The sequence below is a fragment of the Streptomyces griseoaurantiacus genome (genome assembly GCF_036189845.1).
GTDB classification, from domain to species: Bacteria; Actinomycetota; Actinomycetes; order Streptomycetales; family Streptomycetaceae; genus Streptomyces; species Streptomyces griseoaurantiacus.
On the sequence record NZ_CP108326.1, the window covers coordinates 6,442,743 to 6,499,340 of the forward strand.

49 protein-coding genes and 1 riboswitch (2 of these 50 running past the window's edge) are annotated in these 56,598 nt (G+C 71.0%); of the genes, 20 read left to right on the forward strand and 29 right to left on the reverse strand.

The genetic code is table 11. The annotated features are described in order from the left end of the window. The 4 genes from OHB09_RS28450 to OHB09_RS28465 all read left to right on the forward strand — a co-directional run. Positions 1-5,356, forward strand: the 3' end of a protein-coding gene (locus OHB09_RS28450) for a non-ribosomal peptide synthetase (protein WP_328922752.1). The gene continues 11,594 nt to the left of window position 1, outside the view; the window shows 5,356 of its 16,950 coding nt (coding positions 11,595-16,950); its start codon lies beyond the left edge, outside the window; the stop codon is at positions 5,354-5,356. Continuing rightward, positions 5,353-5,565: an MbtH family protein gene (locus OHB09_RS28455; protein WP_006141080.1), complete on the forward strand. Its 213-nt coding sequence runs from the start codon at positions 5,353-5,355 to the stop codon at positions 5,563-5,565. The genes OHB09_RS28450 and OHB09_RS28455 overlap by 4 nt, the downstream gene beginning before the upstream one ends. 137 nt (positions 5,566-5,702) lie before the next feature. Further along, positions 5,703-5,848, forward strand: a riboswitch (cobalamin riboswitch). Between the two features lie 35 nt (positions 5,849-5,883). Continuing rightward, a complete protein-coding gene (locus OHB09_RS28460) occupies positions 5,884-6,105 on the forward strand; it encodes a CbtB domain-containing protein (RefSeq protein WP_006141081.1) in 222 nt (73 codons plus the stop codon). 21 nt (positions 6,106-6,126) lie between these two features. Beyond that, a complete protein-coding gene (locus OHB09_RS28465) occupies positions 6,127-6,888 on the forward strand; it encodes a CbtA family protein (protein WP_191851746.1) in 762 nt (253 codons plus the stop codon). A 72-nt stretch (positions 6,889-6,960) separates the two neighbouring features. Here the strand turns inward: OHB09_RS28465 and OHB09_RS28470 are convergent, their stop codons facing one another. Together OHB09_RS28470 and OHB09_RS28475 are read right to left on the reverse strand one after the other, a co-directional pair. Continuing rightward, positions 6,961-7,548, reverse strand: a complete 588-nt coding sequence (locus OHB09_RS28470; protein ID WP_167794189.1) for a histidine phosphatase family protein — start codon at positions 7,546-7,548, stop codon at positions 6,961-6,963. An 80-nt stretch (positions 7,549-7,628) separates the two neighbouring features. Further along, a complete protein-coding gene (locus OHB09_RS28475) occupies positions 7,629-8,021 on the reverse strand; it encodes a winged helix-turn-helix transcriptional regulator (protein ID WP_006141085.1) in 393 nt (130 codons plus the stop codon). Positions 8,022-8,128: 107 nt separating this feature from the next. Between OHB09_RS28475 and OHB09_RS28480 the strand changes: the two genes are divergently transcribed. After that, complete coding sequence (locus tag OHB09_RS28480) at positions 8,129-8,965, forward strand: enoyl-CoA hydratase/isomerase family protein (RefSeq protein ID WP_191890682.1); 837 nt, start codon at positions 8,129-8,131, stop codon at positions 8,963-8,965. A 63-nt stretch (positions 8,966-9,028) separates the two neighbouring features. Further along, positions 9,029-10,015, forward strand: coding sequence for an NADPH:quinone reductase (locus OHB09_RS28485; protein WP_191890681.1), 987 nt, complete (start codon positions 9,029-9,031; stop codon positions 10,013-10,015). A 106-nt stretch (positions 10,016-10,121) separates the two neighbouring features. On the opposite strand, the gene OHB09_RS28490 is transcribed toward OHB09_RS28485, so the two are convergent. Continuing rightward, the gene (locus tag OHB09_RS28490; protein WP_040895722.1) at positions 10,122-10,934 is read right to left on the reverse strand and encodes an SAM-dependent methyltransferase; all 813 of its coding nucleotides are present in this window, start codon (positions 10,932-10,934) and stop codon (positions 10,122-10,124) included. A 202-nt stretch (positions 10,935-11,136) separates the two neighbouring features. Between OHB09_RS28490 and OHB09_RS28495 the strand changes: the two genes are divergently transcribed. Continuing rightward, positions 11,137-11,847 (forward strand): SDR family oxidoreductase, encoded by a 711-nt coding sequence (locus OHB09_RS28495; protein WP_328922753.1) that lies wholly within the window; start codon positions 11,137-11,139, stop codon positions 11,845-11,847. Between the two features lie 28 nt (positions 11,848-11,875). On the opposite strand, the gene OHB09_RS28500 is transcribed toward OHB09_RS28495, so the two are convergent. The 8 genes from OHB09_RS28500 to OHB09_RS28535 form a co-directional block, all read right to left on the reverse strand. Further along, positions 11,876-12,565, reverse strand: coding sequence for a TetR/AcrR family transcriptional regulator (locus tag OHB09_RS28500; protein ID WP_319118608.1), 690 nt, complete (start codon positions 12,563-12,565; stop codon positions 11,876-11,878). Positions 12,566-12,698: 133 nt separating this feature from the next. Beyond that, positions 12,699-14,315: a bifunctional 3-(3-hydroxy-phenyl)propionate/3-hydroxycinnamic acid hydroxylase MhpA gene (mhpA, locus tag OHB09_RS28505; protein ID WP_328922754.1), complete on the reverse strand. Its 1,617-nt coding sequence runs from the start codon at positions 14,313-14,315 to the stop codon at positions 12,699-12,701. Further along, the gene (locus tag OHB09_RS28510; protein ID WP_213087787.1) at positions 14,312-15,067 is read right to left on the reverse strand and encodes an HpcH/HpaI aldolase family protein; all 756 of its coding nucleotides are present in this window, start codon (positions 15,065-15,067) and stop codon (positions 14,312-14,314) included. The genes mhpA and OHB09_RS28510 overlap by 4 nt, the downstream gene beginning before the upstream one ends. Positions 15,068-15,078: 11 nt before the next feature. Beyond that, entirely contained in the window at positions 15,079-15,543 is a 465-nt protein-coding gene (locus OHB09_RS28515; protein WP_006141098.1) for a nuclear transport factor 2 family protein, read from the reverse strand. Between the two features lie 2 nt (positions 15,544-15,545). Continuing rightward, positions 15,546-16,361, reverse strand: coding sequence for a 2-keto-4-pentenoate hydratase (locus OHB09_RS28520; protein ID WP_328922755.1), 816 nt, complete (start codon positions 16,359-16,361; stop codon positions 15,546-15,548). After that, the gene (locus OHB09_RS28525) at positions 16,354-17,259 is read right to left on the reverse strand and encodes an alpha/beta fold hydrolase (protein ID WP_328922756.1); all 906 of its coding nucleotides are present in this window, start codon (positions 17,257-17,259) and stop codon (positions 16,354-16,356) included. Before OHB09_RS28525 ends, OHB09_RS28520 begins: the two co-directional genes overlap by 8 nt. After that, positions 17,256-18,191 carry a 3-carboxyethylcatechol 2,3-dioxygenase gene (locus tag OHB09_RS28530; RefSeq protein WP_006141101.1) on the reverse strand — a complete coding sequence of 312 codons (936 nt, stop codon included), beginning with the start codon at positions 18,189-18,191 and terminating at the stop codon, positions 17,256-17,258. Before OHB09_RS28530 ends, OHB09_RS28525 begins: the two co-directional genes overlap by 4 nt. Before the next feature lie 36 nt (positions 18,192-18,227). Further along, positions 18,228-19,613: an MFS transporter gene (locus OHB09_RS28535; protein ID WP_191851736.1), complete on the reverse strand. Its 1,386-nt coding sequence runs from the start codon at positions 19,611-19,613 to the stop codon at positions 18,228-18,230. 210 nt (positions 19,614-19,823) lie between these two features. Between OHB09_RS28535 and OHB09_RS28540 the strand changes: the two genes are divergently transcribed. From OHB09_RS28540 to OHB09_RS28555, 4 genes are all read left to right on the forward strand, one after another. Continuing rightward, complete coding sequence (locus OHB09_RS28540) at positions 19,824-20,462, forward strand: TetR/AcrR family transcriptional regulator (RefSeq protein WP_006141104.1); 639 nt, start codon at positions 19,824-19,826, stop codon at positions 20,460-20,462. Between the two features lie 390 nt (positions 20,463-20,852). Further along, entirely contained in the window at positions 20,853-21,980 is a 1,128-nt protein-coding gene (locus tag OHB09_RS28545) for an ABC transporter permease (RefSeq protein WP_328922757.1), read from the forward strand. Continuing rightward, positions 21,977-22,693, forward strand: coding sequence for an ABC transporter ATP-binding protein (locus tag OHB09_RS28550; RefSeq protein WP_093597776.1), 717 nt, complete (start codon positions 21,977-21,979; stop codon positions 22,691-22,693). Before OHB09_RS28545 ends, OHB09_RS28550 begins: the two co-directional genes overlap by 4 nt. Before the next feature lie 55 nt (positions 22,694-22,748). Then, positions 22,749-23,333 carry a TetR/AcrR family transcriptional regulator gene (locus OHB09_RS28555; RefSeq protein WP_319350397.1) on the forward strand — a complete coding sequence of 195 codons (585 nt, stop codon included), beginning with the start codon at positions 22,749-22,751 and terminating at the stop codon, positions 23,331-23,333. Positions 23,334-23,423: 90 nt separating this feature from the next. Here the strand turns inward: OHB09_RS28555 and OHB09_RS28560 are convergent, their stop codons facing one another. After that, positions 23,424-24,926, reverse strand: a complete 1,503-nt coding sequence (locus tag OHB09_RS28560; RefSeq protein ID WP_093597782.1) for a non-reducing end alpha-L-arabinofuranosidase family hydrolase — start codon at positions 24,924-24,926, stop codon at positions 23,424-23,426. A 640-nt stretch (positions 24,927-25,566) separates the two neighbouring features. Between OHB09_RS28560 and OHB09_RS28565 the strand changes: the two genes are divergently transcribed. The 3 genes from OHB09_RS28565 to OHB09_RS28575 all read left to right on the forward strand — a co-directional run bounded on the left by OHB09_RS28565 (position 25,567) and on the right by OHB09_RS28575 (position 29,976). Continuing rightward, the gene (locus OHB09_RS28565) at positions 25,567-27,033 is read left to right on the forward strand and encodes an endo-1,4-beta-xylanase (RefSeq protein WP_040895724.1); all 1,467 of its coding nucleotides are present in this window, start codon (positions 25,567-25,569) and stop codon (positions 27,031-27,033) included. 211 nt (positions 27,034-27,244) lie between these two features. Beyond that, positions 27,245-28,774: a glycoside hydrolase family 43 protein gene (locus OHB09_RS28570; protein ID WP_040895793.1), complete on the forward strand. Its 1,530-nt coding sequence runs from the start codon at positions 27,245-27,247 to the stop codon at positions 28,772-28,774. 143 nt (positions 28,775-28,917) lie between these two features. Beyond that, positions 28,918-29,976 (forward strand): LacI family DNA-binding transcriptional regulator, encoded by a 1,059-nt coding sequence (locus OHB09_RS28575; RefSeq protein ID WP_040895726.1) that lies wholly within the window; start codon positions 28,918-28,920, stop codon positions 29,974-29,976. Positions 29,977-29,986: 10 nt separating this feature from the next. Here the strand turns inward: OHB09_RS28575 and OHB09_RS28580 are convergent, their stop codons facing one another. From OHB09_RS28580 to OHB09_RS28600, 5 genes are all read right to left on the reverse strand, one after another. Further along, positions 29,987-31,888 carry a CocE/NonD family hydrolase gene (locus tag OHB09_RS28580; RefSeq protein ID WP_328922758.1) on the reverse strand — a complete coding sequence of 634 codons (1,902 nt, stop codon included), beginning with the start codon at positions 31,886-31,888 and terminating at the stop codon, positions 29,987-29,989. An 11-nt stretch (positions 31,889-31,899) separates the two neighbouring features. Beyond that, positions 31,900-33,399, reverse strand: coding sequence for an arabinosylfuranosidase ArfA (gene arfA / locus OHB09_RS28585; RefSeq protein ID WP_328922759.1), 1,500 nt, complete (start codon positions 33,397-33,399; stop codon positions 31,900-31,902). A 144-nt stretch (positions 33,400-33,543) separates the two neighbouring features. After that, complete coding sequence (locus OHB09_RS28590; RefSeq protein ID WP_093597791.1) at positions 33,544-34,437, reverse strand: carbohydrate ABC transporter permease; 894 nt, start codon at positions 34,435-34,437, stop codon at positions 33,544-33,546. Next, a complete protein-coding gene (locus OHB09_RS28595; RefSeq protein ID WP_191890672.1) occupies positions 34,437-35,459 on the reverse strand; it encodes a carbohydrate ABC transporter permease in 1,023 nt (340 codons plus the stop codon). Before OHB09_RS28595 ends, OHB09_RS28590 begins: the two co-directional genes overlap by 1 nt. A gap of 10 nt (positions 35,460-35,469) precedes the next feature. Beyond that, positions 35,470-36,759, reverse strand: coding sequence for an ABC transporter substrate-binding protein (locus tag OHB09_RS28600; protein WP_328922760.1), 1,290 nt, complete (start codon positions 36,757-36,759; stop codon positions 35,470-35,472). 395 nt (positions 36,760-37,154) lie between these two features. Between OHB09_RS28600 and OHB09_RS28605 the strand changes: the two genes are divergently transcribed. Beyond that, complete coding sequence (locus OHB09_RS28605) at positions 37,155-38,696, forward strand: GH39 family glycosyl hydrolase (protein ID WP_234527041.1); 1,542 nt, start codon at positions 37,155-37,157, stop codon at positions 38,694-38,696. Positions 38,697-38,909: 213 nt separating this feature from the next. Here OHB09_RS28605 and OHB09_RS28610 read toward each other — a convergent pair whose 3' ends face one another. Genes OHB09_RS28610 through OHB09_RS28655 form a run of 10 tightly spaced genes read right to left on the reverse strand, consistent with a single transcriptional unit; the run spans position 38,910 to position 48,558 of the window. Further along, positions 38,910-39,533, reverse strand: a complete 624-nt coding sequence (locus tag OHB09_RS28610; RefSeq protein ID WP_328922761.1) for a nuclear transport factor 2 family protein — start codon at positions 39,531-39,533, stop codon at positions 38,910-38,912. 16 nt (positions 39,534-39,549) lie between these two features. Next, positions 39,550-40,977: an aldehyde dehydrogenase family protein gene (locus OHB09_RS28615; protein ID WP_319118618.1), complete on the reverse strand. Its 1,428-nt coding sequence runs from the start codon at positions 40,975-40,977 to the stop codon at positions 39,550-39,552. A gap of 29 nt (positions 40,978-41,006) precedes the next feature. Further along, entirely contained in the window at positions 41,007-41,690 is a 684-nt protein-coding gene (locus OHB09_RS28620; RefSeq protein ID WP_191851723.1) for a 3-oxoacid CoA-transferase subunit B, read from the reverse strand. Then, on the reverse strand, positions 41,687-42,349 hold the full coding sequence (locus tag OHB09_RS28625) for a 3-oxoacid CoA-transferase subunit A (protein ID WP_328922762.1): 663 nt from the start codon (positions 42,347-42,349) through the stop codon (positions 41,687-41,689). The genes OHB09_RS28620 and OHB09_RS28625 overlap by 4 nt, the downstream gene beginning before the upstream one ends. Beyond that, positions 42,346-43,539, reverse strand: coding sequence for a thiolase family protein (locus OHB09_RS28630; RefSeq protein WP_191851721.1), 1,194 nt, complete (start codon positions 43,537-43,539; stop codon positions 42,346-42,348). Before OHB09_RS28630 ends, OHB09_RS28625 begins: the two co-directional genes overlap by 4 nt. Before the next feature lie 27 nt (positions 43,540-43,566). Next, entirely contained in the window at positions 43,567-44,649 is a 1,083-nt protein-coding gene (locus tag OHB09_RS28635; RefSeq protein ID WP_234527033.1) for an ABC transporter substrate-binding protein, read from the reverse strand. Positions 44,650-44,655: 6 nt separating this feature from the next. Next, positions 44,656-45,645 (reverse strand): LLM class flavin-dependent oxidoreductase, encoded by a 990-nt coding sequence (locus OHB09_RS28640; protein ID WP_191890669.1) that lies wholly within the window; start codon positions 45,643-45,645, stop codon positions 44,656-44,658. A gap of 1 nt (position 45,646) precedes the next feature. Beyond that, on the reverse strand, positions 45,647-46,750 hold the full coding sequence (locus tag OHB09_RS28645) for an ABC transporter substrate-binding protein (protein ID WP_234527029.1): 1,104 nt from the start codon (positions 46,748-46,750) through the stop codon (positions 45,647-45,649). A 15-nt stretch (positions 46,751-46,765) separates the two neighbouring features. Further along, complete coding sequence (locus OHB09_RS28650) at positions 46,766-47,632, reverse strand: cupin domain-containing protein (protein WP_328922763.1); 867 nt, start codon at positions 47,630-47,632, stop codon at positions 46,766-46,768. A 35-nt stretch (positions 47,633-47,667) separates the two neighbouring features. Further along, positions 47,668-48,558, reverse strand: coding sequence for a DUF6282 family protein (locus OHB09_RS28655; RefSeq protein WP_191851718.1), 891 nt, complete (start codon positions 48,556-48,558; stop codon positions 47,668-47,670). Between the two features lie 200 nt (positions 48,559-48,758). Here OHB09_RS28655 and OHB09_RS28660 point away from each other — a divergent pair, with 200 nt between their 5' ends. The 5 genes from OHB09_RS28660 to OHB09_RS28680 all read left to right on the forward strand — a co-directional run bounded on the left by OHB09_RS28660 (position 48,759) and on the right by OHB09_RS28680 (position 52,817). Next, positions 48,759-49,538, forward strand: coding sequence for an IclR family transcriptional regulator (locus OHB09_RS28660; protein WP_191851717.1), 780 nt, complete (start codon positions 48,759-48,761; stop codon positions 49,536-49,538). 65 nt (positions 49,539-49,603) lie between these two features. Further along, entirely contained in the window at positions 49,604-50,392 is a 789-nt protein-coding gene (locus OHB09_RS28665; RefSeq protein WP_191851716.1) for an ABC transporter ATP-binding protein, read from the forward strand. Between the two features lie 8 nt (positions 50,393-50,400). Beyond that, the gene (locus tag OHB09_RS28670) at positions 50,401-51,288 is read left to right on the forward strand and encodes an ABC transporter permease (protein ID WP_191851715.1); all 888 of its coding nucleotides are present in this window, start codon (positions 50,401-50,403) and stop codon (positions 51,286-51,288) included. A 3-nt stretch (positions 51,289-51,291) separates the two neighbouring features. Beyond that, positions 51,292-52,062 carry an HpcH/HpaI aldolase family protein gene (locus OHB09_RS28675; protein WP_191851714.1) on the forward strand — a complete coding sequence of 257 codons (771 nt, stop codon included), beginning with the start codon at positions 51,292-51,294 and terminating at the stop codon, positions 52,060-52,062. Next, on the forward strand, positions 52,059-52,817 hold the full coding sequence (locus OHB09_RS28680; protein WP_328922764.1) for an SDR family NAD(P)-dependent oxidoreductase: 759 nt from the start codon (positions 52,059-52,061) through the stop codon (positions 52,815-52,817). The genes OHB09_RS28675 and OHB09_RS28680 overlap by 4 nt, the downstream gene beginning before the upstream one ends. A gap of 289 nt (positions 52,818-53,106) precedes the next feature. Here the strand turns inward: OHB09_RS28680 and OHB09_RS28685 are convergent, their stop codons facing one another. After that, complete coding sequence (locus tag OHB09_RS28685; protein ID WP_455363905.1) at positions 53,107-55,458, reverse strand: discoidin domain-containing protein; 2,352 nt, start codon at positions 55,456-55,458, stop codon at positions 53,107-53,109. Between the two features lie 180 nt (positions 55,459-55,638). After that, positions 55,639-56,598: the 3' portion of a DUF2891 domain-containing protein gene (locus tag OHB09_RS28690; RefSeq protein ID WP_319118621.1), read on the reverse strand. Its footprint extends 60 nt past the window's final position; 960 of the gene's 1,020 nt are visible here — the last part of the coding sequence; its start codon lies beyond the right edge, outside the window; the stop codon is at positions 55,639-55,641.

Here is a 56,598-nt window from a genome sequence, read left to right on the forward strand (position 1 = left end):
CGGACGGCCCAAGGGCGTGACCGTCACCCACCGGGGACTGCCGAGCCTCGCGGCCGAACAGGCGGAGCACCTCGCGCTCTCACCGGGCAGCCGGGTCCTGCAGTTCGCGTCGATGAGCTTCGACGCGTCGGTGTGGGAGACGGTGATGGCGCTGTGCAGCGGGGCCTGCCTGGTGTCGGCCCCGTCCCCCGAGCTGATGCCGGGACCGGCGCTCGTCCGCCTGGTCGCCGAGCGTGGCGTCACCCACGCCACGCTGCCCCCCGCGGCACTGGCACTCATGGAGCCGGACAGCCTGCCCTCGCTCACGACCCTCGTCACCGCCGGTGAGGCGCTGCCCCGGAACCTCGCCGCGGGCTGGTCGGCCGGACGCCGGCTCGTCAACGCGTACGGTCCGACGGAGTCCACCGTCTGCGCCACCACCACCGGGCCGCTGTCCCCCGAGGACCCCACCACTCCGCCCATCGGCACCCCCATCGTCAACACCGGTGTCTATGTCCTGGACGCCGCGCTGCGGCCGGTTCCGGTGGGTGTGGCGGGGGAGTTGTATCTCGCGGGGGCGGGGCTCGCCCGGGGGTATCTGGGCCGTCCGGGGATGACGGCGGAGCGGTTCGTGGCGAACCCGTACGGTGTGCCGGGTGAGCGGATGTACCGCACGGGTGACCTGGCCCGTTGGAACGCGGACGGTCAGGTCGAATACCTCGGCCGTACCGACGACCAGGTGAAGATCCGTGGTTTCCGGATCGAGCTGGGCGAGGTCGAGTCGGCGCTTGCCGCGCACTCCGGCGTCGCGCAGTCGGCGGTGGTGGTGCGCGAGGACCGCCCCGGCGACCGGCGTCTCGTCGGCTACCTGGTCGCGGTGGGTGGTCCGGAGAGCGTGGAGGTCGCCGCGGTACGCCGCCACGTGCAGGGTGTGCTTCCCGAGTACATGGTGCCCTCGGCGTTCGTGGTCCTCGACGCGCTGCCGTTGACGGTGAACGGCAAGCTCGACCGCAAGGCCCTGCCCGCCCCGGACCACCGGGCCGGCGATGCCGGCCGAGGACCGGCGACGGTCCAGGAAGAGCTGCTGCGTACGGTGTTCGCCGATGTCCTGGGCCTGCCCACCGTCGGCATGGACGACAACTTCTTCGAGCTCGGCGGCCACTCCCTCCTCGCCGTGCAGCTCATCAACAGGGCCCGGACGGCACTGGGCGTGGAACTCCCGATGCGGGCCCTGTTCGAGGCCCCGACCGTGGCCGCCCTCGCGCAGCGGCTCACCGATACGGGCACGGCACGTCCCGCGCTGACGGCGAGGACACGCCCCGACACCCTGCCGCTCTCCTTCGCGCAGCAGCGCCTGTGGTTCCTGGGGGAGTTGGAGGGGCCGTCGGCGACCTACAACATTCCGGTGGCTGTGCGGTTGACCGGTGTGCTGGAGGTGGAGGCGTTGCGTTCGGCGCTGGCCGACGTGGTGGGCCGCCACGAAGTCTTGCGGACGGTCTTCACCGCCGACGAGGGTGTTCCCCGGCAGCGGATCATTCCCCCCTCCGACTCCTTCGAGCTGCCGGTGACCGTTGTGGAGCGCTCGGATGTGGAGCGGGCTGTCGCGGAGTTGGCGGTGCGTGCCTTTGATCTGGCGGCGGAGATACCCCTGCGGGCGTGGTTGTTGAGGGTGGCGCCGGATGAGCACGTCCTGCTGATGGTGGTGCATCACATCGCGGGTGATGGTTGGTCGATGGGGCCGTTGGCGCGGGATGTGTCGGTGGCGTATCGGGCGCGTGTGGCGGGTGGTGTGCCGGGGTGGAATCCGCTGGCGGTGCAGTACGCGGACTACACGTTGTGGCAGCGGGAGTTGCTGGGTGAGGAGGGTGATCCGGGCAGTGTCCTGAGTGAGCAGTTGGCGTTCTGGCGGAAGGCTTTGGACGGGGTGCCGCAGGAGTTGGCGTTGCCGTTCGACCGTCCGCGTCCGGCGGTGGCCTCGCATCGTGGTGGGCGGGTGGAGATGTGCATTCCCGCCGAAGTCCACGCCCGGATCGCGGAGTTGGCGCGTGCCGAGGGTGTGACGGTGTTCATGGTGCTGCAGGCCTCGCTTGCGGTGCTGTTGTCCCGGATGGGTGCGGGCTCCGACATTCCGGTGGGTACGCCGGTGGCGGGGCGTACGGACGAGGCTGTGGACGAGTTGGTCGGGTTCTTCGTGAACACGCTGGTGATGCGCACGGATCTTTCCGGTGACCCGACGTTCGTGGAGCTGTTGGAGCGGGTGCGGGAGAACGGGCTGGGGGCTTTCGCGCATCAGGACGTGCCCTTCGAGCGGCTGGTGGAGGATCTGGCTCCGGCCCGGTCGATGGCCCGCCACCCCCTCTTCCAGGTCATGCTCGCCCTGCAGAACACCGCCCCCGCCGACCTCGACCTCCCCGGCATGCGCGCGGAACCCTTCCCCACCGGTGAACCGCCCGCCAAGTTCGACCTGTTCCTCAGCCTGAGCGAGACCTTCAGCGCCGCCTCCGGAGGCGGCGGGGGCGGTCGTCCCGCCGGTCTGCTCGGCGGTGTCGACTACGCCGTCGACCTGTTCGAGCACGACACGGTGCAGGCACTGGCCGACCGGTTCGTCCGCGTCCTGGACACCCTCACCAGGGAACCGGGCCGGCGGGTCGGCCAGGTGGAGGTGCTGTCGGCGGAGGAGCGGCACCGGGTGGTGACCGGGTGGAACGACACCGCCCGCGAGGTGCCCGCGGCCACGCTGCCCGAGCTGTTCCAGGCCCAGGCCGCCCGCACCCCCGACACGGTCGCGGTGGCGTCCGGCGGCGCCGAGATCACCTACGCGCAGCTCGACGGGCGTGCGAACCGGCTCGCCCGGCTGCTCGTCCGTCGCGGGATCGGTCCGGAGGACATCGTCGGGCTGGCCGTGCCGCGCTCGGTGGACCTGATCGTCGCCCTGCTCGCGGTGCTCAAGTCGGGCGCCGGTTACCTGCCGATCGACCCCGAGTACCCGGCCGAGCGGATCGCCTTCATGCTGGCCGACGCCGACCCCGCGCTGACACTCACCACGAGTGCGGTCGCCGCTCGCCCGGCCGCCGGGCCCACCCTGCTGCTGGACGACCCCGAGGTCCTCACCGCGCTCGACGCCCTGCCGGCCGGCGCCCCGGACGACGGCGAACGCACCACCCCGCTGCTGCCGCAGCATCCGGCCTACCTGATCTACACCTCCGGGTCGACCGGGCGACCGAAGGGGGTGGTGATGCCCGGGGGCGCGCTGGTCAACCTGCTCTCCTGGCACGCGTCCGCCGTCCCCGCGGAACCCGGCGCGCGGGTCGCCCAGTTCACGGCGATCAGCTTCGACGTCTCGGCCCAGGAGGTCCTCTCGGCGCTCCTGGACGGCAAGACCCTCGTCATCCCGGACGAGGAGACCCGGCGGGACCCGGAGGCCTTCGTGACCTGGCTCGGGGAGCAGCGGATCACCGAGCTGTACGCGCCGACCATGCTCCTCGACGCCCTGGGCGAGGCCGTGGCGGAGCGGGGCACCCCACTGCCGCGGCTCCGGCACGTCGCCCAGGCCGGCGAGGCCCTCGTCCTCGGTGAGCGGGTCCGCGAGCTGTGCGGGGAGCCCGGCACGGTGCTGCACAACCACTACGGCCCGTCCGAGACCCATGTGGTGACCGCCCACACCCTGCCCGGTGACCGGGAGACCTGGCCCCGGGGCGCCGCGCCCCTCGGCCGCCCGGTGTGGAACACCCGCGTCCACGTCCTCGACGCGGCCCTGCGGCCCGTCCCGGTGGGTGTCGCGGGGGAACTCTACGTCTCCGGCGCCCCACTGGCCCGCGGCTACCACGCACGTCCGGCGCTGACCGCGCAGCGGTTCGTGGCCAGTCCGTTCTCCCCGGGGGAACGGATGTACCGCACCGGCGACCTCGCCCGCTGGACCACGGACGGGGAGCTGGAGTACCTGGGCCGCACCGACGACCAGGTGAAGGTGCGCGGCTTCCGGATCGAGCTGGGCGAGGTCGAGGCCGCGCTGGCCGCGCATCCGTCCGTGGCCCGGGCGGCGGCGGTGGTGCGGGAGGACCGCCCCGGCGACCGGCGACTCGTCGGCTACCTCGTCCCCGCCGACCGCACGGACGGCATCGACACCGCCGGCCTGCGCGCCCACCTCGGTGCCCGGCTGCCGGAACACATGGTGCCCTCCGCGCTGGTGGTTCTGGAGAGCCTGCCGCTGACGGCGAACGGGAAGCTGGACCGGCGGGAGCTGCCCGCGCCGGATCACACGGCGTCCGCCGCGGGCCGGCGGCCCTCCACGGTCCAGGAGGAGATCCTGTGCCGCGTCTTCGCCGAGGAGCTGAACGTGCCGCACATCGGCGTCACGGACAACTTCTTCGAACGCGGGGGTCATTCGCTCCTGGCGGTCAGGCTGGTGCGCCGCATCCGCGCGGTCATGGGCGTCGACGTCTCCGTCCAGACCCTGATGGAATCACCCAGCGTCGAGGGACTCGCCCACCGGCTGAGCCTTCCCGCGACGGACGAGTCGCTCCGCACCCTGCTCCCCATCAGGACGCACGGCAGCCGGCCGCCCCTCTTCTGCGTGCACCCGCGCTCCGGGCTGAGTTGGTGCTTCGCCCCGCTGGCCGCCTTCGTTCCCCCCGAGGTCCCCCTGTACGGCCTGCAGGCCCGCGACGCCGACGCCTCGGGTGAACTGCCGGGCTCCATCCGGGAGATGGCCGAGGAGTACGTCGCGGAACTGCGGACCGTGCGGCCCTCGGGCCCGTACCATCTGCTGGGCTGGTCGATGGGCGGCCGGGTGGCCCACGAGATGGCCGTGCAACTGCGGGAGGACGGCCAGGAGGTGGCCCTCGTCATCATGGGAGGCTACGCGCCCGCGCCCGAGGACACCCCCGGCACGGACGAGGCCGTCAAGGAGTCCGCGGAACTGCTGCGCCGCGCGATGTACGAGCGCGCCGGACTCGACCCCGACGCCCCGGCCGAGGAGTCGGACACCCTCGACGAGGCACCCGACCTCCGCGACCTCGCCGGACTCCCGGACCACTTCCGTGCCGAGATCTCCAAGGACGAGGCCGCCGTCCGGGCGAGGATCATCGCCAACAACACCCGCGTCTACGTCGGCCACCGCCCCCGCGTGTTCGACGGCGACGTCCTCTTCCTCTCGTCCGAGGAACTCGAGGACGGCTGGGGCCGGGCCATGTGGCAGCCCTACACCACCGGCCGCATCAGCGAGGCCCGACTGCCGTGCACGCACGACGAGATGGCCGATCCCCCCATGCTCCCGCTGCTGTGGAACGCCGTCGCCGCATGGCTGCCCACGACAGACGGTGACCGTAAGGAAGAACCCCCCACCACCCCCGGGGCGAAGGACAGGAGCGAAGGATGACGAACCCCTTCGAGGACGAGGACGCCGACTACCTCGTGCTGAGGAACGAGGAGGGCCAGTACTCGCTGTGGCCCACCTTCGTCGACGTGCCGGACGGCTGGGAGCCCGTCTTCGGCGAGGCGCCACGTCAGGCGTGCCTCGACCACATCGAGGAGAACTGGACGGACATGCGGCCCAAGAGCCTGGTGGACGCCATGACCACCGACTGAGCGCGCCCCGGGAGCCGGTGGCGGGGACCGACGCCCCGCCGCCGGCTCCCGCCGCGGAACGTGCCGTCCAGGACCGCCGGTGCACGACTCCGCCCGGCAGAGAGGAAGATCACGCCGGACGGGGCGGTCTTGGCCGTGTCCGCGTCACGCGGTACGGTCTGTCCGAATCGACGACGGCGAGACGGAAGCCGGTGGGAATCCGGCACGGTCGCGCCACTGTATGCGGGCCTCCCCCGAGGAGCGCCCGTGAGTCAGACCCGTGGCCGTCGTCCTGTGCACCACCGAGATGGGACGCGAACTCCCAGAGGAGGTCCTGCCATGGGGCAGACCGTCGCCCAGCCGACAGCCACCACCCCCGCCGTTCCCGCCACGCTGCCGCTCAGGGCGATAGCTCCCTGGGCGGTCTTCTTCGGCATCCTGATGCTCGTCCTGCTCTACTTCGTCGGCGCCGAGCAGGGCGCCACCTCCGTGTTCAACGGCACGGACGTCCACGAGTGGGTGCACGACGCCCGCCACCTGCTCGGCTTCCCCTGCCACTGAGCCGGGGGACAGCACCCGCCCATGAACTCCGCGACCGTACGGAACCTCCTCGTGCGGGGCATGCTCGCCGGTCTCGCCGCCGGCGTACTCGCCCTGCTCGTGGCCTACTTCCTCGGCGAACCGGACGTCGACAAGGCGATCGCCTTCGAGCACGTCCCCGCCCACACACACGCCCACGAACACGACACGGAGGTCTTCTCCCGCTCCCTGCAGTCCACCGCCGGCCTCGCCACCGGCGTCCTCGTCTACGGGGTCGCCTTCGGCGGCATCGCCGCGCTCGCGTACTGCTACGCGCTCGGCCGGGTCGGCCGCCTCACCCCGCGGGCGACGGCGCTGCTGCTTTCCGGCTGCGCCCTGCTCGCCGTCTACGTCGTGCCGTTCCTGAAGTACCCGGCCAACCCGCCCTCCGTCGGCGAAGCCGACACCATCGGCAGGCGGACCGGCCTGTACTTCCTGATGATGCTGCTCAGCGTGCTCCTCGCGATCGGCGCGACCCTCCTCGGCAAGCGCCTGGCACCCCGCCTGGGCACCTGGTGGGCCACGGTCACCGCCGTGGCCGCGTTCGCCGCCGTGATCGGCATGGCCTACGCGTTCCTGCCCGCCGTCAACGAGGTGCCGAGCCACTTCCCGGCCACCCTGCTGTGGCGGTTCCGGCTCTCCGCCCTGGCCATCCAGTCCACCCTGTGGGCAGGCTTCGGCCTGCTCTTCGGTGAACTGGCGGAACGCCTGCTCGACCCACGGCCGGCGGCAGCGCGCGCTCGCGCGGTTCCCGCCGCACGCTGAAACCCGCCCGCACGCCGGGAACCCCGGCGTGCGGGCGGGACACCCTCCGCAGGCCCGGCGGACGCGCGGCCCTCACCCCCGGTCGGCGTCCGACGGCGTCAACGGGCGGCCCAGCCGCACGTTCCAGCGGCCCGCCCGGCCGCTGAGCTCGGTCAGGGTGAGCGGCGGCACGTCGAGGCGCCAGAACGCGGCGGCGGGCGCCGACAGCGCGCCCGCGACCGCCGCCCGCACCACCTCCGGCTCCACCACCGCGAGCGTACGGCCCGCACCGTCCCGCTCCTCCTCCAGCCACCGCGCCACCCTCGCGCACAGGCCCTCCACGCTCTCGCCACCGTGCGGCGCGCTGCCCGGGTCCGCCAGCCAGCGGGCCATCGCCTCCGGCTCGGCGGCCGCCACCTCCTCCAGCGCACGGCCCCGCCAGCGGCCCACGTCCAGCCCGGCCAGCTCCGCCGCCGCCACGCCCTCCAGGCCCAGCGCGGCCGCCGTCCCCCGGCAGCGCGCGCTCGGGGACAGAAGCACCCGGGCGGGCGCGGGCAGCACACCGGCGGCCTCCCGGGCACGCGCCGCCCCGGCCTCGTCGAGCGCGTCCCCGTCGTAGAACAGGGCCCGCCGCAGCGAGGGACTCGTGGCGGGCGAGAGGAGAGTGACACGGCTGGTCACGCGGCTGCTCCTGCTGTCGGTCGTCGGGGAGGTACCGGCTACGGTACGCGCGCGCCCGCTCCCCGCCCCCTCGGGGAAGGTCAGCGTCCCGACGACCGCGCGTCGAACTCCCGCTGCGCCGCCGTCACTTCACCGCTGTGCTCGATCGTCCAGTCGAGCAGGTGCGTGAAGGGGCCGCGGAACGACTCACCGAGGGGCGTGAGCGAGTACTCCACGCCCAGCGGAGAGGTCTCCAGCACCCGCCGCCCGATCATGCCGTTGCGCTCCAGCCTGCGCAGCGTCTGGGTCAGCACCCGTTGGGTGACGCCTTCCAGCTGCCGCTTGATCTCGTTGAACCGTGTCGGCCGCTCGAGGACCGCCATGACCATCATCGACCACTTGTCGGAGATCTGGTCGAGGATGGGCCGGCTCGGGCAGTCGACGCTGAACCGCGGGGCCTCACGGGGCGGCAGGGGGGAGGGGCTGGTATCCATCATGATCCTTGGTTGTCGAAAAGTGCGTTATTGACCCGTGACGGGGCGGAGCCCAGGGTTGGTATTCATCGCAAACCTACTGGCTCACCGCAAACCTTGGAACACGTATGCACCTGCCCCCGTACACGACGCTGCATGTCACCGTCGATGCCGGAATCGCCCGGATCGTCCTGGACAATCCGCCCGTCAACGTGCTCGGCGGAACACTGATCCGCGAACTTCACGACCTCCTCGCCAGGGTGCGGGACGAGCGCTCCGTCCGCGTCCTCGTGTTCTCCAGCGCCAATCCCGAGTTCTTCCTCGCCCACGTCGACATCCACATCCTCGACGAGATGGAGGAGCTGAAGGAGATCGCGGACCGCGATCCGCACCTCAACCTCTTCCAGGGGGTCGGGGAACTGCTGCGCCACCAGCCGCAGGTCTCGATCATCGAGCTGGCGGGCACGGCCCGGGCCGGCGGCGCCGAGTTCGTCGCGGCCGCCGACATGGCCTTCGCCGCGCGGGAGACCGCGCGCCTCGGCCAGACCGAGACGCTGATGGGCATCGTCCCGGGCGGCGGCGGCACCCAGTACCTGCGCCGGCGGGTCGGCCGCAACCGGGCACTGGAGCTGCTGCTCACCGCCGACGCGGTGGACGCGGACACCGCGGCCGCGTACGGGTGGATCAACCGTGCCGTGCCCGCCGCCGAGCTGCACGCGTTCGTCGACGACGTCGCGCGGAAGATCGCCGCGCTGCCCCCTGAGGTCGTCGCCGCCGTCAAGCGGGTGGTCCCGCCCGACGACCTCACCGAGGACCTGCGGGCGGAGGACGCCGCGTGGGCGGAGCTGGTGAGCGGGGACCTGCCGGCCCGCCTCATGACGGGAGCCCTGGAGCGCGGGGCGCAGACACCCGAGGGGGAGCGTTCCCTGGAGACGCTCATGCGGGCCGTGGCCGCCGATGTGTAGGGCGGCAGCGGGCCCACACCGGGGGCAGCGGAGCACGACACGAGCAGGAGAGGAGACGGAGCGATGAGGGCAGCCCTGTACGAGACGACCGGTCCCGCGGCGAGCGTGCTGCGGGTGGTCGAGGTCGAACGCCCCGAGCCCGGCCCCGGCCAGGTCCGCGTCCGGGTCGCGCTCTCCGCGATCAACCCGGGCGACATGTACTGGCGGACGAACTCCGCCCCGGAGGACTTCCGGCCCGTCGGACGGTACACCGGCCGGGTCCCGCACCAGGACGGCACGGGCACGGTCGACGCGGTCGGCGAGGGCGTCGACGCGAGCCGGATCGGCGAACACGTGTGGATCTGGATGGCCGCCACGGGGGACGTGTGGGGCACCGCCGCGGAGTGGATCGTGCTGCCGTCCGAGCGGGCCGTCGCCCTGCCCGACGGGATCTCCGACGAGCTCGGCGCCTGCCTCGGCATCCCGGCGATGACCGCGCACCTGGCCCTGCACGCCGACGGGTCACCGCGCGACCGGACGGTGCTGGTCGCGGCCGGAGCGGGCGCCGTCGGGCACTTCGCGATCGAACTCGGCCGGGCCGCCGGCGCACGGGTCGTGACGACGGTCAGCGGGCCCGGGAAGGCGGAGCTGGCCAAGGCCGCGGGCGCCGACCTGGTGGTGAACTACCGCGAGCCCGACGCGGCCCGGCAGATCCTCGACGGCATCGGACCCGTCGACCGGGTCGTGGAGGTCTCGCTGAGCGACAACCTCGAACTGGACCTCGCCGTGGCCGCCCCGGGAGCCTCCGTGGTGACCTACGCGGCCGGGGCCGAGGAGCCGAGTCTGCCCCTCTTCCGGCTCATGTGGTCGAACCTGGTGCTGCGGTTCGCGCTCTTCCACACCACACCGCGGGACGCGCTGCTCGGCGCCGCCGAGGGGATCACCGCCGCGCTGCGCGAGGGCGCCCTCACGCCGCTGCCGGTGCACTCCTTCGGCCTGGACGAGGTGGCGGCCGCGCACGAGGCCGTCGAGCGCGGCCTCATCGGCAAGGCGGTCCTCGACCTGCGCTGACCGGGGACCGGCGGGACCGCGTACGGGGAGCGGAGTCCCGTACGTCGCCCCGGGCCCGTGTGCCGGGCGAGGTGCCCCGGCGGACGGGCCCGGAGCGGCCCGCGGATCACTTCTTCAGCGCGATCCCGGCGACCGAGACGTGGGGCGCGTCCGTCCCGGTGTCCTCGCCCTCCGGGCGCCAGGAGGACGTGGGGACGACACCCGGCTCGACCAGGTCCAGACCGGCGAAGTAGGAGGCGATCTCCTGCGGCGACCGGAGGTGATAGGTGTTGGCCGACTGCCCGTTGTACCCCTCGACCGCCTTGGTGAGCGCCTCGTTGGTGTTCGTGCCGTCGCTCAGCGCCAGATAGCTCCCGGCGGGCAGTCCGGCCAGCAGGGTGCTCACCAGCTCCGCCGGTCGGTCGGCGTCCGAGATCTGGCCCATGATCCCGAGCATGGTCAGGGCCACCGGGCGCGTGAAGTCCAGTGTCTCCGCGGCCTCGGCCAGGATCCGCTCCGGGTCGCGGACGTCCGCGTCGACGTACGCGCAGGCTCCCTCGCGGCTGCTGGTGAGCAGCGCCTCGGCGTGCCGGAGCACGAGGGGGTCGTTGTCCACGTACACGATGCGGCTCTCGGGCGCGAGGCGCTGGGCCAGTTCGTGCGTGTTGTCGGCGGTGGGCAGTCCCGTCCCGATGTCCAGGAACTGACGGATGCCGGCGTCCCGCACCAGGAAGCGCACCGCGCGGGCGAGGAACTGTCGTTGCAGCCGGGCGACGGCGACGAACTCCGGGAAGGTCGCCAGGATCGCCTCGCCGACCGCGCTGTCGACGGGGTAGTTGTCCTTGCCGCCCAGCAGGTAGTTCCAGACCCGCGCGGAGTGCGGACGATCGGTCTGGAGTCTGTCCCTGAACTCGCCGGGCGTGGGTTCTGAGGAATTCATGGGGACAGCTTCACATACCGTCCAGCCGGTGGTGATCAAGTGAACGGGTTCCGTGCGGACTTCGGGCCGCGCGAGCGGGCGGTGGCCGGTTCCCGCCGCCGGGTTCGTCGTTGACGTCGGGTGCGGGCTGCGAGTAAATTCGACTGGAATATAAGTTCTAGAAGTCGCATTCCACCCGTCCCGTCACCAGGAGCAGCGCACCATGACCGAAGCACCCCCCACCGCCCTCGTGATCGCCGGCAGCAGCGGCATCGGTGCCGCCTCGGCACGCGAACTGGCAGCGCGCGGCCACCGCGTGGCGGTGCTGGCGCGCGGTGAGGGCGTGGCCGAACTGGCCGAGGAACTCGGCGGCCTCGCCATCCGCGGGGACTACACCGGGGCGGGAGTCGTCGAGGCGGCCGTCGAGCGGGTGGTGGCCGAGTGGGGCCGGCTGGACGTGCTCGTCAACAGCGCGGGCCACGGCCCCAAGGGGAAGCTGGAGGAACTGACCGAGGAGGACTGGGCGGCCGGATTCGATCTGTACTTCTACCACGTGGTGCGGGCCTGCCGGGCCGCGCTCGCGCCGATGCGCGCGCAGGGCGGTGGCAGCGTCGTCAACATCTCCTCTGCCAGCCCCACCGAACCCTCGGCCCGCTTCCCCACCTCGATGGTCGCGCGCGCGGCGATGACGACCTGGACGAAGCTGTGGGCCGACGAGGTCGCCGCCGACGGCATTCGCGTCAACAACGTGCTCCCCGGCTACACCGTCGCCGACCCGGAGACGGTGCCGGCCGCGTGGACCTCCTCGATCCCGCTGGGCCGGGCGGCCGCGCACCGGGAGGTCGCCCGGGCGGTGGCCTTCCTCGCCTGCGAGGCCACGTACACCACCGGGCAGAACCTGCGCGTCGACGGCGGGCTCACCCGAAGCGTCTGAGGCCCGCCGCCCCGCCGGGCGGAGCGCCCTACCGCTGCTGCTCCTCCTCCGCCGCCCGGCGGGCGAAGCCGGCCACCAAACCCTCCAGCGCCTGCGCGGCCAGGTCGGCGTACTCGCCGAAGTCCAGGTCCAGGTGCACCTCGGAATTGGCGTGGACGTAGAACCCGTCGGTGAGCGCCAGACTCATGACCGTGAGTTTCGTGGCGACCTCGGGGAAGCGCCGGGTGACGTCGGCGGGCAGGGACTCGGTGATCCGCCGCACGTCCGCCCTGAACATCTCCGCCCGCATCCGCAGGTAGGCGGCGCGCACCTCGCTGTCCTCGGCCAGGCCGCCGAGTTGCCGGCTCAGGGCCCAGACGGCCGCGGCCTTGAGCAGCGCCTCCTCCTTCGTGTACTGCTCCGGGTCGGCGCCGGACAGTCCGGCGATCCCGCGCGACAGCTTGCGGCGCAGCCCCTCGGGGCCCGAGTGGACCTCTTTCCACACCTCGTAGCAGTGCTCGAGGAGGGCGACGAAGAGCTGCTCCTTGTTCTTGAAGTGCCAGTAGACGGAGCCGATGGGCAGGCCGGAGGCCGTGCTGACCGCCGCCATGGTGGTGCCCTGGTAGCCGTGCACCACCGCCAGGTCGAGCGCCGCCCCGAGTATCTGTTCCCGGCTGCGGTCCGAGCGTGCCTGCCGGGTGCCCCGGGTGTCGCCGTCCTGCCGTGTGCCCTGCTTCATGCCGCCACCGTCGCCCGCCTGTCGTCCCTGCCCGTGCCCCAACACACCCATTCTAGAACGTGAATACCAACGGGTAGGGGCCGGAGGGCCGCCGCTCGCGACTCCTCCGGCCCCCCTCCGGCCCTCACGGGGCTCAGCCGACGGCGCGGGCGGCCTCCAGGACGCGGGTCACCACGTCGTCGAGTTCCTGGCTCAGGCACTCGGCGGCGATCACGTGGTCGGGGCGGAGGACGACCGCGCCGACCGGCCGCGCGTCGAACCAGGCCTGCAGGCTCGGCTCACCGCCGAGGTCGCCGACGAGGGTGACGTCGGGGGCGGCCCGCTTGCGCGCCCAGGGCACTTGCGCCCTCGGCACCACCTGCACCAGACGGGCGCCGAGCCGGTCCAGCGCGGCGCGCGTCGGGGCCGACAGGAACGCCGTCGGGTCGTTGTTCCAGGTGAGGACGCGCCAGCCCTGACCGGTCGCGTCGTCGAGGAGCATCTCGACGCCGTCGGCGTCGGTGGCCCTCGGCTGCGGGAAGATCGTGCCGGCCAGCCGCGGGACCTCGCGGGCGGGAAGGGACTTGGACACCGGCAGCGGGGTGTGCACCACGACACCCCGGTCGAACTTCGGCTGCGGCTTGAACGCCTGCCGCTTCTGGGCCTCGCGCTCCTCGGGCGTGCGGGAGGCGGCGAGCCGGTCGCGCTCGGCGGCCTTCTCGGGGTCGTGGTCGGTCATCTCCTTCGCCATCCGGAGGGAGACGGCCACCATCTGCGAGACGTGGCCGAGCCGTTCGGTCTCGTAGGTGTCGAGGAGACCGTCGGCCGACAGGCCCTTGACCACCGAGGCCAGCTTCCAGCCGAGGTTGAAGGCGTCGCGGATCCCGGAGTTCCAGCCCTGGCCGCCGACGACGGGCATGACGTGGGCGGCGTCCCCGGCGAGGAAGATCCGGCCCTGGCGGAACCGGCCCGCGATACGGGCGTGGTGGCGGTAGACGCGGCGGCGGATGATGTCCAGCGCGGACGGGTCCGGGACGTGCGGGGCCAGCAGGCGGTGGACGAACTCGTCGTCCTGGACGTCGGCCTCGCCCTCGTCCTCGAAAAGGGTGAATTCCCAGCGGCGGATGCCGTGCGGGAGCGCGATGGAGGCGTAACTGCGGGCCGGGTCCCCGCCGAAGACGGCGTGGGGCGTGCCGATCGGGTCGTTGGCGACATCGATCACGATGCCGTCGGTCGGCCGGGTCTCGCCCTCGAAGGAGATGCCGAGGCGCTTGCGGGTGGGGGAGGCCCCGCCCTCGGCGGCCACGACGTACCGCGCGCGCACCGTCTCGCCGTTCGCGAAGCGGGCGACCACCCCGTCGGTGTCCTCGGCGAGGTCCACGACCTCCGTGCCGAAGCGGGCGGTGGCGCCCGGGAAGCGGTCGAGGCCGGCGAGCAGCACCCGGTCGACGAGCGGCTGCACGAAGCCGTTGCGGCGCGGCCAGCCGAACTCCCGCGTCGTGGGGTTCACTTCGGAGAGGATCGCCCCCTCGCCGTTGATCATGTAGATCTTCTGGTCCGGGATGGTGTGGGGGAGCACCTCCTCGACGAGCCCGGCGGTCTGCATCGCACGGAGCGCCTCGTCGTCGATGCCCACGGCCCGCGGGTAGTCGACGAGTTCGTGCTCCCGCTCGACGAGGAGGACGTCGACGCCCTGCTGCCCGAGCAGGTTGGCCAGGGTCAGGCCGACGGGACCCGCCCCGACGACGAGGACGTCGCAGGCGTTGTTCATGAGTTGCTCCGTGCGGATCGTGCCGAGTCCAGCCCGGCGATGGTGTCGCCGAACGCGCGGTTCAGCAGGACGAGATCGATGCCGAGGCCGACGTAGTCGATGAGGCCGTCGGCGAGCAGGCCGGCCGCGTACTCCGGCCGGCCGGAGTAGATGCCGAGGGTGACGCCGTGCGCGGCCGTCACCTCCCTGAGGTGTGCGATCGCCTCGCGCACGGGGCCGTCCTCCCAGTCGCCGCGTCCGGGCAGGCCGTGGGAGACGGCCAGGTCGGCGGGGCCGATGTAGACCGAGTCGAGACCCGGGGTCGAGACGATCTCCTCGGCGCGGTCGACGCCGGCCCTCGTCTCGATCTGGGCGACGGCGGACACCGCCCGGTTGCCGGCCCCGGTGTACGAGTCGCCCGGGTACAGCGCGGGCCGGGACGGGCCCAGGCTGCGGTTGCCGGCCGGCGGGTACTTGGTGGCGGCGACCAGGGCCTCGGCCTGGGACCGGGACTCGACGGTGGGCGCGACGATGCCGCGGGCCCCGCTGTCGAGCAGCCGCAGGATCGGCGCGGGGTCGAGCGAGCCGACCCGGGCGTACGCGTAGGCGTTGTCCCGCGGGATCGAGCGGAGGACGCCGCAGGCCGCCTCCAGTCCCAGCTCGCCGTGCTGCAGGTCGAGGATGACGCCGTCGTAGCCGGCGGCCACCGCCCACTCCGGCATCGAGAAGGAGGCGACGGTCTGGTGGTAGAGGACGGGAGCGAGCTCGCCCAAAGCCGCCCGCTTCACCGCGCCTGCCCCTCTCGTCCGGCCAGGCGCGCGGCGTGGGCCGCGGCCGCCCGGCCGCCGAAGACCGGCACGATCTCCCGGCGGGCGAACAGCCAGCGGCCGTCCACCTTGCGGTAGCGCTCGCGGAACTCGCCGACCGAGGCGGGCAGCGTCCGCGGCTCGTTGGTGTCGCGGAAGGTGAGGTACTGCACGGTGCCCTCGACCTCCTCCCCGTCCCGCACCAGGCGGATGCCACCGATGAAGTGACGGCCGACCAGGTCCGTCTGCCGGGCCCGCTCGGCACCCCACACCTTCATGGCCTCGCGGTCCATGTCGCCCATCGGGCCGACCGAGACGCCGTCCTCGGTGTACAGCTCCCAGGTCGTGTCCGCCCTGTTGTGGTCCAGGCGGTAGAGCATCTCCGCGATGAGCTGCTCGATCTCGACGCGGGTGGTCGCGTCGACGGGACGGTAGTCGCTCATGTTCAGCCCTTCGTGTCCGCGGTCGCGACCACGCGACCCAGTCCGGTGATGGTGGCGACGCACTCGACGTCGGCGGGCCACGGCTCGATGTAGCCGATGGACCCCGACAGCAGCACCTCGCCGGCGCGCAGCGGCTCGCCCGTGCGGAGCGCGGTCTCGGCGAGCCAGAGCACCGCGTTGACCGGGTCGCCCAGCACATTGCCGCCGACGCCCCGGGTGATCTCCTCGCCGCCGCCGGTGATGACCATCTCCACCCGCGTCAGGTCGACTTCGCCGTAGGCGTGCCGTTCCTCGCCGAGGACGACGCCGCTGCAGCCCGCGTTGTCCGCGATGGTGTCGACGATCTGCCCCACCGAGCCGGCGTAGCGGAAGTCGACCACCTCGAACGCGGGCGTCACGTAGTCGATCGCGGCCTCGACACTCTCGCGCGAGGGGTCCAGGACGTCGCTCCCCAGCACGAAGGCGACCTCCGCCTCGATGAGCAGGCGGTTGTACGCGGACAGCGGCAGGTGCATGCCCGAGGGGTGCACCATGTCGTCGTGGATGATCCCGTAGTCGGGCTCGTCGATGCCGACGCGCTGCTGCACGAGGGGGTTGGTCAGTCCGACCTTGCGGCCCACCCGCTTCACGCCCAGCTCGCGTTCGCGCAGGGCGGCGAACTCGGCGGAGATCGCGTAGGCGGTCTCGAGGTCGCGCTCGGGGAGCCGGGGGCTCACGTACGGCACGGTGTACACCCCGCGCTTGGCCTCGAACAGCTCGCGGGCGATCCCGCTGACGGTCTCCCGGGTGACGCTCACTCCGGTCCTCTCCTCAGACATGCTCGTGACCCCGTCCCGCGTGCTTGCGGAGGAAGGCGACCGCCGCGGCGTTGAACTCGGCGGCCCCCTCCCACTGCGGCCAGTGCGCGGCACCGCGGACCAGCAGGTACTCGCCGTCCGGGATCAGGCCGCACAGGCGCGCGCCCTCGGCCTCGTCGCCGGTCGGCTCGTTGTCGGTCCACACCATCAGCGCCGGGACCGGCACCGCCGCGAAGTCCTCGTCGGTGACGCGGTTGCGCCACCGCCGCTCCGGCTCCCGCAGGGCGGAGACGTTCGCCATGCTGAACCCCTCGCGGGAGTAGATCGCCCGGCGGACGTGGACCAGTTCGTCGGTGATGTTGCCGGGATCGTGGATCACGACCTGCAGACGCTTCCTCACGTTCTCGAAGGTCGGCTCGCTCACCGCCTGGGCGCTCACCGACTGGGTCCGGTCCAGCTGCGGCTCGCCGATCACCCGGCCGCCCGGCGCGGACAGAATCACCGAGCGCAGGCGTTCGGGGTGCTTCGGCGCGAACTTCAGTGCCAGCCAGCCACCGAGCGACTCACCGGCCAGGTGCACGCGGTCCAGCGCCAGCGCGTCCAGCAGGGCGAGCAGGTGCTCCTCGTAGTCGCGGATCTCCAGCGGACGGTCGGCGAGCGCGGTGTACCCGTGGCCCGGGTAGTCGTAGCCGACCACCCGGAAGCCGGCCTCGGCGAAGGCGCGCACGTTCTGCGTCCACGCCTCGATGTGCCCGCTGGTGCCGCTGGCGAGGACGACGGTCTGCGCGTCCTGGCCCGCTCCGGCGATGTCGAGGACCCGGGTGCGGCAGCCGCCCGCGTCCACGTACCGCAGCGTGTGCTCCAGGTCCGCGATCTCCTCCCACAGGGTGGCGAAGTGCGCGTTCTGCGTCTGGCTCATGCGGTCACCGCCGCCTGCACGGCGAAGCCGGCGCCCCACTTCTCGACCGCCCAGTAGCGGTCGACGGCGAAGCGGTAGGGGCCCTCGGTGGACAGCGCCGCGTAGGCGGCGATCCAGCTGCGCATCTCGTGCGCGGCCGAGCCGCCCTCCGCGACGAACCAGCCGTTCTCCCAGCCGTCGACCGCCCCGAGGTCGCCGGAGCGGAACGTGTCCAGGACGAGCTTGTCCCACTCCTCGTTCAGCGGGTCGCTCGGGGCCCTGCCGTCGGCGATCGCCTGGATGCCCCTGACGATCATCTGCTCGCGCTCCTGCCGTTCCTCGGGGGAGGGGGCGTAGGCGACGAGACGTTCCTGTACGGTGCCGGGCGCGCCGTCCCAGCGGGGGATCGGCGGGTTGTGGGAGATGCCGCCGGAGGCGAGGAACAGCACCTTCCTGTCCATCGCCCGGGCGGCCCGGCCGAACGCCTCGCCCATCTCGCGCACCCGCCGCATGGGGGAGAGCGGCAGGCCGATCGCGTTCACGAACACCGGCACGATCGGCTGCGTGAAGTCCTTGCCGAAAACGAAGTCGAGCGGCTGGACCACACCGTGGTCGACCTTCATGCGCTCGCTGCGCCCGATGTCGACGCCCTCGGCGAGCACGGCGGCGTGGAAGGCGCGGGCGGCCTCGCCGTCGACGGGGAGCGGGCCCGCGGTGGTGCCGTAGTCACCGATGCCCTCGGCGACCGCGCCGATCGCCCACGGGGTGATGAGCGAGTAGAGCTGGCCGTTGAAGTGGTCGGGCCCGAACACCACGACCACGTCGGGGTCGTAGGCGGCGACGAAGTCCCTGACCTCGTCGATGGCGGCGTTGATCTCGGCGAACGTCTCCCCGCCAGGGTCGACGTTGCCGAAGGACGGCGCGTGGGAGAGCGCTGCGACGGCCAGCGGCATGAGGTGGTTCCTTTCTCGGGGTGGGGGGAACGGCCGCTATGCGGACGTACGGGAGAGCGTGGGCCGCGCATCCGGCGCGTCGGTGCCGGCGCCGGTGTCCGCCTCGGCCTCGGAGCCGCGCCGGCTGAGGTGCAGGACCAGGATGCTGAGACCGGCGAGGAGCATGGGCAGCGAGAAGAGGGTGAAGGCGGTGCCCGTGCCCATGCCCGCGTCGAAGGCCGCGCCGCCGACGACCGGCGCCACGATGCCGCCGAAGCGGCCGACGCCGATCACCACTCCGAAGCCGGTCGAGCGGGCCAGCGTCGGGTACAGCGAGGGGACGATCGCGTAGAAGGCGGCGGTGCCGGAGCAGACGAAGAACGAGGCGAGGAACAGGGTCCACCAGGCGGTCGGCATGGCCGTGCCGACGATCCCGAACAGGGACAGGGTCGCGGTGGCCAGGATCAGGAAGACCGGCGCGAGGAGGCGGACGTTGATCCGGCCGCCGAGGAACCCGAAGAGGACGTTGCCGAGGATGCCGCCGATGCTGAAGGCGGTGACGAGCTGCGGGGCGAGCGAGGGGTCGTGGTTGGCGGACGCCACGCTGCTGGGCGCCCAGTTCGTCATGAAGTAGAAGCTCAGCATGTAGGCGATGTAGCCGACGATCATCAGCAGCGTGTAGAAGCCGGTGCGGCCGGTGAACACGGTGCGCAGCGAGCCCTTCGCCCTGACGCCCGTCGAGTCGGGCTCGGGGAGCGCGGCGAGTGCGGGGCGGTGCATCTTCGCCAGGAGCGCGTTGAGCCGCAGCAGGGAGTCGGTGCGCCGGCCCTCGGAGAGCCAGGCGAGGGATTCGGGGAGGAGCGCGTAGGTGGCGAGGGCGGCGACGGCGCTCAGGACGAAGCCGACCCACCAGCCGAACTCCCAGCCGCGTTCGCCGAGGACCGGGCCCACGAACATGGAGCCGAGCAGTCCGCCGATGTTGATGGCGGCGGCGTAGACGGCCATGACCAGGGCGTAGACCCGCTTGCCCGTGTACTCGGCGAGGATGACACCGACCACGGCCACCAGGCAGCCGACGCCGACACCGGTGACGATGCGGCTCACCACGAGGGGCCAGGTCCCGGTCTCGGGCGTCGCGAACGGGCCGATGAACATGCCCACCGCGATCGTCGAGGTGGAGACGACGCCCATCCTGCGGCGGCCGATCCGGTCGGCGAGCGGCGCGACGATGATCGAACCCACGAGCATGCCGATGAGGGCGCCGGACATCACGAGTCCGAGTTCGGCCTTGGAGACCCCGAAGCCCTTCTCGATGTACGGGGCCGAGAACGACGTGAGCGAGACGTCGTAGCCGTCGAGCACGACCAGGGCGATCGCGATGACGATGGCGCGGATCTGCAGACCGCTCATCTTCTCTTGCGGGATGTGGTCAGTGATCCTCATGAAATTTCCCCTGTTTCGGGACAGAGCGGACCCGTGCCATCGCCGTGGCCCGCAGGGATGAGGTGGACCGCGCACCGAGTCGCGTTCCTTCGACGAAACCTAGAAGTTACGTTCTAGAATCGTCATTACGATGACGAGCGCCTGCCGTCGGTGTCAAGGGCCGGAGGGAATTTGGTAGAACTGCAGTCCACGAAGGGGTGAGGGGAGCCGATGGCCACGCGACGCAGGACCCACCAGGCCACCGAGGTGTCCAAGCGGGCGATCCTCGAGGCCGTGCTCTCGCGTGCCGTCGAGGCCGGCTACGAGGGGACGACCATGGCCGACGTGGCCCGCGTCTCCGGACTGCCGATCGGATCCGTCTACTGGCACTTCCAGAACAAGGAGCAGCTCTTCGTCGAACTGCTCGACTACTGCTTCGAGGTCTGGCGCACGGCCCACGAGGCCGTCGGCGACCTCCGCGAGATGCTGCGGCGCACGATCGGCGACTCGGCCGCGGCCTCCGGGAACCTCACCGACCCGGCCGCCGCCTTCTGGAGCATCGGCCTCGTCTTCGCCTTCGAGCGGCGTCTGGTGGACAACCTCGCGCGGCAGCGCTACCTCGCCATCCGCAGGGAGATGTTCGACTTCATCGCCGCCCGGCTGCGTACCTCCTACCGGGGAGTGCCGGACGAGGTGGCGGCCGAGCTCGCGGACGACATGACGGTCCTCGGCCGGGCCCTGACCGACGGATTCCGCGTGGCCGCGGCCGCCGGTGACGAGACCGACTTCGCCCGGTACGCCGACCTGGCGGCCGACGCGCTCGAGTCCCTGGTCTCCACCCGCCTGCGGGAGTACGCGGACACCGTCTGACGGCGGGGCGCGCACGCGTGAGACCCGCCGGACCCCGCGCCGCCCGCCCCGGGCGGCGCGCCCCACCGGCCCTCCTGCCTCACCGGCTCTCCTGCCCCTCGGCCTCCGCCGGCGGGCCGCTTCCGCCTGCCTTTGGCCCCGGGGGGGCGTCCTGTCTCCGTCGCCCCGTCGCCCCGTCGCCCCGTCGCCCCGTCGCGCGGATGCCTCTCGCGAACCGGCGTTCCGGCGGTCGTGCCGACAGTCGTGTCGGCAACGTCGGATAGGATGCCGACACGCGCGTCGTCAAATACCGGCAAAGCCGTGCGTGTCGTGCCGTGCCGTGCCGTGCGCGCCGTGGCCGGCCGTGCCGGCGGCCCCGCGCCCCCGTCCCCTCCTCGCTCGGAGACCCCCGTGTTCCTCGCCCTGCGCGACCTGCGCTTCGCCCGCGGCCGCTTCGCCCTCATGGGCGCCGTGGTCGCCCTCATCGCCGTCCTCGGCGTGCTCCTGTCCGGGCTCGCCTCCGGCCTCGCGGACGCCGGCATCTCCGGTCTTCGCGCACTGCCCGTGACCCACATGGCTTTCGACGAGACGGCCACGAGCGAGCAGTTCTCCCGCTCCACCGTGGAGCGGAAGGACTGGCAGGCGTGGTCGAAGGCCCCCGGCGTGAAGCGGGCCGAACCCTTCGGCAACACGCTGGCCAACGCCCGGGTGACCCGGGGCGCCGAGAAGGGCGAGCAGGTCAACCTCGCCGTCTTCGGCATGGCGCCGGACTCGCCCCTGGCCCCCCGCCCCACCGAGGGCAAGGGCCTGCACGACGGCGGTGCCGGCATCGTCATCACCCGGGAGATCGCCGACCTCGGGGTGGGTGTCGGGGACGTCCTGACCGCCGACAGGAGCGAGGTCCCGCTGAAGGTCGTCGGAGTGCTCGACGCGAAGGTCTCCTACGGCCACATCGGCATCGTCTACACCGACCTCGACACCTGGCGCCACCTCCACTACGGCCTGCCCGGCGAGCTGCCGGAGGCCGCGCGCGAGCAGGCCACGGCCGTCGCGCTCACCCTGGCCGACGGTGCCGACGTCGCCGCCGTCGAGAAGGCGACCGGCACCCGCGCCGACAGCAAGGAGACCACCTACGGCGCGTCCCCCGGCTACACGGCCGAGTCGAGCACCATGGCCCTGATCAAGGGCTTCCTCTACGCCATCTCCGCCCTGGTCGTCGGCGCCTTCTTCACCGTCTGGACCGTGCAGCGCAAGGCCGAGATCGCCCTGCTGAAGGCGCTCGGGGCCCCCACCGCGTACATCCTGCGCGACGCGCTCGCCCAGGTCCTCGCCGTCCTTCTCGGCGCCACGGCCGTCGGCACCGCCGCCGGCCTGGCCCTCGGGAGCGAGATGATCGGCAAGGCCCCCTTCTCGCTGTCCGCCCCGGCCATGGCCACCTCCGCGGGCCTCCTCGTGGGCCTGGGCATCGTGGGCGCCGTCGTCGCCGTCCGCCGCATCACCGCCGTCGACCCCCTGACCGCTCTGGGAGCCACCCGATGACCACGACCTCCACCCGACACGGGGCCGCCTCCGACGCCGCGGGCACCGGCGGACTGCGCCTGCTCGACGTGAGCCTCACCCTCGGGGACGGCGAGGCCGCCGTCACCGCCCTCGACCACGTCGACCTCGACGTGGCACCCGGCGAGTTCGTCGCCGTCGTCGGGCCCTCGGGATCCGGCAAGTCCAGCCTCCTCGCCGTGGCCGGCGGCCTCCAGCGGCCCACCTCGGGCCAGGTCCACCTCGCCGGCACCGAGCTGACGGCCCTCTCGGACAAGGAGCGCACGGCGGCCAGGCGGCGCCACATCGGCTTCGTCTTCCAGCAGTCCAACCTGCTGGCCTCGCTCACCGTCCGCGAACAGCTCCTGCTGCCCCTGCACATCGACGGACGCCTCGACGCCGCCGCCCGGGCCCGGGCCGAGGAACTCCTCGAGGCCGTCGGGCTCTCGCACCGCCGCGGTCACCGCCCGCACCAGCTGTCCGGCGGCGAACGCCAGCGCGCGGGCCTGGCCCGGGCCCTGATGACCTCGCCCGCCGTCCTGCTGGTGGACGAGCCCACCTCGGCGCTGGACCGGGTGCGCTCGGCCGAGGCGGTGCGGCTGATCGCCGAGCAGACCCACGCGCACGGTACGGCGACGGTCATGGTCACCCACGACACGGCGATAATGGACGCCGCCGACCGGGTGCACGAGATGGTCGACGGCCGGCTGTCCTGACCGGGGGCGGTGGGCCCGCGCCCGGCCCCGTCCGTCACCCAGGAGTCCGTCCCGCATGCCGAAGATCAGCGCCTCCACCGTCGCCGAACACCGCGCGCGGCAGCGCGAGGCGCTGATCGGGGCGGCGATCGACCTCCTGGTCAACGAGGGCGCCGCCGCCGTCACACCGGCGGCGGTCGGCGCCCGCGCGGGCCTGGCCCGCTCCAGCGTGTACCAGTACTTCGACTCCTCGGCCGCCCTGCTGGCCACCATCACCGAGGAGGCCTTCCGGCGCTCCAACGAGGCGCTCGCCCGGGCCGTGGCCGCGGCCGACGGACCGGTGGAACGGATCGAGGCCTTCTTCCGGGAGAGCCTGCGTCTCGGTGCCGAAGGCGCGCACCGGCCCGCCGCCGCGCTGATGAACGCAGGTCTCCCCCCGGCCTGCCTGGAGCGCCTGCGGGAGCTGCACCTGGAACAGGTCGAACCCTTCCGCGCGGCCGTCCGGCAGCTCAGCACCCCCGAGCCCGCGCTCACCGCGGACCTGATCGCCGGCATGCTGCACACGGCGCTGGCCGCCGTCGACGGCGGCGCCCCGCTCGACACCGTCACCGCGCGCACGCTCGACCTCGTGCGCCGCTGCCTCGCCCGGCCCGCCGGGTGACACGGCCCCCGGAACCCGAGTGCGGCGGGCCCGGCACACTCGCCGGGCCCGCCGCATCGGCTCCCCACCGGAGCCGGGTCCCTCCCGCCGTCAGCGCCGCAGTGTCAGCAGCCCCGGACGGTAGGGCAGAAGACCGTAGTCACCGCCCGAACTCGGGCTGCGTCCCTGGTACAGCAGCCGCAGATCGCAGGGGTCGACGGTCATGGTCTGGTCGGGGCCGGTGCGCAGCAGTTCCCCGTGGCTGATGTCGTTCGTCCAGGAGGCGCCGCTGTTGGCCTTGCCGGCGAAGGGGTTGCTCTCGGAGGCGGCCTGCGGGGTCCAGGAGCCGCCCAGGCCGGTGGCCGTGAAGGACCGGAAGTACCGGCCCTGCGAACCGATCGCCTCGACGATCATGAGGTAGCGGTTCTGGCCCTTCAGCTTGTACACCTGCGGGGCCTCGAACAGGTTGTTCGTGGAGTCGCTCATGACCACCGTCGAGGAGGAGCCGAAGCTGCCCGGGAAGTTCCCGATCGGCATACTGGCCCGGTAGATCTTGCCGTTGTCGCCGGCGAAGAACAGGTACATGTTCGTGCCGTCACCGATGAGCGTCTGGTCGATCGGCCCGGTTCCGGAGCCGGAGATGCCGCCGGAGAAGAGCACCTGCTCCGAGGACCAGCCGTTGGGGTTGGTGGGATCGCTCGACGTCCGGTAGGAGAAGGCGGTCCCGCCCCACTGGTAGGCGAGCACCCAGACGTTCTTCGGCGCGAAGTAGAAGAGCGTGGGGGCGACGGTGGAGTTCGACATCGTGTTCTGGCCCGCCGAGGCCATGTCCGACCAGTCGGAGAACGGGGTGAAGTTCATCGAACCCCACCTGGTCCCCGTGTCGTGCGTGGTCGCGTAGACGAGCTGGCGGCCGTTGTAGGGCGCGACCGTGAAGTCCTTGAGCGAGACCCAGCCCTGCTTGGGCTGCGCCAGCGCGCCCGAGGAACTCCAGCGGTAGGAGGACGGAAGGTCGCAGGTGCCGTCGCCGGGGTCGCCGTCGCCCGGGTCGCCGGAGCCGAGTTCGACGAGCTTCCACTGCTGGTTGGCGCCGCCCCAGTCGTCGTACTGGACGATGTCGGCGTTGTCGGCGGTGGAACCGCCCTGCACCTCCAGTGCCTTGCCGCTGTGGCGTGAGACGAGCCGCACGTAGCCGTCCCCGCCGTCGACCAGGCGCCACTGCTGGTTGGTGCCGTTCAGGTCGGTCCACTGGACGATCGAACCGCCGTTGGCGGTGGACCAGTTGTAGACGTCCAGCACCTTGCCCGACAGGCGGGACTTGAGGCGGTAGTAGCCGTCCCCGGAGTCGACGAACTGCCACTGCTGCTGGCTCTGGTCGTTCCTCGTCCACTGGGTGAGCCGGGCACCGTCGCCGGTGGCCATGTTGTAGACGTCCAGGGCCTTTCCGCTGTTCCGGTTGACCAGCACGTAGGTGGCGCCGGGGTCGACGGCCGCGACCGCGGCCGAGCGGGCCTGGGCGGGCTGCGCCCCGAGGAAGGCGGCCACGAGCAGCAGGGGCGCGAGAACGCTCAGCAGGCGTCTCGCGCGGCGCGGGGACGGATGACGGAACCACATCGGAGGGCCTCCTTGGGGGCGGGGTGGGGTGGCGCCGGAGGAACCGTGGAGCTGTCGTGTCGAAGTCGGACGAGGAATGGGGGGAGCGGGGGGTGGGGGAGTGGAACGGGGGGTCGGCAGGGCGGGTCGTGGGGGCCGAAAGTTTCGACGATATTCCGATCCTGTGACGCCTCAAGTTAAGAAGCCGGGGCCCTCCGGTCAAGAGCTCCTACGGATCTGTCCATAAAGAGGCCCACCCGACGGAGCGTCACATGCCGTCGTGCGAACGGAAAAAGCCCTGCACACTCCGGATAGGGCGCATCGACTCGGCATACCGTCCGGTTTGACGGCGATACCCGCTTTACCGAAAGTTTCGATCGCGCGTCGGAAAATTATCCTGTCGCGACGGTTGACGAGCCTTCGTCAAGCCCGTAATCATCCTGTCGGTGAACCGACCGTATACCGAGATTTCGAACGCTTGATCCGGGCTGCCGTGCTGCCCGGCAGAGCCGCGCACCGCCGCACGACAGATCCGCGCACCACCGCACCGTGCACGTCACCCGGCGGCCGGCCGGGCGTCGACCGGGCCGGCCGGGACCTCGGTGATTCCCGGCGCGCGGTGCCCGGTGGTTCCGTTCGTTCCTACCTTGGAGGCACAGCCATGGGCTCCTATGCCCTTGACAGACCCGTCACCAGACGGAAGAGCCGCGTGCTGCTGGTGGCACTCGCCGCCGGCGTCCTCGCCCTGGTCACCTCACTGGTCTCGGCGCCGACCGCGCACTCCGCCGAGAACACGCTCGGCGCCGCGGCGGCGCAGAGCGGCCGCTACTTCGGCACCGCCATCGCCTCCGGCAAGCTCGGCGACTCGACGTACACCGGCATCGCGTCCCGCGAGTTCAACATGGTGACGGCCGAGAACGAGATGAAGATCGACGCCACCGAGCCGCAGCGGGGCCAGTTCAACTTCAGCAACGCCGACCGCATCTACAACTGGGCGGTGCAGAACGGCAAGAAGGTCCGCGGCCACACCCTGGCCTGGTACTCCCAGCAGCCCGGCTGGATGCAGAGCCTCAGCGGCAGCTCGCTGCGCCAGGCGATGATCGACCACATCAACGGCGTGATGGCCCACTACAAGGGCAAGATCGCGCAGTGGGACGTCGTGAACGAGGCCTTCGCCGACGGCAACTCCGGCGGCCGCCGCGACTCCAACCTGCAGCGCACCGGCAACGACTGGATCGAGGTCGCCTTCCGCACCGCGCGCGCGGCCGACTCCTCCGCCAAGCTCTGCTACAACGACTACAACATCGAGAACTGGAACTGGGCCAAGACCCAGGGCGTGTACAACATGGTCCGCGACTTCAAGTCGCGTGGTGTGCCGATCGACTGCGTCGGCTTCCAGTCGCACTTCAACAGCGGCAGCCCGTACGACAGCAACTTCCGCACCACGCTGCAGAACTTCGCCGCACTCGGTGTGGACGTGGCCATCACGGAGCTCGACATCCAGGGCGCCTCGGCCTCGACCTACGCCAACGTGGTCAACGACTGCCTGGCCGTCTCGCGCTGCCTCGGCATCACCGTCTGGGGCGTGCGCGACAGCGACTCGTGGCGCTCGGACCAGTCGCCGCTGCTGTTCGACAACAACGGCAACAAGAAGTCGGCCTACAGCTCCGTGCTCAACGCCCTCAACAACGGTGCGGGCGACGGTGGTGACCCCGGGGACCCGGGCGACCCCGGTGACGGCGGCCAGAGCGGACAGCTCAAGGGCGCGGCCTCCGGCCGCTGCGTGGACGTGCCGAACTCCAGCACCTCGGACGGCACCGCGGTCCAGCTCTACGACTGCAACAGCGCCAGCAACCAGAAGTGGGAGCAGACCTCGGCCGGTGAACTGCGGGTCTACGGCAACAAATGCCTGGACGCGGCCGGCACCGGCAACGGCGCCAAGATCCAGATCTACAGCTGCTGGGGCGGCGACAACCAGAAGTGGCGGCTGAACTCCGACGGGTCCGTCGTCGGCGTCCAGTCCGGACTCTGCCTCGACGCCGTGGGCGCCGGCACCGGCAACGGCACCCAGCTCCAGCTCTACTCCTGCACCGGCGGCGGCAACCAGCGCTGGAGCCTGTCCGCCTGACACGGTCCGCCACCGCCCCCCTCCCCGACGGGGACGGAGCCGGACGCCAAGAGGGTCGCCGCCGCCAAGGCGGCGGCCCTCGCGGCACGCGTCACCGCCCCGGCCGCGAAGCGCGACGCCCACCCCCTGCCACCATGAACGAACGAGAACCGCACCGCCCGCACCCGCGGAACGGCACCCGGCGGCTCGAAGGGAGCACGTTCCTGTGCACATGTACGACAACCCGGTGATCAGCGGGTTCCACCCCGACCCGAGCGTCTGCCGGGTCGGCGACGACTACTACCTGGTGTGCTCCAGCTTCGAGTACTTTCCCGGGCTGCCGCTCTTCCACAGCAAGGACCTCGTGCACTGGCAGCAGATCGGCAACGTGCTCGATCGCCCCGGCCAGCTGCCGCTGCCCCTCCCCGGCGCCAAGGCGTCCGGAGGTCTGTACGCCCCCACGATCCGCCACCACGACGGCCGCTTCTGGGTCGTCAACACCAACATCGACGGGGGCGGCAACTTCCTCGTCACCGCCGAGCGGCCCGAGGGCCCCTGGAGCGATCCCGTCCGGATCGATCTCACCGGCATCGACCCCGACCTGGCCTGGGAGGAGGACGGCACCTGCTGGTGCGCCTTCTCCGGCCCCGCCGGGGGCATCAACATGGCGAGGATCGACCCGGCCACCGGCAAGGTGCTGGAAGGCCCCTTCCCCACCTGGTCGGGCACCGGCCTCAAGTTCCCCGAGGCACCGCACCTCTACCGCATCGGCGACTGGTGGTACCTGCTGATCGCCGAGGGCGGCACCGAACGCGGCCACAGCGTGTCCCTAGCCCGCAGCCGCTCGCCGCGCGGCCCCTGGGAGGGCGCGCCCGGCAACCCCCTGCTGTCCCACAGCGGAACCTCCCACCCGATCCAGAACACCGGCCACGCCGACCTGGTACAGGCCCCCGACGGGAGCTGGTGGATGGTGCTGCTCGGCGTGCGCCCCCGGGGCTTCACCCCCGACGTGCACGTGCTCGGCCGCGAGACGTTCCTGACCCCCGTGGAATGGGACGAGGACGGCTGGCCCGTCCTCGCACCCGTGCCCGAACGGCACGCGGCCCCCGGTGGCGCCTGGCACCCCGTACCGGACGTGCCGGCCCGCGACGACTTCGACGCGCCCGCCCTCGCCCCGCACTGGATCTCGCCCTTCGCCCGCCCGGAGGGCTCCTGGTCCCTCACCGAGCGCCCCGGCCGGCTGCTCCTCACCGCCACAGGCCCCACCCTCGACAGCCCCGGCCACACCTTCCTCGGCCGCCGCCAGCAGCACCACGACTGCCGCGTCACCGCCGAGATCGATCCCGGCACCGGACGCGGCGGCCTCTGCGTGCGCCTCGACGAGGCCCACCACTACGAAGTGGAGGCGGCCGACGGGGAGGTCGCCGTCCTCGCCCGCATCGGACCGCTGCGCCAGACCGTGGCCCGTCGCCCCGCCCCCGCCGGGCCGCTGCGCCTGACCGTGACGATCCGGACGAGGGACCTCGTGCCCGCCTCCCCCGGACTCACCGACGGCGGCACCACGGGCCCCGACACCCTCGCCTTCTGGCTCGGCGACCCCGCGGCCCCGGACAACCGGCCGCTCGCCGAACTGGACGGACGCTACCTCTCCACCGAGGTCGCCTGCGGCTTCACCGGACGGGTGATCGGCATGTACGCCACCGAGGGGCAGGTCGCCTTCGACTGGTACGAGTACGTCCCGGTTCCGGCACCCTCCTCCTGACCCCGGCCGCGGGCGGGCGCCGCACCCCGAGGAGCACCCGCCCGCGGCCGGTTCCACCCCTGACAGTGCCCCGCCCGGCGCCCCTGCGGGTGCTTCACCCGTCCCTCACGGACCCCCGGCCCGCTTGGGCTAACCTTTCCACCATGCCGCCTCGACCAGCCGGATCGCGCCCCACCCTGTCCCTGGTGGCGAAGACCGCCGGTACGAGCGTGCCCACCGTGTCCAAGGTGCTGCGCGGCGGAACCGACGTCTCGGCGGAGACCCGCGCGAAGGTCATGGAGGCCGTGCAGGCCGTCGGCTACACCCGCCGGGGCGGGTCCAAGGGCGAGAGCGCGCGGGACGAGACGGGCCTGTCCCAGGTGCTCGACCTCGTGGTCACCCACTTCGAGGGGTCCTGGGCGAACCTGCTGATCGCGGGCGTCGGCAGGGAAGCGTCGGCCGCGGGACTCGATGTCGTGCTGACCCTCGCCGAACCGGGGGGCGACTGGGTGTCACGGGTACTGAGACGGCGCACCGCGGGAGTGATCGGGACCCTGGTCGACCCCGCCTCCCACCAGTTCGGCGCGCTCTTCGCCGCGGGCGTCCCGGTCGTGCTGATCGACCCGATGAGCGCGCCCCCACCGGGAGTGGCGAGCATCGGCGTCGCCAACTGGGAGGGCGGCCGCATGGCCGCCGAACACCTTCTCTCCCTCGGGCACCGCCGCATGGGAGTGGTCGCCGGCCACGCCCGCCACCTCTTCAGCCGGGCCCGCGTCGACGGCTTCCGCGGGGCGGCCGACACGGCGACCGCCGGCGGCGCCACGGTGTCGGTGGCCCACGGCGGATGGAACCGCGCCAAGGCGGCGACCGCCACCCACACCCTCCTCGACGGCGACCCCGGGATCACCGGCATCTTCGCCTGCGCCGACTCCATGGCCCTCGGCGTCTACGACGCACTGGCCGCCCGGGGCCTGCGCATCCCCGAGGACATCAGCGTCGTCGGCTTCGACGACCTGCCCGAGGCGCAGTACATCACCCCCGGGCTGACCACCGTCCGCCAGCCCAGCACCGAGCTGGGCGCCGCGGCGGTCAAGCTCCTGCTCGACCTCTCCCGGGGCGAGGACGGCGGCACCCGGTCGCCCGCCCGCATGCGGCTCGCCACCGAGCTGGTCCTGCGCGCCTCCACCGGACCCGCCCCGGCGGACGCCGCCCCACCCCGCTGAACGGCGCGGGTCAGGACGGTGCCACCGGCACGACCTGGAGGAGCAGACGGCTCGGCCGCGCGGCACCCTGATGGACCGTGTACCGCGCGGCCACCGGCTCCGCGGCCGTCCCGTCCGGCGCGTAGGCGTTGGCTCCGACGTCCCAGCGCGGTGAGGAACTCGGGGTGAGGTCGACGCGCACCCGGTGGCCCGGCAGGAAGGTGTGCGCCGTCGACCAGAGGTCCACGAGGAACTCCTCCGCCCGGCCCGGCTCGAGCGGCCCTCTCGCTCCCTGACCGGTGACCGGGTCGACGGACCGCGCCGAGCCCCGCCGCACGCCGTCGGTGACGAGGAGGCTCCTGCCGTCCGGGTGCTCGTCGCACAGCCGCACGACCACGTCCGCGTCCGTCCCCGTGGTCGAGAGGTGGACGACGGCACGGACCGCGCCCATCACCGTCAGCTCCCCGGTGAGCGGCGCGGTGCGCCACGAGAGCACGTCCGGCCGCGCCTCGATCGCCGACTGGTCGGCGGGGCCCGCACCGAACGGCGCGAAGAGGAGCACCGCACCGCCGCGGGTCGGCACCGGGTCGGCCGGATCGCTCGTCAGCCGCCGCTCGCCACCGTTCGGCGGCCCGGTCGTGAGCGTGCCCCGGGGATCCAGGCACAGCTCCAGCGTCCGCGCCTCGCGCGGGGGGAACTCCGCCAGGTCCACCCACCGGTTGGCGCCCATCAGGAACACCCGCACCGGTGGCGGGTCCGCCGCTCCGCCGCGAAGAGTCGTGTCGAACCACCGCAGGTGCAGCGCGGTGAGGTCCCCCTCGTCGCCGAGACCGTCGTCGAGGTCGAGGTCGTGGCCGAGGTCGTGGCCGAGGTCGTCGGCGGACGCCCCCGGTCCGAAGTCCGCCCCGGCCGCCCGGCCCGAGTAGTCGTCGTGCGTCCACGGGCCGACCAGAAGGCGGGGCACCGGCCCGCCGGTCTCCTCCGCACGGCGCAGCAGACGCCGGTGGAGCTCCAGGGTCGGCCCGAGGAAGACGTCGAACCATCCGCCGATCAGGAGGACGGGGACGTCGACCGTGTCGGTCCGGTCGACCACCTTCCCCTCGCGGTGACGGGGCGATCCGAGCGGCTCCCGCAGCCGGTCCAGGCCCCAGCCGACGATCGCCTCGGCCTCCAGTCCGCCGGTCAGGGCGCCGGCCCGGAACGCCGCACCGCTCGCGAGCGCCCGCTCGGTCGCCTCCCACCGTCGGCGCTCGGCCTCCCGCTCGGGCGCGGAGCCGATGCGGTCCAGCAGATCCGGGGCGATCGCATAGTGCGTCCAGGCCAGGGTGCTGCCGATCTCCGGCACCCCGCCGCGGAACCGGAACCCGTCGAGCGCGGACAGGGCCGGCGTCATGGCGGGGGCGAGCGCCCGCAGCGCCGGGGCGCCGCCCAGCAGGGCGGCGAACTGGGTGTCCGAGGCGTAGGAGGCGCCCCACATCCCGACGGTGCCCTCGCACTCGGGCAGTGCCGCGAGCCACGCCACGGCGTCGGCGCCGTCGGCCACCTCCTGCGTCCCGGGGTCGAAGACGCCCTCGGAGCCGAAGCGGCCCCGCACGTCCTGGAGCGCGAGGAGATACCCGGCGGCGACGAGGCGTCGCACGTCGAGCATCCCCTCGTGCTCCTCGCGGGCCGCGTCGTAGGGGTGGCGGGTGAGGAGCGCGGGCCAGGGCCCGGTGCCGTGCGGGAGCAGCAGGACGGTCCGCAGCCGGGTCCCGTCGCGCAACGGGCAGTGCACGAAGCGGCGTTCGGCGACCGGGTCCTGAGGTGCCGGCTCCCGGGCGGAGCGGGTGTCCTCGCCCACCGTCTCAGGACCGCCCATCTCAGGACCGCCCATCTCAGGACCGCTCATCTCAGGACCGCCCATCTCAGGACCGCCCATCTCAGGACCGCTCATCACGGGGCCGCTCATCGCAGGGCGAGCGCCGTCCACGAGGTCGGCGGCAGATCGATGGTCAGCAGACCGTCGACGAGTGCCGCGCTCTTGTTCGCGGCCGGCGTCACCCGGTCCTGCTCGGCGAGCGTGTTCTTCGCGTACACGTCCTCGTCGGCGAGTGTGAGGGCCTCCGTGACGCGCGCGGAGCCGAGGCTCCGCACGTCGATGGTCACCTGCGCGGTCTCCCCCACATCGCGGTTGACGAGGAAGACCGCGGCCCGGTCCTCGTCGACGGTCGCGACGGCGTCGACGAGACAGGCCTCGCCGTAGCGGGCCGTCTCGTACACCGGCGAGTCGATGACGGGACGGATCACCTCGCCGGAGGCGAGCCGGCTGGTGATCGAGAAGGGGTGGAAGGTCGTCTGACGCCAGGCCGGGCCGCCCGGCTCGGTCATGATCGGGGCGATCACGTTCACGAGCTGGGCCAGGGAGGCGGAGGTGACCCGGTCGCTGCGGCGCAGGAGCGTCATCAGCAGATTCCCGACGACGACGGCGTCCGCCACCGTGTAGGTGTCCTCCAGGAGCCGGGGGGCGTGCCGCCACTCCTCGTGGACCTTCTCGGACTCCTGGTGCTCCTTGAGGTACCAGACGTTCCACTCGTCGAAGGAGACGTCGATCCTCTTCCTGGAGCGCTTCTTGTGCCCCACGTGGTCGGCGGTCGCCACGACGGTGTCGATGAAGTAGTCCATGTCGGTCGCCGAGGCCAGGAAGGAGCCGAGGTCTCCGTCCTGCTCCTGGTAGTACGCGTGGCACGAGACGTAGTCGACGTGCTCGTAGCTGTGCTCCAGTACGGTGCGCTCCCAGTCGCCGAAGGTGGGCATGGCGGATCCGGAGGAGCCGCAGACGACGAGTTCGAGGTCCTTGTCGGCCCGCTTCATGGCGGCGGCGGTGCGGGCGGCGAGCTTGCCGTAGTCGTCGGCCGTCATGAAGCCCGTCTGCCAGGGGCCGTCCATCTCGTTGCCGAGGCACCACATGCGCACGTCGTGCGGCTGTGGTGTGCCGTTGGCGACGCGCTGGTCGGACAGGGTGGTGCCGGACGGGTGGTTGGCGTACTCGAGCAGGTCGAGGGCGGGCAGGATGCCCCGGGTGGCCACGTTGACCGCGAGCATCAGCTCGGAATCGGTGAGCTTGAGCCAGCGGGCGAACTCGTCGAGGCCGACCTGGTTGGACTCCAGCGAGCGCCAGGCGAGGTCGCGGCGCACCGGCCGCCGCTCGCGCGGGCCGACGGAGTCCTCCCAGCGGAACCCGGAGACGAAGTTGCCGCCCGGGTAGCGGACGGTGGTGGCTCCGAGTTCCCTGACGAGGTCGACGACGTCCATGCGGAAGCCGTCCTCGTTCGCGGTCGGGTGTCCGGGTTCGTACAGCCCGGTGTACACGGAGCGGCCGAGGTGCTCGACGAAGGAGCCGAAGGTACGGCGCCGGACGGGGGCGACGACGGCCTGCCGGTCGAGCGTGATGTGGGCGCGGGGCAATGCGACGGTCCTTTCGGGAGGGCGCGGGAGGCCGCGGGCCGGCCGGTGCCGCCGGTCGGCGGCACGCCCGCAGCGGTGTGCCCCCGCCGCGGGGCACGGCAGGGGCGGGCGTGGGACGGCCTCTTCGCCGTCCGGCGCCGGGACTCAGCCCTTCACGGCGCCCGTGAGGCCGCCGACGATGCGCTTCTCGAAGACCGAGAAGAAGACCAGCGCGGGCAGCATGGCGAGCGAGGTGAAGGCGAGCACCTTCGCGGTGTCCGTGGAGTACTGCGAGGAGAACACCTGGACACCGAGCGGGAGGGTGAAGTTGGCCTGGGAGTTGAGGACGTACAGGGGCAGGAGGTAATTGTTCCAGCTTCCGACGAAGCCGAGGATGCCGACGGTGACCACACCGGGCAGCGACAGCGGCACCACCATCCGGAAGAAGAACCCGATGCGGCTCATGCCGTCGATCGCGGCGGCCTCCTCGATCTCGTTCGGGATGGCCCGCAGGAACGGCACGAGGATGATGACGGTCGTCGGCAGGCCGAAGGCGATCTGCGGGACGATCACGCCGAGCAGGTTGTCGACGAGTCCGAGGTCCTTGATGACGAGGTACAGCGGAGTGATCGCGATGACCATGGGAAACATCAGCCCCGCCGCGAACAGCGAGTACATCGCGCCCTTGAGCCTGAAGTCGTAGCGGGCGATGACGAAGCTCACCATCAGACCGAGGGCGACGATGCCGGCGGTGCTGGCGAGCGCGACGATGAGGGAGTTGGCGAACTGGCCCCAGAACACGGAGGACTCGAGGATGCCGAGGTAGTTGCCGCCCACCCAGGGGTCGGGCAGGGCCGCCGGGTCCGTGGTGATCTGCGAGTTGGTGCGGAAACCGCCGAGCACGATGAAGAGCACCGGTGCGACGCACACACCGACGAACAGCAGCGCGACGAAGTAGGTGACGGGGCTGCCCCACTTCTGCGGTGCGTCACGGCGGCCGGCGGGCGCCCTGGTGCCCGGCCGGCGGGACGTGCGGAGCCTGGTGGTGGTCGCGCTCATCACACGGTCCCTTCGGTGACGGCGCCCTTGAGATCGCGGCGCAGGACGAAGCGCTGGTAGACCAGCGCGACGGCGAGCGAGATCACGAACATCACGACCGCGACGGCGCTGCCGTAGCCGTAGTTGCCCGCGTTGCGGCCCTGGGCGAGCATGTAGATCGCCATGGTCGAGGTGCCCGCCGTGCCGGAGACGTACTGGCCCCAGATGATGTAGACGAGGTCGAAGAGCTGCAGTGAGCCGATGACCGACAGGAAGGCCCAGATGCGGATCGTCGGGCCGAGCAGCGGCAGGGTGATGCGGCGCTGGATCTGCCAGTAGGAGGCGCCGTCGATCTGGGCGGCCTCGAAGATCTCGTCGGGTATCGACTGCAGGCCGGCGAGCATCAGGATCACCGCGAAGCCGACGTACTTCCACGTGATGATGGCCATCAGCGTCCACAGGGCCAGGTCCGGATCGGAGAGCCAGTCCGCCTCGAGGGAGCCCAGCCCGATCCGGTGCAGCAGATCGTTGGCCGCCCCGTTGCTCTGCAGCATCAGGCTCCAGCCGGTGCCGACGATGACCTCGGAGATGATGTACGGCACGAAGATCAGGACGCGGATGGTCGAGCGGCCGCGGATCCTCTGGTTGAGCAGCAGCGCGAGGACGATCGCCAGCGGCCCCTGGATGAGCAGGGAGAGCACCAGGATCAGCCCGTTGTGCCACAGCACGTCGTGGAAGGCGGGGTCGGTGAGGATCAGCCTGTAGTTGTTCAGCCCGACCCAGTCGGTGGGCTTTCCGTAGCCCTTCCACTGGTAGAAGCCGTAGTACGCGGCGAGCGCGACCGGGAAGATCACGAACGCCAGGAACGTGATGACCGCCGGTGCGGACAGGGCCGCGATCTCCAGTCGCGTCCTGGCACGGCCCCGGCGGCGCGCGGCCGCTCGCGGCGGATCCGGGGGCACGGACGCGGCCGTGCCCCCGGTCCCGGGCGTGCCCTGCGACCGGCGGCCTTCGGCCGTGTCAGTGCCCAGGGTGTCGCTCATGTCTGCTTACTCAGCCCTTCTCGGCGGCAGCCTTGACGTCCTTGACGATGTCGGCGGCGGAGCCCTTGCCGGCCATCAGGTTCACGACGGCGATGTTCATGGCGTTGCCGACGTTCTGGCCGTACACGGTGTCGAGGAACTGCATCGAGTAGGCGGCCTTGTTGAAGGCCTTCAGCGCCGAGATGTTGTAGGACTCGGTGACGACCCCTTGCGCCTCCCTGTTCACCGGGATGGTGTCGAAGGCGTCGCCGTAGGCCTCCTGCTGCTTCTTGGTCACGACGAACCGCAGGAAGCCCAGCGCCTCCTTTGGTGCGTTCTTGGCGAGCGAGTAGCCGCCGGCGCCGCCCATGATGGCGCTCGGGTCGCCCTTGCCGCCGGGCACGGCGGGGAAGGGGAACCAGCCCAGGTCGGGAAGCTGCTTCTTGTCCGGGGTGAGGCTCGCGATCACCCCGGGGTCCCAGTTGCCCATGAGTTCCATGGCTGCCTTGTGGTTGGCGAGCATGCCCGCGGAGGATCCGGCGCCCTGCTGCGAGGCCGCTGTCAGGAAGCCCTTCTGGAACGGCTCGGTCTTCAGGAGGGCGTCGAGGTCCTCACCGGCCTTGTTCCAGCACGGGTCGTCGAACTTCAGCGACTTCGCGGTCTCCTGCATGGTGTCCTGGCTGCACTCGCGCAGGGCGAAGCTGTAGTACCAGTGCGCGGCCGGCCAGGCGTCCTTGGCGCCGACCGCGATCGGGGCGACGTTCTTCGCCTTGAGCTTCGCGACGGCGTCCGTCAGCTCGTCCATCGTCTTCGGCGGGGAGGCGATGCCGGCCTTCTTGAACAGGTCCTTGCTGTAGTAGATGCCCTCCGGCTGGGTGTCCAGCGGCATCGCGTAGACCTCGCCGTCGACCGAGACGCCCTCCAGGGCGGCCTCGCCCACGTTCTTCCGGTCGGTGTCGCTCAGCTCCAGTGCCTTGATCTGGCCGGCGTCGATCATCGCCTGCATCTTGCCGCCGCCGCGCTGCAGGAAGATGTCGGGCGCGGAGTTCGAGTTGAGCGCGTTCTGCAGCTTGCCGTCGAGATCCTCGTTCTGAATCGACTGGATCTTGATCGTGACGTCCTTGTGCTCCGCGTGGTAGTCCTTCGCGGCCGCCTCCCAGAAGTCGATGCCGCGCCCCTCCGTCGCGTTGGTCCAGAGGGTCACCGTGCCCTTGCCGCCGGACGAACCGCCGTCGTCGCCGCCACCGGCACATCCGGCGGCGGCGAGCGCCACGCACACGCCGATCGTGGCAGCCGTCGCGCTGCGGGTTTTCCTCGCCATCGTGGAACTCCCCTGAGGTGTTGTCTGTGTGAAACCGTCGAAAGTTTGCGCAAACTAAAGAGCCATCCGTGAAGTGAGAGCAAGGTCTACCCCCGAAAAATGGGGACTGACAACCCAGAGTTTTCGCAAGATGCCCAATCGTTACCGAGTGGGGTCCTTGCCCCGTAGAGGCGCCGCCGACCCCCTGACGAGGGGGAACACGCCCGGCCGCGGCCGCCTGCGCCGGACCCGGCACCGGAAGAACGCCACGCGCTCGGGGGTGGGCCGTCCGACGTCTTGACGCCGCTTTCCGGCGCTCCCTACGGTGCGCAGCACGTTGATCGGGAGCCGGTCGACACACCCGTCCGCCCGGCGGGGCCCGCCGTGCCCCGCCCTCGCAGCAAAGGAATCCCGCCATGCGGATCGACGTCCCCCGGCAGCCGACAGCCCGGCTCTGCGACGCCTGGCGCCACTGCGTCGGCACGGGACGCTTCGACCTCGCGCTGCGCCGCGACTACCAGGACTCGCTCGCCCTCGTGCAGCGCGAGATCGGCTTCCGCCACATCCGCGGCCACGGCCTGCTCAGCGACGGCACGGGCATCCACCAGCCCTACGAGCACGCCGGCGAGCGGCGCGTGCGCCATGCCTTCACCTACGTCGACCAGATCGTCGACGCCTACCTGGACCTGGGCATCGAGCCCTTCCTCGAACTCGGCTTCATGCCCTCGCAGCTGGCCTCCGGCGAGGACACGGTGTTCTGGTGGAAGGGCAACATCACCCCACCCCGCGACGAGGCGGAGTGGGCGGACCTCGTCCGCGGCGTCCTGCGGCACCTCATCGACCGCTACGGTCTCGACCAGGTGCGCCGATGGCCCATCGAGGTGTGGAACGAACCCAACCTGGAGGGCTTCTGGTCCGCCGGCCAGGACGCCTACCACCGCCTCTACGAGGTGACCTCGACGGCGGTCAAGGAGGTCGACGCCGAACTCCAGGTCGGCGGCCCCTCACTCGCACCCGGCTACCAGGACGAATGGATCCGGCGGTTCGCCGACTTCGTCGAGACCCGCGACCTGCCGATCGACTTCGTCAGCCGGCACGCCTACTCCTCCGGCCCCGTCCAGCCCGTGCCGTTCGGCGCCCACCAGACACTCATGCCGGCCTCGGCACTGCTGGAGCAGTTCGGCGCCCCCAAGCGGCAGCTCGCGGGCTCGAGACTTGCCGAACTGCCCCTCCACATCACCGAGTTCAACTCCTCCTACCGCCCCGACAACCCCATCCACGACACCGCGTTCCATGCGGCGTACCTGGCGCCGGTCCTGGTGAACGGGGGAGACCTCGCCGACTCCTTCTCCTACTGGACGTTCAGCGACGTCTTCGAGGAGGTCGGCATACCCACCGCACCGTTCCACGGCGGCTTCGGGCTTCTGACACACCGTCAGATCAAGAAGCCCACCTACCACCTCTACACCTTCATGGCGGAGATGGGCGAGCAGATCCTCGCCCGCGGTGAGGACCACCTGGTGACGCGGCACGAGGACGGCCGCGTCACCGTCCTGGCCTGGGCCCCCGCCGACCCGACCGGCGGTGCCCCCGTGGAGGGCCACACCCTCCGTCTGACCCTGCCCGTCGGCACCCCCGAGGCCCGGGGCTCCGCCTACGTCCGGCGCCGCTCCGTGAGCGAGGACGCCGGCAACGCCCGGGCCGCCTGGATCGAGATGGGCCGCCCCCTCGCCCCCGACACCCGCCGCCTCGACGCCCTCCACGAGGCCGCCGAACCCGCCCGCTCCCACCACGCCGTCCCCGTCACCGCGGGCCGCGCCGAGATCGACCTCGTCCTGGCCCGCAACGAGGTGACCCTCCTGGAACTCACCCCGGTCGTCGACGAGACCCCAAAGTGGTGGAACGAGGAGCGGCTGTTCGGACTGGGGGAGGAGGGGACCGACGCGCCGGCGACGTGAGCGAGGCCGGCGGACCGGCCCTCGCGGCTCATCGCCCCGCGTCGCCGTCCGACCCGGGACCCGGCATCGGGCAGTACGCACTACGGCGAAGCACCGCAGGGAAAATATGCAAGATGATGCATGGCTCTGGCCCGACTCGGCCAGGACTCATGCACGCCCGGGCTCGTTGCGGCGGACGCCGAGCGGCTCAGCCAGGGCCCGCGGCGCTGACCGCTAACCCATGTCGGCGAGCCAGGCGGTCTCGCCCTGGTGGAACGCGTCGAGCTCGGCCGGCCGGTCGTCGCCCAGCAGGTCCTGGCTCACCGTCACGCCGCGGGTCGACTGGATCCAGGTGAGGAACCGGTAGGACGGCCGAAGCCCGGCGAGCTGGGCCGCGTCCACCGGGAGCGCCTCACCCGCGTGGACGGGGCGCAGTTCGTCGCGCTCCATCAGGACCTCGAAGCTCATCAGCCTCCACCGTCCTTCGTCCCGCACGGCACGTGAGAAGAACCGGCAGTAGGCGTGGAAGTCGACCTCCACTCCCTCCACCGTGGTCCGGTTGAAGATCTTCGCAGGGCTCTCGACGGTCGCCCGGTGGCCGTCGACCCGCGCGTAGGCGGGGAAGACCCAGTGCTTGCTGTTCCCGGTCCGCTCCATCCACTTCTTCGTCGCCTCGACGTAGGCCTCGCCGCCGCGTCCGTCGTACCACGTGGTCCGGACGTAGGCATCGTCGTGGAAGCAGTCACGCATCACGTCGAAGAGCCGCTGGTCGCGGGCGAAGCGTTCCCGCCTCACGAGGTCGAAGAGCTCCTCGCGGTCCAGGAGGACTGCCAGCCGCTCGCTGTGGTCGGGGTTCACGATGTCGTCCTCTCGTTCACTGCGGATAGCCGAGCACGGCCTTCACCTCGAGGTACTCCTCGAAGCCGAACCGCCCGAACTCTCGTCCGTTCCCGGACTGCTTGTAGCCGCCGAACGGCAGGCTGCGATCGAACGGAGCGCCGTTGAGGTAGACGCGGCCCGCACGGATGCGATTGGCGACCCTGCGGGCGCGGTCGGGGTCCTTCGACTGCACGAAGCCCGCCAGCCCGAACGGCGTGTCGTTCGCGATCTCGACGGCCTCGTCCTCGGTCTCGTAGAGCAGGATCGAGAGCACGGGGCCGAAGATCTCCTCGCGTGCGATCCGCATCTGCGGCGTGACGTCGCCGAACACGGTCGGGCGGACGTAGAACCCCTTGTCGCGCCCGTCGGGGCGCCCGGGGCCGCCGACCACGAGCGTCGCGCCCTCGTCGATCCCCGACTGCACGAGCGCGGTGATCTTCTCCAGCTGAGCCTGGCTCACCACGGGCCCCATCGTGGTCGACGGATCGAACGGGTCCCCGAGACGGACCTCCTCGACCGCCCGTCGCGCGGCGGCGTACGCCTCGTCGCGCTGCGAGCGGTGCACGAGCATCCGCGTGGGCGACTGACAGTTCTGGCCGCCGTTGGTGAAGCACGAGTGCACCCCGGCGACGACCGCGGATTCCAGGTCCGCGTCGGGCAGGATGATGTTGGCCGACTTGCCACCGAGCTCGAGCGCGACGCGCTTCACCGTGTCGGCCGCGAGCTTGGAGACCCTGATGCCGGCACCGGTCGAGCCGGTGAGCGAGACCATGTCGATGTCGGGGTGCGCCGCGATGGCCTCACCGACCGTGGGACCGTCACCGTTGACGAGGTTGAACACGCCGGGCGGCAGTCCGGCGTCGTGGATGACCTCGGCGAGCACCATGGCGCTGAGCGGCGCGATCTCGCTCGGCTTGAGCACCACGGTGCATCCCGTGGCGAGGGCCGGGGCCACCTTCGACGCGACCTGGTTCAGCGGCCAGTTCCACGGCGTGATGAGACCGCAGACGCCGATCGGCTCGCGCTGCACGATCCCGGCTCCCCTCTCCTCCTCGAAGCGGTAGTCCGCGAGCACGCGGGCCGCCTCCTCGAAGTGGAACAGCGCCACCGTGGCCTGGCGTTCGGTCGAGAACGTGATCGGCGACCCCATCTCGCGCGTCATCGTCCGGGCGATCTCGGGCAGCCGAGCCCGGAAGCCGGAGATGATCCGCTCGAGGTACTCCAGCCGTTGCTCCACGCCGACCTGCGAGTACGTGGCGAAGGCCGCGCGCGCCGCCGCCACCGCGCGGTCGACGTCCTCGGCCGTCCCGAGGCTGATCTCCGCGAACGTCTCCTCGGTCGCGGGGTCGAGGACGCCCAAGGTCCGCGGCGCGGCCGGATCGGCCCACGCACCCCCGATGTAGAACTGGTGCCTGGTGGACATGTCGCTCTCCAACCTCCTGACGAGCGTGGTCACGGTGTCGCCACGATGAGCGGGACGTCGAGGCGCGAGCGGAGCTCGTGGAACGAGATCCCCCACGTCTCCCGGACGAGGACCTCGTCCCCCCCGGTGATCTCGAACGTGGCGACGTCGGTATAGACCCGGTCCACGCACCGCAGCGCGGTGAGCGGATACGTGCACTCCCTGACGAGCTTCGGCTCGCCGGTCCTGGTGAACAGCGACATCAGCACGAAGACCTGCTTGGCGCCCACGGCGAGGTCCATCGCCCCGCCGACCGCCGGAATCGCGTCGGGCTCGCCGGTGTGCCAGTTGGCGAGATCCCCCGATGCCGAGACCTGGTAGGCGCCGAGGACACACAGGTCGAGGTGGCCGCCTCGCATCATGGCGAACGAGTCGGCGTGGTGGAAGTACGAGGCGCCGGGCAGCTCGGTCACCGGGAACTTGCCGGCGTTGATCAGGTCGGGATCGATCGCGTCGCCCGTCGCCGCCGGCCCCATGCCGAGCATGCCGTTCTCGGTGTGGAAGATGACCCCCGACTCCGGGGGGAGGTGGTCGCCGACGGTCGTGGGCTGACCTATGCCGAGGTTGACGTACGCCCCGCGGGGAATGTCGCCCGCGAGCACCCGGGCCATCTCGTCCCGTCCGAGCGGGCCGCGGTCGGTGTGCTCGACGATGCTCGGAGACACCACGCTCATGACGACACCTGCACGATCCGGTCGACGTAGATGCCCGGGGTGACCACGGCCTCAGGATCCAGCACTCCCGGCTCGACGACGTGCCGCACCTGCACGACGGTGGTCGTCGCGGCCGTCGCCATGACGGGAGCGAAGTTGCGTGCCGTCTTGCGGTAGACGAGGTTCCCGAGGGTGTCCGCGGTGTGGGCGCTGATGAGCGCGACGTCGGCGGCGATGGGCAGCTCCAGGACGTACGTCCGGCCGTCGATCTCGCGGGTGTCCTTCCCCTCCGCGAGGAGGGTCCCGACTCCGGTGCGGGTGTAGAACCCGCCGATCCCGGCTCCGGCGGCGCGCATGCGCTCGGCCAGGTTTCCCTGCGGCACGACCTCGAGCTCGATCTTTCCGCTGCGGTACAGCTCGTCGAAGACCCAGGAGTCCGTCTGCCGGGGGAACGAGCACATGATCTTGCGCACCCGCCCGGCCGCGAGCAGCGCCGCGAGCCCGGTGTCCGCGTTGCCCGCGTTGTTCGCCACGACGGTGAGGTCTCGCGCTCCCTGCCGGATCAACGCGTAGATCAGGTCGAACGGCATGCCGGCCGTGCCGAAGCCGCCGACCAGCACCGTCGAGCCGTCGGCGATGCCGCTGACCGCCTCGTCGGCAGAGGTGCAGAGCAGCGTCATGAGACGTTCTCCAGCACGACCGCCAAGCCTTGACCCACACCGATGCAGATGGCCGCCACGCCCCATCGTTCACCGGACTCCACGAGCCGCGCCGCGAGGGTCCCGAGAATGCGCCCGCCCGAGGCACCCAGCGGGTGCCCGATGGCGATCGCCCCGCCCTTGGCGTTGACGACCTCGGCGTCCCGCAGCCCGAGTTCGAGCCAGGCGTCGACACAGGCGATCGACTGGACGGCGAACGCCTCGTTCAGCTCGACGGCGCCGATGTCGTCCCAGGTGATGCCCGCCCGCTCGAGCGCGCCGTTGGCGGCCTCGACCGGGGCGTAGCCGAACTGCTGCGGCTCCAGCGCAGCCCAGCCGCGGCCGGCGATCCGCGCGACCGGGTCACGACCGATGGTCGCGGCCGCGCTCGCCGAGCCCAGCAGGACCGCGCTCGCGCCGTCGTTCAGCGGTGAGCAGTTGCCGGCGGTGATCGTCCCGTCGGGCCGGAACGCCGGCTTCAGCCCTGCCAGCTTCTCGAGCGAGGTGTCGGCACGGATGCTCTCGTCCTGGACCAGGTCGGCGCCGGGGACGGATACCACGAGGTCGTCGTAGAAGCCCTTCGCCCACGCCTCCGCCGCGAGGCGGTGCGAGCGAGCGCCGAACTCGTCCTGCCGCTCGCGCGAGATCGAGAACTTCTCCTGCAGCTGCTCGTTGCACTCGCCCAGTGAGGCCGTCCACTCGGCGGGCATCCGCTCGTTCACCAGACGCCAGCCCAGCGTCGTGGAGACGGCGGTGACATCGCCTGCCGGGAACCGACGCGACGGCTTCGGCAGGACCCACGGCGCCCGCGTCATCGACTCCACGCCTCCGGCGATCGCGATCTCCGCGTCGTCGACCTCGATCATGCGTGAGGCCATCATGGCGGCGTCCAGCGACGAGCCGCAGAGCCGGTTCACCGAGGTGGCGGGCACCGAGACGGGCATGCCCGCCAGCAGCACGGCCATCCGGCCGACGTTGCGATTGTCCTCGCCGGCGCCGTTGGCATTGCCCCAGAACACGTCGTCGACCAGGCCGGGATCAAGGCCTGGCGAGCGGTCGAGAAGTCCCTTCAACGCAGTCGCGGCCAGATCGTCGGTCCTCGTGTCGGCCAAGGCTCCGTTGAACCGGCCGAACGGGGTCCGGACCGACGCGTACACGAATGAGCTGCTCATCGGGTCGTCTCCACTTCCTGCCCCATCTCAGGAGGCGTCCTTCGCTTGCTTGCGGATGTCGTCGTAGGAGAAGTCGTTGATGGCGTCGAGAAGGTCGGTCGTGTAGATCTCCGTGGCCGGGAACGCCTTGCCCACGAGCCCGGCGGACGCCATGAACTCGACCATCCCGGTCGCCGCCTTCGGATCGATCCGGCCCCAGTCGTCGTCCTCGACCCCCTGGTCGGCCAGCCGGACCTGGAGGATCTTGGCCTGGGACGCCATCGCGTCCTTCTCCGGTCCGGTGCCCCGGGTCTCCGGGTGGAGCTTCCACAGGTCGCGGATCGCGGCCTCGGGGTTGGCCTGGGCGAATGCGAAGCCCTTCGCGATGGCGCGACCGAACCGCTCCAGGACGTCCTTCCTCTTGTCGATCGTCTTCCGCGTCGCCGCGAACCCCCCGCCCCAGATGCCGGCGGTCTGGGGCACCGGCAACGGGGTGAGCTCGATCCCGGAGTCCTCGACGATCGCGTACTGGGTGTCCCAGAGGGCCAGCGCATCGACCTGGCCGCTCTTGATGGCGTTGATCTGCTGGGCGCCGGCACCGATCGGCACCAGGGCGGCAGCGTTCTCGCTCATCCCGTTGAGCTCCAGCGCGGTCCGGGCGAACGTCCCGCCGGAGCTGGCCACCGCGGTCACCCCGATCTTCTTGCCCTTCAGGTCCGCGACGTTCCTCACATCCGAGCCCTTGGGCAGCTGCAGGCTGTAGATCCAGTGCGGGTAGTACGACGCGAAGTAGGCCAGGCCCAGGTTCTTGGCGTGACCGATCGCGACCGGCTCACCGGTCATCAGTCCGACGTCGGCGCCGCCGGCGGCCAGCTGCTGCGCCGTCTGCGTGCCGGAGGGGAACAGCTCGACCTTGACGTCGAGCCCCTCGTCCTTGAAGTAGCCCTCGGCCTCGGGGACCACCAAGGTGGTGTAGCCGGCGTTCCAGCTGGGCGCGCTCAGGGCGAAGGTGACGGTGTCGAGGTCGTCGCCGCCCGCCGAGCCGCCCCCCTCCGAACCGCATGCGCTCAGCGTGGCCACCACGAGGATGCCTGCGAACAGGCCGGTCAAGCTCTTGAGTCGTCTCGTCATCCTCAGTCATTCCCCATCCGAGCTCGTGATCGCGTCGGAAGTCGTCGTGTCGTGCCAGTGCGGGAGGACGTGCCGCCCGACGAGGTCGAGCGTGTGGCGGGCGACCTCCGGCGGCGTGCCGAACGGGGCGACCCGCAGTTGGACGGACGTGACCCCCGCCCGGACGTACCGGGCGATCGTCGCGTCGATCTCGTCGGGCGTGCCCACCATGGGGAGCTCGAGCTCGGCAGGGCCGTCCGCACCCAGCCATGAGCCCCGCTCGGTGTAGTAGTCGGTCGCGGCCTTGAGGTGGCGCGCGGCGAGCTCGCGGGCAGTGGCGGCATCCTCGTGGACGACGCAGAACCTGGTGGTGGCGACCGCTCCCCCCGTCCCGCCCGGCCGTCCGCCGCGACACGACCAGTAGGCGGCCGACTGCTTGATCAACAGGTCGTCGCAGTAGTTCGTCGCGCCGTAGAATCCGTCGGCGAGCGTCGCGGCACGACGGGCCGAGGCGCCCACCTTGCCGCCCACCAGGATCCGGGGCCCGCCGCGCCGCACCGGGGGTGGGATCGCCACCGGCGAATCGGTGCTCGCGTCGGCGGACCAGGCGTCGCGCAGCAGCTTCAGCGTGGCGTCGAAGGCCGCGCCGGCCGGACCTGACGCGGGCAGCCCGACTCGTTGGGCGACCTCCGGGCTGCCGAGCCCGAGGCCGAGGGTGAGCTTCCCGCCGCACAGCTGGTCGAGCAGCGCGGCCTCGTAGGCCAGCTTCTCCGGACTGTACGCGCGCAGGAGCAGCACCGCTGATCCCAGCGCCAGGGACGTCCGTCCGGCCAGATGTCCCAGGACCATCAGGGCGGACGGGAGGTGGAACGGCTGAGAGGCCGTGTGATAGCTCTCCCCCACCCACGCGGAGTCGAAGCCGTGCTGCTCCGCGCGGGCGAGCATCGTGACCGTGCGATCCACCTGTGGGCGGACCGGCTCATGGGAGCTCAGGTCGAGCGCGATCCCCAGTCGCATGTCAGCCGGCGCTCTCTGCTTGCTTGTTGACGTCGTCGTAGGAGAAGTCGTTGAACGCCTTGAACATCGCGTCGGTGTAGACGTCCTTCGCCGGGAACTTCTTGATCAGTCCGGCCGAGGCCATGAAGTCGAGCGAACGGGTGAACGCAGTCTCGTCGATCCGGCCCAGGGTCTTGTCGTCGAAGCCCTGTCCGTCCAGGCGGACCTGGAGCACCTTGACCCCGTCAGCCAGCGCCTTCGCCTCCGGGTCGGACCCGCGGGTCTCCGGGTGAAGCTTCCACAGGTCGCGGATCGCGGCCTCGGGGTTGGCCTTGGCGAAGACGAACGCCTTCGCCACCGCACGACCGAACCGTTCGAGGACGTCCTTCTTGGCCTTGAGGTTCTTCCGGGTCGTCGCGAAGCCGCCGCCCCACGCGTCCGCCGTCTCCTTGACCGGAAGCGGCGTCAGGGTGACGCCGGCGTTCTTGACGATCTGGTACTGGATGTCCCAGAGCGCCAACGCATCGACCTGGCCGCTCTTGATGGCGTTGATCTGCTGGGCGCCGGCACCGATCGGCACCAGGCTGGCAGCGTTCTCGCTCATCCCGTTGAGCTCCAGCGCGGTCCGGGCGAACGTCGCGCCGGAGCTCGCGACCGCAGAGACGCCGATCTTCTTGCCCTTCAGGTCGGCGATGCTCTTCACATCCGAACCGTCCGGCACCTGCAAGCTGTAGATCCACTTCGCCCAGTACGAGCTGAAGTAGGCCAGGTCCAGGTCCTTGTCGTGCCCGATGGCCACGGGCTCGACCGTCATCAGGCCGAGGTCGGCCCCGCCGCCGGCGACCTGCTGCGCTGCCTGGGTGGCCGACGGGAACAGGTTGGTCGTGACCTTCAGACCCTCCTGCTTGTAGAAGCCCTCGGCCTCCACGACGGCCATGACCGCGTAGCCGGCGTTCCAGCTCGGGGACGCCATCGCGAACGTCACCGGCGTCAGCCCGCCGGACTTGGCCGACTTGTCGGATCCGCTGGCGGAACCGCTGTCGGAACCGCACGCACTCAGCGTCGCGGCCGCGCACAGGATGGCGACCGCACCACTGACGACCTTCATCGCTCGTCTGGTCTTCACGATGGAACCTTCTTCTTACTGGTTGGGGAGTGGATAGGTGTCTTCGTTGAGCACCCGGCCCGGCGTCAGGGAGAAGTCCAGACGCGGCGGACAGAAGATGTCGATCAGCTGGTTGGTCCCCGCACCAACAGCCTCGCTGGTGTGGATCATGGGCGGAGGGATCACGGCCACCGAAGGACTGCCGCACCGCAGGTGCTGGTCCTCGCGCCACTCGCTGCGACGCTTGGACCACGGGGTCCGCAGGTGGTGGACGTACTCCCCCTCCACGGCGAGCGAGCACTGCTCGAAGTCGTCGTGGTCGTGCGGCGAGAGGGTGTTCGGATCACGCGGACCGATCCTGGGCGCCAGGAAGTTGACCATGAAGGTGCTGCACCGCACGATCTGGCCCGGGCGGATGGCGTCCTGCGTCACCTCCAGGTCGGCCAGTCGGTAGGGCCGGACGCGATAACCCTCCGGCGGGGCCGGCCACGGCTCGAACGGCTTGGTGTTCGGGTGCGGCTCCGCGTACGCATCCCGGTTGCGCGCCTTGTCCAGCAGGTCGGTGGACCGAGAGCTGAACAGCCGCACGACGGTGCAGTCGTCGACGCCGACGATCGCACTGCTGCCCGGCGGGACCATCACCACCGCCTTACCCGAGACCGACACGGCCTCCCGCGACGCACGGACCTCGACGCTGGATTCCTCGTAGGGGAGGATCACGACGTACTCGTCCGGCTGATCATCTCGCTCGAGCACGTCGCCGGCGACCAGCGTCGTGTGGGCGAGCACGAAGTTGTGTCCGCGGAAGTACCACGTCGACGACCCGCCAGGGGTCGTCTCGTCGGGATCGCCCGTACCGAGGTCGGAGAACTCCACGTCGGGCGGGGTGGCCAGGGTGGTCATCGTCTGTCCTTTCGGGTCAGCAGCAAGATGCCGGTTCAGTCGTCCAGGCCGAGCAGGAAGGCCGGGTTGTCGCAGAAGATCTGCCGCAGCGACCTCTCGTCCAGGCCGAGGTCCAACAGCGCGGTCGCGACGCGGATGTAGGAGTCCACCGGCAGCGGCCGATCCTTCTGACCGAGGTCGGAGGCGATCACGGTGTGCTCCGGGCCGATCCTCTCGATCCAGTCCAGGAGGATCTTCGGGTCCCACTTCTTGGTCCCCTCGGGGTCGTAGAAGCCGGTCTCGTGCTCGATGAACGCTCCGTAGCCGACGAGCTCACGGCACTTCGCCTCGTCCGCACCGATGACGTAGTCGGGATGGTTGAGTAGCATCCGGGTGACACCCTTGTCCTTGGCCGCGGCAAACAGCTGGGTGATCGACTCGGTCTCCATGTGGCCGCCGGTCACCATCGCGCCGCTCTCCTTCACCAGGTCGAGCACCTCGTGGACCTGAGGGATGAGCTCACCGTCCTCCTGGTGGATGTCGACCCGGGACGACGGCACCTCGACGCTCGCCGTGGGGAAGCCGACACCCTCCGGATGGCAGTCGATGTGCCGGCCGGCCGAGAACGTCGGAAACCACACGGCCCTGCCCCCCATGCGCAGTGACATGGCCACCGCCTGCGGGTTGATGCCGCCGACCATGCTGTTCAGGGTGATGCCGCCGAAGACCGGGGTGCTGATCTTCGCCAGCCGGTCGCTCATCGCGAGCAGGTCCATGACGGTGTTGTGGTGGTGGGACTTCACCAGCACGCCCCGCATACCGAGCCGCTCGCCGTCCTTGCCGGCCTCGGCATGGTCGATGCGTCGAGGGAACGGGTTCGGGCCGGAATGGCAGTGCAGGTCTACGCAGCCGTTCAGCAGCTTGATGATGGCGGGTGAGTCAGTCATGAAGTCTCCATGCGTCGGCAGCGTTCGCATCACAGACTGAGAGTTCGCTATCCGGTCTGTCAATAGGGGTGCAATTGGAAAACACTTCCGCGAATCCCTGAGAAAACCTTGCAGCGAGACGTAGGTCACGCTTAATCTCTGTTCGCACTGCGAACTGTGCGCACTCTTTGTGGACACTCAACGAAACGGGGTGAGGGCCGATGGCGGAGCGCCAGGTCAACAAGCCGGTGGCTGCTCGGGAGCAGGACATCCAGGCGGTGAGCCGGACCGCACAGATCCTCGGACTGTTCGATCCGGTGACTCCGGAGCTCTCCGTCGCGGAGACCACCCGCCGGCTCGATCTGAACCGGACCACGGTGCACCGCTACTTCAGCTCGATGATCAGCTCCGGCCTGCTCGAGCGCGTGGAGGACTCCGCACTCGTCCGTCCCGGACGGTCGATCCTGCAGCTCGGCAGCTTCATGCTGGGACAGCAGCGCATCATGCAGATGGCGCCGGCCTACATGCGCGAGCTCTCGCTCGAGATCAAGATCAGCACCGTGCTGTCGCTGTGGGGCACCTCCGGCCCGGTGGTCTCGCTGGTGGAGGAGTCCGACCATCCCACCCTGGTGACGGTGCGCGTGGGCTCGCAGCTCGCCCTGGACTCCTCGCAGGCCAAGGTCTTCCTGGCCTTCCTCCCCGACCAGTTCCACGCCGACCGGCTCACCGGCAGCCTCCCCGAGCCCCAGCGCACCGAGACGCGCCGTCGTATCGAGGCGATCCGACAGGCCGGCATGAGCATCCACGTCAACCACCGCGGCATCTGCGTCGTCGCGGCGCCGGTGTTCGCGGCGACCGGGATCTGCGCCACGATCGCGGCCGTCGGCACCGAGCGGATGCTGCCGGAGGCGCTGGACTCCCGAGAGGCCACGGCGTTGAAGGCCGCCTGCAAGCGACTGACCAAGGAGATGGGCGGCACGTGGCCGGAGGCGACCGACTGATTGCCGCCGGCACGACAACCGAGGCGCGGGCAGCCTGCGCTCGAATCAGGTGAGGAATGACAGACATGCCGACCAGCACCGACACCGACTGCGTGATCCGCTTGGACTCGCTGTCCATGCTCTACTCGACGAAGTCCGGCGGGACCGTCCAGGCTCTCGACGACGTCTCCCTCAGCGTCCGAGCCGGTGAGTTCATCTCCATCGTGGGCCCCAGCGGCTGCGGCAAGAGCACGATGCTGCGGATCATCATGGGCCTGTCCCGACAGACCTCCGGACAGGTCACCTTCGGGCCGTCGGAGGACACCCACCGCAACCAGCTCGGGATGGTCTTCCAGCAGCCGCTGCTGCTGCCATGGCGCACCGTGCGGAAGAACCTGCTGACGTCGCCGGACCTTCACCACGCCCGGGACGCCGCGACCCACGCGAAGGCCGCCGAGCTGCTGGTGATGCTCGGCCTGGAGGAGTTCGGCGACCGGTACCCCAACGAGCTGTCCGGCGGGATGCAGCAGCGGGTCGGGATCGGCCGCGCCCTGATGCACGACCCGCGCATCCTGCTCATGGACGAGCCGTTCGGCGCCCTCGACGCGATGACCCGCGACCAGATGGGACTGGACCTGCTGAAGATCTGGGACCAGGACCGCAAGACCGTGCTGTTCGTGACGCACAGCATCCCCGAGGCGGTGCTCCTCGCCGACCGCGTCGTGGTCATGACACCGCGGCCCGGCCGGTTGGCGGACGTCGTCGAGGTCGCGCTCCCTCGACCGCGGCGGCTCGAGAACATCAACACGCCCGAGTTCGGCGAGATCGTCCTGAAGATCCGCAAGCTGCTCGACTCCGAGCACAGCGCCCACTAGGAGACCTGATGTCCACCAACACCAAGCGCCACGCAGCCGGCCGAGAGGCACCCAACGTCCCGGACGGCGAGACCGTGCCGGCGGAGGCGCCCACGAACTCGGACACCCCGGTCCGACGCCGCCGAGTACCGGAGATCACCTACAGCGTGCTGGTGTTCATCGGGCTGTTGGTGGTCTGGCAGGTCGTCGTGAAGATGTTCGACGTCTCCAACATCCTCGTCCCCGCGCCCACGGCCGTCGCAAGCTCCCTGGTCGACGGCTTCCAGGACGGCAGCCTGGTCACCCACTCGATCGTCACCCTGAAGGAGATCCTGCTCGGGTTCGGCATAGCGGTCGGCTCGGCACTGGTCTCCGCGGTGCTCATCACCCAGTTCCGGATGGTGGAGCGCGTGCTCTTCCCGCTGCTCATCCTGACCCAGACCATCCCGAAGGTCGCCCTGGCGCCTCTGCTGATCATCTGGTTCGGCATCGGGATCAGCTCGAAGGTGCTGACCGTGGCCCTGATCGCGTTCTTCCCCCTCCTCATCAACGCCATCCTGGGATTCCGGTCCGCCGCCTACGAGCAGGTCGAGATGCTCCGGTCCTTCGGCGCGTCCCGCATGCAGGTCATGCGGCACCTGCAGATCCCGTCGGCGCTTCCGCACATCTTCGCGGGACTGGAGGTCGCCGTCATCCTGTCCGTGACCGGCGCCGTGGTCGCGGAGTTCGTGGGCAGCTCCGAAGGCCTGGGCTATCTGATCCAGGCGAGCAACTTCACCCTGGACGTGGCCAGGACCTTCGCGGTGATCGTCGTGCTGTCGGCCATCGGCATCGCACTGCACGCGGTCGTCGTGCAGCTCGGCAAGTGGCTGGTCTTCTGGACCGCCACCCCCACCGACACCGCCGGCGAGGTCTGAGCCATGACACGGTTGCGCGACGGGATCAACGGCGGCACGCTCGGGACCTGGATCAAGCTCTCCAGCCCCGAGAGTGTCGAGATCATGGCCCACGCGGGCTTCGACTTCGTGGTCATCGACCTCGAGCACACAACACTGGACCTGGGCGCCGCCTCGACCCACATCGCGATGGCCCGCGCCCTCGGGGTGGACCCGCTCGTCAGGGTGCCCGACCACGGCCTCAGCGTGATCCAGCGGGTCCTGGACGCCGGCGCGGCCGGTGTGGTCGTGCCGCACGTCGACACGGTTCAGCAGGCCCGGGCGGTCGTGCGGGCCACCTGCTTCCCGCCGCGCGGCGACCGCGGGTCCGGCGGCACCAGCCGAGCGGGTCGCTGGGGGCAGCTGCCACGGGCGGACTACCTCGAGTACGGCAACGAGCAGGCCTTGTGCGTCGTCCAGCTCGAGAGCGAGGTGGCGATCAGGAACACGAGGGAGATCCTGGCCCTCGACGGCATCGGTGCCGCGTTCGTCGGGACGGCCGACCTCTCGATGTCGATGGGCGTCGCGGCGGGAAGCGACGAGGTGGACCGGCTCGTCGCGTCCGCGCTGGCGGCTGCCGCCGCGGCAGGTGTTCCCATCGGCACCGCGTCCGCCACGAGCGACCAGGCCCGGGCCGCGCTGGCCCGGGGCTACGACTACGTGGTGGTCAGCAACGACACCTCGATCCTCGCCGGCGGAGGCCGGGCAATCGTGAACGCACTCAAAGAGCCCGTCGCCGAGCGAGTCGCCCGGTGAGCGCGCCACGTGTCGCCATCGTGACGGGCTCGAGCTCCGGGATCGGAGAAGGGATCGCCCGCGCGCTCGCGGCCGACGGCTTCACCGTCGTGGTGAACTCGGCCGCCTCCGTCGACGCCGGTGAGCGGCTCGCGGCCCAGCTCCCGGGGGCGAGCTACGTCCAGGCCGACATCGCCGATCCCTCCGACGCCGTGCGCCTGGTGGAGACGGCCGTGGAGCGGCACGGTCGGCTCGACCTGCTGGTGAACAACGCCGGGGTGTCGCGACCCGTCCCCCACGCCGACCTGGATGCGATCACCGCTGACGACTGGCACCGGATCCTCGGCGTCAACGTCGTCGGGACGTGGCAGGTCTCCGTCGCCGCCGTGAAGGTCATGGAGCCCGGCGGCCAGATCATCAACATCACCTCGGTGGGCGGCTCGCGCCCCCTCGGCAGCTCGATCCCCTACTCCGTCAGCAAGGCCGCGCTCGACCACCTGACGAGGTTGCTCGCCAAGGCCGTGGGTCCGGACGTCCGGGTGAACGCGATCGCCCCGGGACCGCTCGAAACCCGAATGACCTCGGACAGCCTCTCCGCGCGGGCGGCGCGCACCGCCGCAATGACACCGCTGGGCCGGCTCGGGCAACCGTCCGACGTCGCAGCGATGGTCCTGGCGCTCACCAAGGCCCCCTTCGTCACCGGTGAGGTGATCCACGTCGACGGCGGCATCAACCTCGTCACCCACTTCGACGCGCCTCGCAACGACGACGCGTGATCCGTCATCCAGGGCCTGGGCAAGCTCCGCCACGTCGTCGAGCAGGCCTTCGCTCTCCTCCACCGGTTCAAGCGCGGGGCTTTCGGCCGGATCGACAGCAGTAGTTGACGGAAGGCCGACCTCGAAGGCCGGTCCGTGAGCTGAGGGAGTTCTTGAGGGGGGATCGCCTGACAGCCCTGGTGAACCTACGACGAACAGGCTCCACCCCTGTCCGACTCAAGGGCCGCCGCCCGAAGAGGCGGCGGCCCCCGATGTCGCGAGGCTCAGCCAGTGGCCCAATGGCGCGGGGCTATCCCGTATACGCCTCCACCTCCGACAGTTGGGCGGCCGGCCACCCCGTGTTGGCGGTGATCAGCACGCGGAGGTAGCGGGTGGCGGTGCCCGGCAACGGGACCGTCACGGTGTTTCCGCTCGACGGGGCGAAGGTGTACTGCGCCGACGGTTTCAGCGTGGTGTACGTGTCGTTGTCGGTGCTGCCCAGGACGCTGAGCATCTGGGTGCGGGTGGCCCACGCGGAGGACGGGGGCAGTTCGAGGACGACCCGCTTGATCTCCTTGGCGGCGCCGAGGTCGACGGTCACGGATTGCGGGAAGCTGTTGTTCGCGCTCTCCCAGTACGTGTTGGCGTCACCGTCCACCGCCTTGGACGCGCCGTACACGTCCGTGTGGCTGGACTCGCTGACCGGGCGACCCTTGGCGAGGTTCACCGTGGGGTCGGACGGGGGGTCGGTCGGGGGATCGGTCGGCGGGTCGTCGGGCGGGGTGCCGTCGCCCGGAACGCCGCCGTTGGTCCACTTCGGCGCGGGCCAGGTGCCCGTGCAGACCGGTGGGTCGGCGTACCAGCCGCTGTTGCCGCTGCCCCGCGTGATCTGGAACCCGGAGCCTATGCAGTTGTGGATCGGGTTGGACTGACCCAGGTGGGTGGCGGTGACGTTGCTGAAGGACGCCGTGCCCGGTGCCTGGATCTGCAGGGCGTAGGTGCCGGCGCCGTCGATCCGGACGTGGTCGAAGTGCAGCCCCCGGGTGGCGCCCTCTATGTTCATGATCGCGGCGTAGGAGCTGTCGAGTATCTCGCTGTCCGTGACGTTGATCGTGGCGTCGAGGGCTTCGTTGAGCCCGCTGAACCAGACCGCCCCCACCCCGAACTGCCAGTTGTAGTCGCTGTTCCCGGTGCGGATCAGGGTGTTGCGGGCGGCCGTGGTGGTGCCGGACACGGCGGTCCCCTGGCCGGAGTTGACGCCGGGGTACCGGTTGGCGACGTGCAGGCCGCCGCCGTTGGTGACGGTGTCCGACATGACGTTGTCGGAGAGGGTGATGTCCTTGCCGCCGTACGTCACGATGTTGTTGGCCAGGATCGGCAGGATCACCGTGTTGAAGGTGAACTTGTTCTTCACGTTCGGGATGTTCTCCGCCCACATCGCCAGACCGTCGTCCCCGGTGTTCCGGACGAAGGTGTTGGTGACGGTGGAGTCGGTGACGCCCATGTGGAAGTTGACGCCGTCCGCGGTCTGATCCAGGATGCGGCTGTTCTTCAGGGTGAAGTTGTCCATGGGCCCGTCCATCCAGGCGCCGCACTTGGTGTGCTGCAACCACACGTTGTCCACGGTGGAGTCGGACATCGCGCCGCCGATGGCGTTGACCTGGTCGTTGTCCTCGCGTTCGCGGATGTCACCGATGATCGCGAAGTTCTTCAGCACCACGTTCCTGCTGCCGCCCTGGGCCGCGTACTTGCCGTACACGCCGACGGCCTTGGAGCGGTCCGAGGGGTCGCGGCCGGTCAGGACGCTGTACCAGGGTCCCGCTCCCGTCACCGTCACCCGGTCGACGACGATGTGGTCCCGCACGGTGAACGTGCCCTGCGGGATGTAGACCGTCCTGCCCTGTGCCTTGCCCGCGTCGACGGCCGCCTGGATCTTGGCCGTCGAGTCCGTGGCTCCGGTCGGGTCGGCGCCGAAGTCGGTGACGACGTCCAGCGCGCCGGACGGCTTCTCGATCTTGGCGGCCACCTGCTCGAAGTCCGCGAGGTCGACGGTGAACGACGGTGAGGCACTGGTGGACGACACCTGGAGGCGCACCTTGCTGCCGGCGGGCAGCGTGGAGCCGAACATGGTGCGGGCCTCGTCGTAGAAGTGGTGCGGGTTGGTGTCGCCGGGGTTGTTGTTGAAGGGGTAACCCCCGTAGTACCAGCCGTACTTGGAGGTCACGGGCACGCTCTTGAGGCGGCTGCCGTTCACCAGCACGTCGAGGTCGGCGTCACGGCCGGTGCCGGCGGAGTTGTCCGGGAGGGAGTAGCGGAACGTCATGGCGTTCGCCGGTGCGGTGAGCGTGAACTCGACGTACTCGCCCGTCGCGTCCAGGGTGACCGCCTGACGACCGGAGGCCTCCGACGGGAGGTGCCCGTACAGGCGGTCCGGTCCGATCAGGGTGCCGTTGGTGGCCGCGTACTCGGCCTCCTGCTCCGTGAACGGGACGGTGGCGCCGCGGCCGGAGATGCCCACGGGGGAGGGGGCGGGCACGCCTGCGGCGAAGGCGTCGGGGGCGGACACCGCGACGGCGACGAGGGCACCCGCCGCGGCGACGATCAGGGAGAGGGACGCCGACAGGCCGCGGCGCAACGGTCTTCTTGGGGGGAGGGGAGTCACAGGCATGTCCTTCCGGGCCCGTGGGGAAACGCGGGGTCGCAGGAAGGCTAGGGATGCCCGTAAGAGAAGTCCATGAGATGCGCAAAATCCGTATCCGAGAACGCAAAATTACGACCCATGGGAAGCGGAGGCCTGGACTCCCTCGTGATGTCCGGTGCACGGCTGGTCCGCCGGGCAGCGTCACCTCGGCTGATCGGGTCCCGGGTCGAGGGCCGACACGGCGAAGGAGGCCAGCCAGTGATCGGTGGTGAAGTCGCCGCGTCGCACGGCGGGCAGGCCGGCGCCGAGGTGGGCCTCGGCCGCCTCGGTCAGGCGCGTGCGGACCGGACCGTCGGGCAGTGCCGCTGCGATGGAGCGCAGCGCGGCGGCCCTGCTGAGGGTGAGGCCCAGCAGGTGGCCGATCTGCGGGTCGGCGTGGTCGGAGACGAGGGGCACGTCCAGCAGTGGGCAGGGGGCACCGGAGCGGAGCGCGGGGAGGAAGCGGTCGAGCCACCGCGCGAACCGCTCCGGCTCCAGCACCCTGCGCATCGCGTCGGCCTCGGTCAGCGCCGGGGACAGGAAGTCCTGGCCCGACGGTTCCCAGTGCGCGGGCGCGTCGTGGTCGTCGGTGAACCAGGCCAGCAGACGTTCCCGTACGGCCTCGGTGGTCGTGGGTGACACCTCCCCGGCGTCGAGTACGAGCCCCAGTGCGAAGGCGCTGTTGGGGTGGTTGCCGTGGCGTACGGGGTACGTGGCCTTCGGCAGCCAGTCGGCCAGCAGCCGGTCGACGGCGGCGACCCCCGGTGCCAGGGCCTCGGCCCAGCGGTCGCCGGCCGCGTTCCCGTACGCCCGGCATTCGGCGGCGAGCGTGACCAACCAGGCCCAGCCGTAGGGCCGTTCGAAGGAGGGCCGGTCGAGGAGGTAGTCGGCTTCGACGGCGACGTTCTCCGGGGTGAGGTGCCGGTCGAGGACGTCGACGACCGCAGTGGTGTCCGTGAGCGCGGCCGTTCCCCCGTGGCGGCGCAGCAGACGGACGAGCAGCCAGTGCATGTGGACCGAGGAGTGCCAGTCGTAGGCACCGTAGAAGGCCGGGTGCAGGGCGCGCGGTTCGAGTCGCTCCTTCGGCGACGTCACCAGGTGGGCGGGGAAGTTCGGGTACTC

Bases quoted from the DNA above. Each gene is read 5' to 3' on its own strand.
- OHB09_RS28455 (WP_006141080.1), top strand. From the start codon at position 5,353: ATGACGAACCCCTTCGAGGACGAGGACGCCGACTACCTCGTGCTGAGG.
- OHB09_RS28460 (WP_006141081.1), top strand. From the start codon at position 5,884: ATGGGGCAGACCGTCGCCCAGCCGACAGCCACCACCCCCGCCGTTCCC.
- OHB09_RS28465 (WP_191851746.1), top strand. From the start codon at position 6,127: ATGAACTCCGCGACCGTACGGAACCTCCTCGTGCGGGGCATGCTCGCC.
- OHB09_RS28475 (WP_006141085.1), bottom strand. From the start codon at position 8,021: ATGGATACCAGCCCCTCCCCCCTGCCGCCCCGTGAGGCCCCGCGGTTC.
- OHB09_RS28480 (WP_191890682.1), top strand. From the start codon at position 8,129: ATGCACCTGCCCCCGTACACGACGCTGCATGTCACCGTCGATGCCGGA.
- OHB09_RS28485 (WP_191890681.1), top strand. From the start codon at position 9,029: ATGAGGGCAGCCCTGTACGAGACGACCGGTCCCGCGGCGAGCGTGCTG.
- OHB09_RS28490 (WP_040895722.1), bottom strand. From the start codon at position 10,934: ATGAATTCCTCAGAACCCACGCCCGGCGAGTTCAGGGACAGACTCCAG.
- OHB09_RS28495 (WP_328922753.1), top strand. From the start codon at position 11,137: ATGACCGAAGCACCCCCCACCGCCCTCGTGATCGCCGGCAGCAGCGGC.
- OHB09_RS28500 (WP_319118608.1), bottom strand. From the start codon at position 12,565: ATGAAGCAGGGCACACGGCAGGACGGCGACACCCGGGGCACCCGGCAG.
- mhpA (WP_328922754.1), bottom strand. From the start codon at position 14,315: ATGAACAACGCCTGCGACGTCCTCGTCGTCGGGGCGGGTCCCGTCGGC.
- OHB09_RS28515 (WP_006141098.1), bottom strand. From the start codon at position 15,543: ATGAGCGACTACCGTCCCGTCGACGCGACCACCCGCGTCGAGATCGAG.
- OHB09_RS28520 (WP_328922755.1), bottom strand. From the start codon at position 16,361: ATGTCTGAGGAGAGGACCGGAGTGAGCGTCACCCGGGAGACCGTCAGC.
- OHB09_RS28525 (WP_328922756.1), bottom strand. From the start codon at position 17,259: ATGAGCCAGACGCAGAACGCGCACTTCGCCACCCTGTGGGAGGAGATC.
- OHB09_RS28530 (WP_006141101.1), bottom strand. From the start codon at position 18,191: ATGCCGCTGGCCGTCGCAGCGCTCTCCCACGCGCCGTCCTTCGGCAAC.
- OHB09_RS28535 (WP_191851736.1), bottom strand. From the start codon at position 19,613: ATGAGGATCACTGACCACATCCCGCAAGAGAAGATGAGCGGTCTGCAG.
- OHB09_RS28540 (WP_006141104.1), top strand. From the start codon at position 19,824: ATGGCCACGCGACGCAGGACCCACCAGGCCACCGAGGTGTCCAAGCGG.
- OHB09_RS28550 (WP_093597776.1), top strand. From the start codon at position 21,977: ATGACCACGACCTCCACCCGACACGGGGCCGCCTCCGACGCCGCGGGC.
- OHB09_RS28555 (WP_319350397.1), top strand. From the start codon at position 22,749: ATGCCGAAGATCAGCGCCTCCACCGTCGCCGAACACCGCGCGCGGCAG.
- OHB09_RS28560 (WP_093597782.1), bottom strand. From the start codon at position 24,926: ATGTGGTTCCGTCATCCGTCCCCGCGCCGCGCGAGACGCCTGCTGAGC.
- OHB09_RS28565 (WP_040895724.1), top strand. From the start codon at position 25,567: ATGGGCTCCTATGCCCTTGACAGACCCGTCACCAGACGGAAGAGCCGC.
- OHB09_RS28570 (WP_040895793.1), top strand. From the start codon at position 27,245: ATGTACGACAACCCGGTGATCAGCGGGTTCCACCCCGACCCGAGCGTC.
- OHB09_RS28575 (WP_040895726.1), top strand. From the start codon at position 28,918: ATGCCGCCTCGACCAGCCGGATCGCGCCCCACCCTGTCCCTGGTGGCG.
- OHB09_RS28580 (WP_328922758.1), bottom strand. From the start codon at position 31,888: ATGAGCGGTCCTGAGATGGGCGGTCCTGAGATGGGCGGTCCTGAGATG.
- OHB09_RS28590 (WP_093597791.1), bottom strand. From the start codon at position 34,437: ATGAGCGCGACCACCACCAGGCTCCGCACGTCCCGCCGGCCGGGCACC.
- OHB09_RS28595 (WP_191890672.1), bottom strand. From the start codon at position 35,459: ATGAGCGACACCCTGGGCACTGACACGGCCGAAGGCCGCCGGTCGCAG.
- OHB09_RS28600 (WP_328922760.1), bottom strand. From the start codon at position 36,759: ATGGCGAGGAAAACCCGCAGCGCGACGGCTGCCACGATCGGCGTGTGC.
- OHB09_RS28605 (WP_234527041.1), top strand. From the start codon at position 37,155: ATGCGGATCGACGTCCCCCGGCAGCCGACAGCCCGGCTCTGCGACGCC.
- OHB09_RS28615 (WP_319118618.1), bottom strand. From the start codon at position 40,977: ATGTCCACCAGGCACCAGTTCTACATCGGGGGTGCGTGGGCCGATCCG.
- OHB09_RS28620 (WP_191851723.1), bottom strand. From the start codon at position 41,690: ATGAGCGTGGTGTCTCCGAGCATCGTCGAGCACACCGACCGCGGCCCG.
- OHB09_RS28625 (WP_328922762.1), bottom strand. From the start codon at position 42,349: ATGACGCTGCTCTGCACCTCTGCCGACGAGGCGGTCAGCGGCATCGCC.
- OHB09_RS28630 (WP_191851721.1), bottom strand. From the start codon at position 43,539: ATGAGCAGCTCATTCGTGTACGCGTCGGTCCGGACCCCGTTCGGCCGG.
- OHB09_RS28635 (WP_234527033.1), bottom strand. From the start codon at position 44,649: ATGACGAGACGACTCAAGAGCTTGACCGGCCTGTTCGCAGGCATCCTC.
- OHB09_RS28640 (WP_191890669.1), bottom strand. From the start codon at position 45,645: ATGCGACTGGGGATCGCGCTCGACCTGAGCTCCCATGAGCCGGTCCGC.
- OHB09_RS28650 (WP_328922763.1), bottom strand. From the start codon at position 47,632: ATGACCACCCTGGCCACCCCGCCCGACGTGGAGTTCTCCGACCTCGGT.
- OHB09_RS28655 (WP_191851718.1), bottom strand. From the start codon at position 48,558: ATGACTGACTCACCCGCCATCATCAAGCTGCTGAACGGCTGCGTAGAC.
- OHB09_RS28660 (WP_191851717.1), top strand. From the start codon at position 48,759: ATGGCGGAGCGCCAGGTCAACAAGCCGGTGGCTGCTCGGGAGCAGGAC.
- OHB09_RS28665 (WP_191851716.1), top strand. From the start codon at position 49,604: ATGCCGACCAGCACCGACACCGACTGCGTGATCCGCTTGGACTCGCTG.
- OHB09_RS28670 (WP_191851715.1), top strand. From the start codon at position 50,401: ATGTCCACCAACACCAAGCGCCACGCAGCCGGCCGAGAGGCACCCAAC.
- OHB09_RS28675 (WP_191851714.1), top strand. From the start codon at position 51,292: ATGACACGGTTGCGCGACGGGATCAACGGCGGCACGCTCGGGACCTGG.